Origin of the sequence: Rhizobium favelukesii, from assembly GCF_000577275.2 — a bacterium.
In the GTDB taxonomy this organism is placed as follows: domain Bacteria; phylum Pseudomonadota; class Alphaproteobacteria; order Rhizobiales; family Rhizobiaceae; genus Rhizobium; species Rhizobium favelukesii.
This window is the reverse complement of sequence record NZ_HG916855.1, coordinates 1,486,490-1,542,716: the sequence shown is the minus strand read 5'-3', so window position 1 is coordinate 1,542,716 and position 56,227 is coordinate 1,486,490. Positions and strand designations below refer to the sequence as shown.

The 56,227-nt window shown below is 59.8% G+C and carries 55 protein-coding genes and 4 pseudogenes (1 of these 59 only partly in view); 21 read left to right on the top strand and 38 right to left on the bottom strand.

All coding sequences use genetic code 11. The features are described from left to right. From LPU83_RS70790 to LPU83_RS70755, 8 genes and pseudogenes are all read right to left on the bottom strand, one after another. Positions 1–445: the 5' portion of a gluconokinase gene (locus tag LPU83_RS70790; RefSeq protein ID WP_024318551.1), read on the bottom strand. 119 nt of this gene lie to the left of the window's left edge; the window shows 445 of its 564 coding nt (coding positions 1–445); it begins with the start codon at positions 443–445; its stop codon lies beyond the left edge, outside the window. Further along, positions 414–1,181, bottom strand: a complete 768-nt coding sequence (locus LPU83_RS70785) for an SDR family oxidoreductase (RefSeq protein ID WP_024318552.1) — start codon at positions 1,179–1,181, stop codon at positions 414–416. The genes LPU83_RS70790 and LPU83_RS70785 overlap by 32 nt, the downstream gene beginning before the upstream one ends. A gap of 58 nt (positions 1,182–1,239) precedes the next feature. Further along, entirely contained in the window at positions 1,240–1,914 is a 675-nt protein-coding gene (locus LPU83_RS70780) for a 4-carboxy-4-hydroxy-2-oxoadipate aldolase/oxaloacetate decarboxylase (protein WP_024318553.1), read from the bottom strand. Positions 1,915–2,053: 139 nt separating this feature from the next. Then, a complete protein-coding gene (locus LPU83_RS70775) occupies positions 2,054–2,890 on the bottom strand; it encodes an ABC transporter substrate-binding protein (RefSeq protein ID WP_024318554.1) in 837 nt (278 codons plus the stop codon). Positions 2,891–2,922: 32 nt separating this feature from the next. Beyond that, a pseudogene (locus LPU83_RS70770) lies at positions 2,923–3,687 on the bottom strand (amino acid ABC transporter ATP-binding protein). Then, a complete protein-coding gene (locus LPU83_RS70765) occupies positions 3,684–4,442 on the bottom strand; it encodes an amino acid ABC transporter permease (protein ID WP_040680978.1) in 759 nt (252 codons plus the stop codon). Before LPU83_RS70765 ends, LPU83_RS70770 begins: the two are co-directional and overlap by 4 nt. Further along, positions 4,439–5,146: an amino acid ABC transporter permease gene (locus LPU83_RS70760; RefSeq protein ID WP_024318555.1), complete on the bottom strand. Its 708-nt coding sequence runs from the start codon at positions 5,144–5,146 to the stop codon at positions 4,439–4,441. The genes LPU83_RS70765 and LPU83_RS70760 overlap by 4 nt, the downstream gene beginning before the upstream one ends. Next, entirely contained in the window at positions 5,139–5,909 is a 771-nt protein-coding gene (locus LPU83_RS70755; RefSeq protein ID WP_024318556.1) for an SDR family oxidoreductase, read from the bottom strand. The genes LPU83_RS70760 and LPU83_RS70755 overlap by 8 nt, the downstream gene beginning before the upstream one ends. Before the next feature lie 315 nt (positions 5,910–6,224). On the opposite strand from LPU83_RS70755, the gene LPU83_RS70750 reads away from it, so the two are divergent. Beyond that, entirely contained in the window at positions 6,225–7,148 is a 924-nt protein-coding gene (locus LPU83_RS70750) for a LysR substrate-binding domain-containing protein (protein WP_024318557.1), read from the top strand. Positions 7,149–7,207: 59 nt separating this feature from the next. Here LPU83_RS70750 and LPU83_RS70745 read toward each other — a convergent pair whose 3' ends face one another. The 8 genes from LPU83_RS70745 to LPU83_RS70710 all read right to left on the bottom strand — a co-directional run bounded on the left by LPU83_RS70745 (position 7,208) and on the right by LPU83_RS70710 (position 14,996). Then, positions 7,208–8,410 carry a pyridoxal phosphate-dependent aminotransferase gene (locus LPU83_RS70745; protein ID WP_024318558.1) on the bottom strand — a complete coding sequence of 401 codons (1,203 nt, stop codon included), beginning with the start codon at positions 8,408–8,410 and terminating at the stop codon, positions 7,208–7,210. 286 nt (positions 8,411–8,696) lie between these two features. Continuing rightward, a complete protein-coding gene (locus LPU83_RS70740; protein WP_024318559.1) occupies positions 8,697–9,464 on the bottom strand; it encodes a LamB/YcsF family protein in 768 nt (255 codons plus the stop codon). A 26-nt stretch (positions 9,465–9,490) separates the two neighbouring features. Continuing rightward, the gene (locus tag LPU83_RS70735; RefSeq protein ID WP_024318560.1) at positions 9,491–10,489 is read right to left on the bottom strand and encodes a 5-oxoprolinase subunit C family protein; all 999 of its coding nucleotides are present in this window, start codon (positions 10,487–10,489) and stop codon (positions 9,491–9,493) included. Continuing rightward, positions 10,486–11,190 carry a 5-oxoprolinase subunit PxpB gene (gene pxpB / locus LPU83_RS70730; protein WP_040680977.1) on the bottom strand — a complete coding sequence of 235 codons (705 nt, stop codon included), beginning with the start codon at positions 11,188–11,190 and terminating at the stop codon, positions 10,486–10,488. Before pxpB ends, LPU83_RS70735 begins: the two co-directional genes overlap by 4 nt. A 1-nt stretch (position 11,191) precedes the next feature. Beyond that, complete coding sequence (locus LPU83_RS70725; protein WP_024318562.1) at positions 11,192–11,638, bottom strand: biotin/lipoyl attachment domain-containing protein; 447 nt, start codon at positions 11,636–11,638, stop codon at positions 11,192–11,194. Further along, positions 11,635–13,020: an acetyl-CoA carboxylase biotin carboxylase subunit gene (gene accC, locus LPU83_RS70720; RefSeq protein ID WP_024318563.1), complete on the bottom strand. Its 1,386-nt coding sequence runs from the start codon at positions 13,018–13,020 to the stop codon at positions 11,635–11,637. The genes LPU83_RS70725 and accC overlap by 4 nt, the downstream gene beginning before the upstream one ends. A gap of 1 nt (position 13,021) precedes the next feature. After that, positions 13,022–13,465, bottom strand: coding sequence for an acetyl-CoA carboxylase biotin carboxyl carrier protein (locus LPU83_RS70715; protein ID WP_024318564.1), 444 nt, complete (start codon positions 13,463–13,465; stop codon positions 13,022–13,024). 148 nt (positions 13,466–13,613) lie between these two features. Then, on the bottom strand, positions 13,614–14,996 hold the full coding sequence (locus LPU83_RS70710; RefSeq protein WP_037068948.1) for an IS701 family transposase: 1,383 nt from the start codon (positions 14,994–14,996) through the stop codon (positions 13,614–13,616). Positions 14,997–15,323: 327 nt separating this feature from the next. Between LPU83_RS70710 and LPU83_RS70705 the strand changes: the two genes are divergently transcribed. The 5 genes from LPU83_RS70705 (at position 15,324) to LPU83_RS70685 (ending at position 20,491) form a co-directional block, all read left to right on the top strand. Beyond that, entirely contained in the window at positions 15,324–16,850 is a 1,527-nt protein-coding gene (locus LPU83_RS70705; protein WP_024317177.1) for an ABC transporter substrate-binding protein, read from the top strand. Positions 16,851–16,929: 79 nt separating this feature from the next. Beyond that, positions 16,930–17,871, top strand: coding sequence for an ABC transporter permease (locus LPU83_RS70700; protein ID WP_024317178.1), 942 nt, complete (start codon positions 16,930–16,932; stop codon positions 17,869–17,871). Further along, positions 17,871–18,749: an ABC transporter permease gene (locus LPU83_RS70695; RefSeq protein ID WP_024317179.1), complete on the top strand. Its 879-nt coding sequence runs from the start codon at positions 17,871–17,873 to the stop codon at positions 18,747–18,749. Before LPU83_RS70700 ends, LPU83_RS70695 begins: the two co-directional genes overlap by 1 nt. Position 18,750: 1 nt before the next feature. After that, positions 18,751–19,959, top strand: coding sequence for an amidohydrolase/deacetylase family metallohydrolase (locus LPU83_RS70690; RefSeq protein WP_024317180.1), 1,209 nt, complete (start codon positions 18,751–18,753; stop codon positions 19,957–19,959). A gap of 19 nt (positions 19,960–19,978) precedes the next feature. Then, positions 19,979–20,491, top strand: coding sequence for a RidA family protein (locus LPU83_RS70685; RefSeq protein ID WP_029710285.1), 513 nt, complete (start codon positions 19,979–19,981; stop codon positions 20,489–20,491). An 11-nt stretch (positions 20,492–20,502) separates the two neighbouring features. Here LPU83_RS70685 and LPU83_RS70680 read toward each other — a convergent pair whose 3' ends face one another. Next, positions 20,503–21,336, bottom strand: coding sequence for an IclR family transcriptional regulator (locus tag LPU83_RS70680; protein WP_024317182.1), 834 nt, complete (start codon positions 21,334–21,336; stop codon positions 20,503–20,505). A 96-nt stretch (positions 21,337–21,432) separates the two neighbouring features. Here LPU83_RS70680 and LPU83_RS70675 point away from each other — a divergent pair, with 96 nt between their 5' ends. From LPU83_RS70675 to LPU83_RS70650, 6 genes are all read left to right on the top strand, one after another. Beyond that, positions 21,433–22,629 (top strand): aminotransferase class V-fold PLP-dependent enzyme, encoded by a 1,197-nt coding sequence (locus LPU83_RS70675; RefSeq protein WP_024317183.1) that lies wholly within the window; start codon positions 21,433–21,435, stop codon positions 22,627–22,629. A 40-nt stretch (positions 22,630–22,669) separates the two neighbouring features. Continuing rightward, positions 22,670–24,502 carry an ABC transporter ATP-binding protein gene (locus LPU83_RS70670; RefSeq protein ID WP_029710286.1) on the top strand — a complete coding sequence of 611 codons (1,833 nt, stop codon included), beginning with the start codon at positions 22,670–22,672 and terminating at the stop codon, positions 24,500–24,502. Positions 24,503–24,768: 266 nt separating this feature from the next. Beyond that, on the top strand, positions 24,769–25,275 hold the full coding sequence (locus LPU83_RS70665) for a hypothetical protein (RefSeq protein ID WP_024317184.1): 507 nt from the start codon (positions 24,769–24,771) through the stop codon (positions 25,273–25,275). Positions 25,276–25,374: 99 nt separating this feature from the next. Continuing rightward, positions 25,375–26,289: a DnaJ C-terminal domain-containing protein gene (locus LPU83_RS70660; RefSeq protein WP_024317185.1), complete on the top strand. Its 915-nt coding sequence runs from the start codon at positions 25,375–25,377 to the stop codon at positions 26,287–26,289. 2 nt (positions 26,290–26,291) lie between these two features. After that, positions 26,292–26,624, top strand: coding sequence for a chaperone modulator CbpM (locus LPU83_RS70655; RefSeq protein WP_024317186.1), 333 nt, complete (start codon positions 26,292–26,294; stop codon positions 26,622–26,624). 76 nt (positions 26,625–26,700) lie between these two features. After that, positions 26,701–27,174 carry a cupin domain-containing protein gene (locus LPU83_RS70650; RefSeq protein ID WP_024317187.1) on the top strand — a complete coding sequence of 158 codons (474 nt, stop codon included), beginning with the start codon at positions 26,701–26,703 and terminating at the stop codon, positions 27,172–27,174. A 9-nt stretch (positions 27,175–27,183) separates the two neighbouring features. On the opposite strand, the gene LPU83_RS70645 is transcribed toward LPU83_RS70650, so the two are convergent. Further along, positions 27,184–28,389, bottom strand: a complete 1,206-nt coding sequence (locus LPU83_RS70645; RefSeq protein ID WP_024317188.1) for an ROK family transcriptional regulator — start codon at positions 28,387–28,389, stop codon at positions 27,184–27,186. Between the two features lie 220 nt (positions 28,390–28,609). Between LPU83_RS70645 and LPU83_RS70640 the strand changes: the two genes are divergently transcribed. The 6 genes from LPU83_RS70640 (at position 28,610) to LPU83_RS70615 (ending at position 34,666) form a co-directional block, all read left to right on the top strand. Beyond that, the gene (locus tag LPU83_RS70640; protein WP_024317189.1) at positions 28,610–29,848 is read left to right on the top strand and encodes an extracellular solute-binding protein; all 1,239 of its coding nucleotides are present in this window, start codon (positions 28,610–28,612) and stop codon (positions 29,846–29,848) included. 73 nt (positions 29,849–29,921) lie between these two features. Continuing rightward, positions 29,922–30,806: a carbohydrate ABC transporter permease gene (locus tag LPU83_RS70635; protein ID WP_024317190.1), complete on the top strand. Its 885-nt coding sequence runs from the start codon at positions 29,922–29,924 to the stop codon at positions 30,804–30,806. Continuing rightward, complete coding sequence (locus tag LPU83_RS70630) at positions 30,806–31,651, top strand: carbohydrate ABC transporter permease (protein WP_024317191.1); 846 nt, start codon at positions 30,806–30,808, stop codon at positions 31,649–31,651. The genes LPU83_RS70635 and LPU83_RS70630 overlap by 1 nt, the downstream gene beginning before the upstream one ends. Before the next feature lie 8 nt (positions 31,652–31,659). Beyond that, positions 31,660–32,670, top strand: coding sequence for an SIS domain-containing protein (locus LPU83_RS70625; RefSeq protein ID WP_374046208.1), 1,011 nt, complete (start codon positions 31,660–31,662; stop codon positions 32,668–32,670). Continuing rightward, complete coding sequence (locus tag LPU83_RS70620; RefSeq protein WP_024317193.1) at positions 32,670–33,599, top strand: PfkB family carbohydrate kinase; 930 nt, start codon at positions 32,670–32,672, stop codon at positions 33,597–33,599. Before LPU83_RS70625 ends, LPU83_RS70620 begins: the two co-directional genes overlap by 1 nt. Next, a complete protein-coding gene (locus tag LPU83_RS70615) occupies positions 33,596–34,666 on the top strand; it encodes an ABC transporter ATP-binding protein (RefSeq protein WP_024317194.1) in 1,071 nt (356 codons plus the stop codon). Before LPU83_RS70620 ends, LPU83_RS70615 begins: the two co-directional genes overlap by 4 nt. A 7-nt stretch (positions 34,667–34,673) precedes the next feature. Here the strand turns inward: LPU83_RS70615 and solA are convergent, their stop codons facing one another. From solA to LPU83_RS70585, 6 genes are all read right to left on the bottom strand, one after another. Further along, the gene (solA, locus tag LPU83_RS70610; RefSeq protein WP_024317195.1) at positions 34,674–35,834 is read right to left on the bottom strand and encodes an N-methyl-L-tryptophan oxidase; all 1,161 of its coding nucleotides are present in this window, start codon (positions 35,832–35,834) and stop codon (positions 34,674–34,676) included. A 10-nt stretch (positions 35,835–35,844) separates the two neighbouring features. Continuing rightward, the gene (locus LPU83_RS70605) at positions 35,845–37,338 is read right to left on the bottom strand and encodes an HAL/PAL/TAL family ammonia-lyase (protein WP_024317196.1); all 1,494 of its coding nucleotides are present in this window, start codon (positions 37,336–37,338) and stop codon (positions 35,845–35,847) included. Then, positions 37,335–38,114, bottom strand: coding sequence for an ABC transporter ATP-binding protein (locus tag LPU83_RS70600; RefSeq protein ID WP_024317197.1), 780 nt, complete (start codon positions 38,112–38,114; stop codon positions 37,335–37,337). Before LPU83_RS70600 ends, LPU83_RS70605 begins: the two co-directional genes overlap by 4 nt. 28 nt (positions 38,115–38,142) lie before the next feature. Further along, the gene (locus LPU83_RS70595) at positions 38,143–38,847 is read right to left on the bottom strand and encodes an ABC transporter permease (protein ID WP_024317198.1); all 705 of its coding nucleotides are present in this window, start codon (positions 38,845–38,847) and stop codon (positions 38,143–38,145) included. Positions 38,848–38,856: 9 nt separating this feature from the next. After that, complete coding sequence (locus LPU83_RS70590) at positions 38,857–39,582, bottom strand: ABC transporter permease (RefSeq protein WP_024317199.1); 726 nt, start codon at positions 39,580–39,582, stop codon at positions 38,857–38,859. Between the two features lie 100 nt (positions 39,583–39,682). Beyond that, positions 39,683–40,525, bottom strand: coding sequence for a transporter substrate-binding domain-containing protein (locus tag LPU83_RS70585; protein ID WP_024317200.1), 843 nt, complete (start codon positions 40,523–40,525; stop codon positions 39,683–39,685). 191 nt (positions 40,526–40,716) lie between these two features. Here LPU83_RS70585 and hutC point away from each other — a divergent pair, with 191 nt between their 5' ends. Next, positions 40,717–41,463, top strand: coding sequence for a histidine utilization transcriptional repressor HutC (gene hutC / locus LPU83_RS70580; protein WP_024317201.1), 747 nt, complete (start codon positions 40,717–40,719; stop codon positions 41,461–41,463). Positions 41,464–42,280: 817 nt separating this feature from the next. Here hutC and nadC read toward each other — a convergent pair. From nadC to LPU83_RS73570, 8 genes and pseudogenes are all read right to left on the bottom strand, one after another. Next, complete coding sequence (nadC, locus tag LPU83_RS70575) at positions 42,281–43,132, bottom strand: carboxylating nicotinate-nucleotide diphosphorylase (RefSeq protein WP_197901960.1); 852 nt, start codon at positions 43,130–43,132, stop codon at positions 42,281–42,283. Position 43,133: 1 nt separating this feature from the next. Then, positions 43,134–44,672, bottom strand: coding sequence for an L-aspartate oxidase (locus LPU83_RS70570; RefSeq protein ID WP_024317203.1), 1,539 nt, complete (start codon positions 44,670–44,672; stop codon positions 43,134–43,136). Further along, positions 44,669–45,640 carry a quinolinate synthase NadA gene (nadA, locus tag LPU83_RS70565; protein WP_024317204.1) on the bottom strand — a complete coding sequence of 324 codons (972 nt, stop codon included), beginning with the start codon at positions 45,638–45,640 and terminating at the stop codon, positions 44,669–44,671. The genes LPU83_RS70570 and nadA overlap by 4 nt, the downstream gene beginning before the upstream one ends. A gap of 69 nt (positions 45,641–45,709) precedes the next feature. Beyond that, positions 45,710–46,612, bottom strand: a complete 903-nt coding sequence (locus tag LPU83_RS70560; RefSeq protein ID WP_024317205.1) for an NUDIX hydrolase — start codon at positions 46,610–46,612, stop codon at positions 45,710–45,712. A gap of 216 nt (positions 46,613–46,828) precedes the next feature. Further along, positions 46,829–47,106: pseudogene (locus tag LPU83_RS74970) on the bottom strand (ABC transporter ATP-binding protein/permease); the annotation flags it as partial. A gap of 278 nt (positions 47,107–47,384) precedes the next feature. After that, positions 47,385–48,539 carry a molybdopterin-dependent oxidoreductase gene (locus tag LPU83_RS70550; protein WP_024317207.1) on the bottom strand — a complete coding sequence of 385 codons (1,155 nt, stop codon included), beginning with the start codon at positions 48,537–48,539 and terminating at the stop codon, positions 47,385–47,387. 230 nt (positions 48,540–48,769) lie between these two features. Then, positions 48,770–49,239: pseudogene (locus tag LPU83_RS74965) on the bottom strand (ABC transporter ATP-binding protein/permease); the annotation flags it as partial. Positions 49,240–49,393: 154 nt separating this feature from the next. After that, positions 49,394–49,716, bottom strand: a pseudogene (locus LPU83_RS73570) (glycoside hydrolase family 43); the annotation flags it as partial. Between the two features lie 256 nt (positions 49,717–49,972). Here LPU83_RS73570 and LPU83_RS70535 point away from each other — a divergent pair. Continuing rightward, on the top strand, positions 49,973–50,362 hold the full coding sequence (locus tag LPU83_RS70535; protein WP_024317211.1) for a helix-turn-helix domain-containing protein: 390 nt from the start codon (positions 49,973–49,975) through the stop codon (positions 50,360–50,362). A gap of 30 nt (positions 50,363–50,392) precedes the next feature. Here LPU83_RS70535 and LPU83_RS70530 read toward each other — a convergent pair whose 3' ends face one another. From LPU83_RS70530 to LPU83_RS70515, 5 genes are all read right to left on the bottom strand, one after another. Beyond that, entirely contained in the window at positions 50,393–50,662 is a 270-nt protein-coding gene (locus tag LPU83_RS70530) for a hypothetical protein (protein WP_024317212.1), read from the bottom strand. 77 nt (positions 50,663–50,739) lie between these two features. After that, positions 50,740–51,474 carry a TfuA-like protein gene (locus LPU83_RS70525; RefSeq protein WP_029710289.1) on the bottom strand — a complete coding sequence of 245 codons (735 nt, stop codon included), beginning with the start codon at positions 51,472–51,474 and terminating at the stop codon, positions 50,740–50,742. After that, positions 51,471–52,730, bottom strand: a complete 1,260-nt coding sequence (locus LPU83_RS70520) for a YcaO-like family protein (RefSeq protein ID WP_024317213.1) — start codon at positions 52,728–52,730, stop codon at positions 51,471–51,473. The genes LPU83_RS70525 and LPU83_RS70520 overlap by 4 nt, the downstream gene beginning before the upstream one ends. A 12-nt stretch (positions 52,731–52,742) precedes the next feature. Beyond that, the gene (locus tag LPU83_RS75265) at positions 52,743–52,874 is read right to left on the bottom strand and encodes a hypothetical protein (protein ID WP_258579725.1); all 132 of its coding nucleotides are present in this window, start codon (positions 52,872–52,874) and stop codon (positions 52,743–52,745) included. 125 nt (positions 52,875–52,999) lie between these two features. Continuing rightward, positions 53,000–54,946, bottom strand: a complete 1,947-nt coding sequence (locus LPU83_RS70515; RefSeq protein WP_024317214.1) for an AfsR/SARP family transcriptional regulator — start codon at positions 54,944–54,946, stop codon at positions 53,000–53,002. A 46-nt stretch (positions 54,947–54,992) separates the two neighbouring features. Here LPU83_RS70515 and LPU83_RS70510 point away from each other — a divergent pair, with 46 nt between their 5' ends. Beyond that, on the top strand, positions 54,993–55,148 hold the full coding sequence (locus LPU83_RS70510) for a hypothetical protein (protein WP_157997407.1): 156 nt from the start codon (positions 54,993–54,995) through the stop codon (positions 55,146–55,148). Positions 55,149–55,186: 38 nt separating this feature from the next. Here the strand turns inward: LPU83_RS70510 and LPU83_RS70505 are convergent, their stop codons facing one another. Next, positions 55,187–56,227 carry a glutamine synthetase beta-grasp domain-containing protein gene (locus tag LPU83_RS70505; RefSeq protein ID WP_024317215.1) on the bottom strand — a complete coding sequence of 347 codons (1,041 nt, stop codon included), beginning with the start codon at positions 56,225–56,227 and terminating at the stop codon, positions 55,187–55,189.

Genomic DNA, 56,227 nt, shown 5'->3' with positions numbered 1-56,227 from the left:
GCAGCTCCAGGGTGGCAAGCTGACTGTCCAAGAGGGAGGGCGGCATGTAGTGACCCTTGCGGCTGTTCATCCGGGACGCCAATGTCGTTCTCGTCCCCTGCAGGAACACGAAGGTGATCGACTTGCCAGCCCTATCTCTGAAAAGGTCGCGGTAGGATTTCTTCAAGGCCGAGCACGAGATCACCGTGTCATCTGCGGCTGCAAGCTCGGCTGCCAGCATCTCCAGCCACGGCCAACGGTCGGCATCCGTCAAGGCGACGCCCGCGGTCATTTTTTCGAAATTGGCCGGCGGGTGCCGGCTATCGCCCTCGATGAACCTGTGGCCGAGATAGGAGGCGAGCAATTTGCCGACCGAGGTCTTGCCGCAACCCGATACGCCCATGACAACCACCGGCCCAATATGACGAGATGGACTAGAGGCAGGTGGTGATGCCGCCGTCGACATAGAGCGTGTGTCCGTTGACAAAGGATGATCCCTTTCCGGAGAGGAAAACCGCTGCACCGATCAACTCGTCGACGTCGCCCCAGCGGGCGGCCGGGGTGCGCTTCTCAAGCCAGGAGGAGAATTCCGCGTTATCGACGAGGGCCTGATTGAGCGGTGTCTTGAAGTAACCCGGTGCAATCGCGTTAATCTGGATGCCGTACTTCGCCCAATCGGCGCACATGCCGCGGGTCAGGTTCTTTACCGCGCCCTTGGTGGCCGTGTAGGGCGCGATACCCGGGCGGGCGAGCTCGCTCTGCACCGAGGCGATGTTGATGATTTTCCCCGCGCCGCGCTTGATCATGTGGCGGGCGACGGCCTGGCCGACATAAAAAACGCTGGAGACGTTGGTCTTCAGCAGCTGCTCCCAGTGCTCGGCTGGGAAGTCCTCCAGCGGTGTGCGGAACTGCATGCCGGCATTGTTGATAAGAATATCGATTGGACCAATGGCGGCCTCGATTTCGTCGACGCCGCGTTTGACCGCAGAAGCGTCGGTAACGTCAAATACGCCCACAGCAACATCGTAACCAGTATCTCGCAGCGCTCTTGCGGTCGCCTCCAGTTTCGCCCTATCGCGCCCATTCAGCACGACGGATGCGCCATGCTGGGCAAGCCCGCTTGCGAGCGCCAAACCAATACCTTGCGACGAGCCAGTCACCAATGCTCGCCTGCCGCTAAGATCGAAAAGCGGAAAACTCATTATGCTACTCTCCTCAGTCATATGCAGCCGTTGCCCGAACGAGCTGACGGCCGAACGCTCAATCCTCGACGACGAGGCCCTTTGCCCTGAGTACACCTTCCAGGTTACTGACTTCGACAACCGTCTTCCCGGATTTGTAGGCGGCAATGTAGCCCGCCTCCGCGTCTTCGCGCGCCTGCGCCAACTTGGCAACTTCGCGTGCTTCAGACTTTCTGACAACGACCAGCCCATCGGCGTCGCCAACAATGATATCACCGGGATAGATGATCTCGTCGCCAACCATGACAGGATCGTTCGTGGCGCCGAGAGTCTCCTTTACAGTGCCCTTGATACAGACGCTGAGAGAAAACACCGGAAAGCAAAGCTCACGAAGCTGCAGAGAGTCGCGCACGCCAGTGTCCGTGACGAGGCCACCAATTCCCTTGGCCAGGCATGCATTTGCCAATACGTCTCCGAACGAGCCTGCTTCTTCATACTCGCCCGCCGACACCACAATGATGTCGCCCGGCTGAGCGTAGTTGATCGCCACCTGCAGCATGATGTTGTCGCGCGGTGCGCACTTGACTGTGAAAGCCGGACCGCACAGCTTCATACGGTAGTCTATGGGCTTCAACCGCGATGACAGCGCCCCTCTGCGCCCCTGAGCTTCGTGCAAAGTTGCGGGTGAAAACCTTGAGATCGCAGCAATCTCTTCTTTCGTTGGTCGATCGATCTTTTGTTTGAGCTTGATCATTGGGTTCCTCCTTGGGCGTGTGCGCCTTGCAAGCTTGTCATATCAGGGGCTTCAGCCATCAAAGGCCATAAATGAGGGGCATGCTGATGCGGCCCGTTCATTAGCGAGCCGCATCGCGCATCTTCCTGGGACATGGAATCTAGGGGATTGGCTCGAACTTCAGTTCACCGATCGGCACGACCTTGTCCTTCCGAGTCATCTTGTACTCGGTGTTAGGGCCGAGCCACTTGTCCCAGATCTGATTGATCTCGCCGGAGGTGTCGAGCTTGACGAGGATCTCGTTGATCTTCGTTGTCAGGGCCGGCTCGCCCTTCTTCATACCAACCCCAATCGGTTGATAGAGCATCGGCTCATCGATCATGCGCATTTCTGCGCCTTTCGTCTTTGACTCATTGACGATCTTTGTGGTCGTCATCGTGTTCGCAACAAGTCCGCGCGCCTTGCCCTGCTGGACGGCAAGATAGGCCGACCCCGTGTCCTGGAACGTCAATGCATCGGACTTGTTCTTACGGATCGCAAGTTCTGACGTCGACCCCTTCGTCGATGCAAGACGCTTGCCCTCGAAGTCGGCCTTCTTCTGACCGGGATCGTTTGCCTTGACGATCAGCATTTCCTTGGCGAGGTAGTAGGGATCACTGAACTGGATCTGTTCTGCACGGCTGAGGGTATAGGCAAGGTTTGCGACGGCGATATCGACGTGACCGAGCTTGACTTCCGGGACTCGTGCTTCGACCGAGACTGGCTTGATCTCTGCATTCACGCCGAGTTCCCGCGCGATTGCACGGCACAGATCGACGTCAAATCCAACCATTTCTCGGGTCTTTGGGTCCGGCGACGCGAATGGGGGCACGTCGGCGAAAGTTCCGCAACGCAGGATCTTGGCCGTCGTGATGTCAGCGAGTTCGTCGGCGTTCGCGTGTCCGGCGAATGCCCCCGTGGTAACAGCCGCCATTACCGCAATTGACCTCATTTTCATTTTTGTATTCTCCTCTGGTGGTTGAGCTGGAATTAGTGCCGCAAGTCGCTCAGGAAGCGCTTTGCCCGACCGGTCTGCGGGTTTGAGAAAAAGTCTTCCGGTGGCGCGGTTTCGATGATTTGGCCGTCATCGATGAACCAGACGCGATCGGCGACGTCGCGGGCAAAACCCATTTCGTGCGTCACGCACATCATGGTCATGCCGTCAGAGGCAAGGCTCTTCATGACGGCGAGCACCTCCCCGACCATCTCCGGGTCGAGCGCGCTCGTCGGCTCATCGAAAAGCATGACCGGCGGCTCCATGGCCAGCGCCCTGGCGATAGCGACGCGCTGCTGTTGACCACCCGACAATTGGCCGGGGAACATCTGTGCCTTGTCGGCAAGCCCCACACGCTCAAGCAGTTAGGTTGCTTTGCGATAGGCTTCTTCCCGAGCGACCCCCTTCACCCGGATTGGCGACATCGCGATATTGTCGATCGCAGACAGATGCGGGAACAGGTTGAAGCTTTGGAACACGAAGCCAATGCGGCTGCGAAGCCGGTTGAGTTCCCTCGCCGCCATCTGGCGGTGGATATTGTTGCCCTCGCACGTGATCGAGCCGCTTTGAATCTCCTCGAGCCGGTTCACCGTGCGAATAAGCGTCGACTTGCCCGACCCCGACGGACCGCAGATGACGACCACCTCTCCTCGGCCGACCTCAGCATTGATCCCCTTGAGGACTTCGTACGTGCCATAGTTCTTCCGGACCTCCGAGAGTTGGATCATGGACGAGTTTCTGGATTGCGCAGGAGTGTTCATGACGGCTGATCCGTAAGTGCTTCGAGTTTGGGAACGTTGGCGCCGATCGGTATGTTGGCCCCGGCGCGTTTGCGCGTGATGTGACGCTCGGTCATTGTGGCGACCAGCGTGAGCGACCAGCAGATGGCGTAGTAAACGGCGGCGAGGATGAAGAAGACCTGGAACGGCTGCGTCAGAAGTTGATTGTTGATCTGGCTTGCCGCGAAGGTCAGATCGGGAACATTGATCACGTATCCGAGCGTCGTATCCTTGATCGTCGAAACAAAGACAGAGATGATGCTCGGGATAACGTTATAGAGAGCTTGCGGTAGAATGACGTAACGCATGGCGCTGAGGTTGCTATGGCCAAGTGCCCGAGCAGCTTCCATCTGGCCCTGCCCGAGCGCGACGATACCGCCTCTGACGACTTCGCTCAGAAATGCGCCCTGATACACGACCAGCGTGACGAGCATTGTCATGAAGGCGGGAACACTTGCCCCCGTCAAAAGGGGAACGAGGAAGTAGCCCCACAGGATGAGCATCAGGAGCGGCACGCCGCGCGTGAAATAGACCAACGCGGTAACGGGAAAGCTCAGGATCGGCAACTTCGACAGTCGAGCGAGAGCCAGAAGAATACTGACTGGAAAAGCGAGTGCGATCGCAGACACCGATAGCAGGATCGTCGCCGCCAGTCCGCCGAGCGGACCGTTCGGATACTGGCCGATGAGAAGCAGAAGCCAGTAGTCTTGGACAATCTTGATGATGTCGCCGATCATACGCGTGCCCTCCTTACCGGACTTGCCCTCGACGTCAGGTAGGCACCAAAGCCCATGATGATCAGCGAGAATGAGAGATACAGGACGGAAGCGAGAAGGTAGCTTTCAAACGTGCGGAAGGTCAGATTCTCGATTTCTTTAACCGCGTAGGTCAGCTCGGCAACGCCGATCGCTATCGCCAAACTGCTGTTCTTGAACAGAGACACGCTGTGGTTGATAAGCGAGGGAAGTGCGTTTCGGACGCCCTGAGGCACCATGACAAACCGCATCGCGGAAATGTATCCATGGCCCAAAGCACGGGCGGCTTCCATTTGCCCCGGATTGACGGCACGCAGGCCAGAGCGAAGATCCTCGCTAAAATAGGCTGCCTGACAAAGCCCAAGTCCGATAACCCCAAAGATCGCCTCCGCATTGTGGTCGGTCAGCCAATACATGACTGCTTCCGGCATCAGCGTGAAAATGCCGAAGTACCAGAGCATCAGCTGAACGAGGGTCGGAACGTTGCGGTGATAGGATACGTAGGCGGTGACGACGGCATTCCCGATCGGCCCGGGTGAGTAGCGCAAGGCAAGAAGGATAAGCGCCAGCGTCATTGCCAGAAGCCATGATCCGATGGCAACGATGAACGTCATTTGAACGCCGTGGATCAACATCCATCGGTATTCGGGATTACCCAAGATTGCGGAGAGATCGAAGTTAGCCACGGCCTTCAGTCCCCGAATACGGAGTTTTTGGTTTTGCCGTCTGCAGCCCGCCCATCACCTGGAGAGTAGGCGTTATCTCCATGTGTCCGATGTTGACGGCAACAGGCGCTGCGATGACGAAGGCGATCGCATCTGCAATGTCCTTGGCCTCAGGCAGTTCAAATCCGTCGAGGAACCGTTCGCGGATCTCAGGCGTATCACCGTGGACATGGGCAAAGATATCAGTGGCGACGCGGCCGGGGCAGATTTCAGTTACCCGAACGCGCTTGCCAAACGCGTCGATGCGAAGTTGGTTAGACAACATGCTCACGCCGGCCTTGGTGGCATGGTATGAGGAATTGCCGCCGAAATTGTAAGCGCCAGCGATCGAGGAAATATTGATGACATGCCCGCGGTCCCTGGCGACCATACCGGGCACAACCAGCCGGCAAAGATGCAAAACAGCGCGAAGGTTGACGTCGACGAGGAGGTCGATGTCGCCTTCGTCAGCCTCAAGGAACTTCTTCGGCTTGTCGACGCCAGCATTGTTCACGAGGACGTCAAATTGAACGCGTGTTGTGAGAGCCGAAAGCGCCACGCGGTCCGTAACATCGATTTTGTGAGCGATGCAGCCGGTGCGATCAGCGAGTTCTTTCAGCGCATCTTCCCTACGTGCAATCGCGTGAACTTCTAGTCCTTCGGCGCAGAGACGTTCGACAGTCGCAGCACCAATGCCAGAGGACGCGCCGGTAACAAGTGCAGTTTCGTAATCGGAAAATGACATCGAAAGCTCCTTTTGAATGGAAGGTATCGAACCTTTTCAGCGGGCGATAATGCTGAATATCTTTGGAGGGATAAGCCTGTCTTATGAAGGTCAAGGCCTTTTTGCCGTCTGCCAAGATTATTGTTTTGACTTCAATAGCTTATATGAAACTGCCAATTCGCGTTTCGAGGAGCGGCTGCGCCAATTCAAACATCGAGGCCGATCATTCGGGCCTGCGGCGAACGTTTTCAGGGCGCGTTTGCAGCGCTCAAAACTCTTTCAAATTCGGTGCCTTCCCCCTATGGTCGCGAGCAAGAATGGGAACAGCTGCTATAAATGGATACTCGCCGTCTCAAGTCGTTCATCACCATTGTTGATATGGGAAGCATCACGCGCGCGGCAGACATACTGCATATCGCGCAACCTGCACTTAGCCAGCAGTTAGCGGCTCTCGAAGATCACTTTCAGGAAAAGCTGCTGACACGAAGCCAACAGGGTGTAATCCTGACCGACGCCGGTCGCGCGCTCTATCGCCATGCCCAGATCATCCTGCGCCAGATGGACCAGGCATATGCAGATGTGCGTGCCGGTGGAGCGATCTTGTCCGGTCGCGTATCGGTCGGTCTGGCTCCGTTCAGCAGCGCAGCAACCCTTTCGCTCCAACTGCTGGAGGAAGCGAAGCTGCGATATCCGCAGGTTCTGCTGCATGTCACCGAGAGCGTGAGCCAGCCGTACAGCCAGATGATCATGAATGGTCGCTTGGAGATGGCTCTGATCCACGGCGCTGGCCCAATCAAAGGCGTGAAATTCCAGCCTCTGTTAACTGAGGAGTTCGTTTTCGTTGCCAACGAATCCCTTGGCATTTCGCGCGAGGAACCGCCAATTGCGGTCGCAAATCTGCAAACAATTCCTTTTGTCGTCCCGCCTGCATACAACTTTGTTCGACGCGCGATCGACGTGGCATTTGGCAGGAGCAGGACAAACCTGAACGTTGTTGCAGAAGTCGAGGCCGTCAGAACCCTGGGACGTGCAGTTGACGCTGGGCTTGGCGCAACGATCGTGCCAAAGGCGATCGCAAATCGCATTGTGGCCGAGGCGACGCAACCGATGGTAGTTCGGCGCCTTTCCAGCCCGAAGATTGAAGAAACGCTTTCGCTCTGCCTCTCCGACACAACGCCGCTGTCGGAACCGGCGCTGGCGATCACTCAGTTGCTCGTTGAGCTCACCGAAACCCTCAAGACAGTCGAGCTTCCCTCCTAAGGGAATTCGGGCAACATTGCTGCCGCCCAAATCCTTCTCTTTGACCTGCTTTGACGCATTTACGTCATCGACGAGCAGAATTCGGCGATGCGGGTGCAACCTTCACCAAGTGCCTCCAAGCTTGTTGCATAAGACAGCCTGAAGAACGGGCTCATGCCGTAGGCCGCCCCTTGCACGGTCGCAACGTGTTGCTCCTCAATAAGCGCCATCACAAAGTCGGTATCGTTGTTGATCAGCCGGCCGCCCTTGGTTGTTTTTCCAATAAGGCCAGCGATGTTCGGAAAAATATAGAACGCACCCTCGGGCTTGTGTGCCAGCACACCGGGTATTTCTGCCAAGCGGGCCAGCACAAAGTCGCGCCGCTTCTTATAGATGGATGCACGCTCCTTCAGGATATCCTGGGGGCCATCCAAGACGGCAACCCCTGCAGCCTGGGTGATCGTCGAGACGCCTGCCGTGTTTTGCGTGTTGACGTTGCTGATGGCCTTCATCAGATCACGTGGCCCACCGCAATATCCCAGACGCCAGCCGGTCATTGCGTACGCCTTTGATGCGCCGTTAACTGTCAAGACGCGGTCGTACAGGCGAGGCTCTACCTCGGCGATCGTGCAGAACTCAAAGTCATCATAGATGAGATGCTCGTACATATCGTCTGTCATGATCCAGACGTGCGGATAGCGCAGCATTACGTCTGCGATGGCCTTCATTTCTTCGCGAGAACACGCAGCTCCCGTTGGGTTGTTGGGGAAGTTGAGCAGCAGCCACTTGGTGCGGGGGGTAATTGCAGCTTCGAGGTCTTCGGGACTTATCTTGAAGCCGATGTTCTGTGGGCAGTTGACCGGTACGGGCACTGCGCCGGCAAATTTTGCGATGTCGGCGTAACTTATCCAGGATGGTGAAGGAATGACGATCTCGTCACCCGGATTGCAGGTGGCGAGGATTGCATTGAAGATCACCTGTTTTCCACCGTTGCCGACAAGGATCTGGTCCAAATCATAGTGCAGATTGTTCTCGCGTTTGAACTTTCGCTGGATGGCGGCCTTAAGTGCCGGCGTCCCATCGACCGGTGGATATTTCGTATCACCTGCCAACGCAGCTGCATGCGCCGCCCTGATAGCGTGCGCCGGCGTTGGAAAGTCGGGTTCGCCGGACGAAAGACCGATGACCTTGGTTCCCTTTGTAGCGAGATCACGAGCACGTTGTGTCATCGCGACCGACGCAGACACTGTCACGTTCTGGAGGCGATCGGCTATGGCTGGCATTTCTTCAATCCTTTGTCGTTACCAAAATTTCGAGACCACTGCGCAAAAAAACGGGGAGGCGGCGCGTAAATTGCCGTTTGCCGTGCGGCCCCCAACTGTGTGCAAGGTAGGGGTAAAGCTGGGGCAGTTTCCAATACTGGATTGGTTTGACACCATAACGGAAACCAATGGAGGCGGTGTGCGAAGCGGCAAGGGAGCGCCTATCCAGAAATGCCTGGCTGCGGACGCGTTTTTCAGGCTTCAAGTCCTCGGCGAAACCTGAGCGAGCCTGCCTGCGAACAAGAGATTAGCCGAGGACCTCGTTTGCAGGAGCAATCCTCCCGCCCGCACTTTCAACTTCACTTCTGACGATCTTGGCCAATTCCAACGATCCCGGTGTATCGCTATGCACCAAAATCGACCTTGCCCGAACAGGCAAGCGAACGCCCTCGATCGTCGTTACGGTGCCTGTTTCCATAAACTGGCGGACCCGAGCGCGCACGCTCGCTTCATCCTTGATGACCGAGTTTGCAACGGCACGACTGACAAGCTGACCGGCCAGGTCATAGGCGCGGTCGGCAAGGAAGAGTGTCAGGGTGCGCAGTCCGTTCGATTGTGCTGCCCGCTCGAGCTCGGTGTCGGGCATCGCGAAGACAATGAGGTCGGTGTCAACGCTCCTGATGGCTCGCATGATGCTCGTCGCCAGCTCAGGATCGCGATTGATCATGCTCCCCATGGCTGCGTGGAAACTGATGTGGCTCAGTTTTACCCCCTCGCCGCGCGCGACAGACGCCAAAGCGCCCAACTGGTAGAGCACCTGCTGCTTCATGTCGTCCGCGTCGGTCGGGATTTCGCGGCGACCAAAACCAACCCGGTCAGCCAATCCCGGATGCGCACCGACACCCACACCGCGTGCCTTTGCGAGGCGAACCATCCGTGCCATTGTTTTCGGATCGCCGGCATGGAATCCGCAGGCGACGTTTGCGGAAGAAACCACATCCATTAGCGCTTCGTCATCGCAAAGCCGATATGGTCCGAACCCCTCACCCATGTCAGAGTTCAAATCGATCTTCATCTTGAAGTCCTCGCTGCAATTGATGTCTATCGCCGTGTGATGTTGATCAGCGCCGCGGCAACCACGGGAGCGATTTTCGTGACTTGGTTGAGGTAGGCCTCAAGCGCGTGCTCGGCCGCCAGCGCCTCTTCAACAGTCGATCGCACGAACCGTATGCGGCTTCCAATTCTCGCTTGTGCGAGCCGCCAGAGGTCGACTTCGATGACGCCGGCTATCTTGGGGTAGCCGCCAGCAGTGTTTGCGTCACTCATCTGCACGATGGGTTCACCTCGCGGAGGTACCTGGACCACGCCTGGAACGACCCCATGAGATCTCATCTCGATTGGTCGGTCGGGCTTTAACGGCTCGCCAGACAGGCGATACCCGGTGCGATCGCTTTGAGACGTGATCTTCCAGGCCTGGATCCAGAATCGTTCGCAGTCTTGACCGAACAGATCGTGTTCACCGGCCGGGATGGCACGCAACAACAGTTGTCCATCCTCGTCGACGGGGAAAAATTCCGCCAAGGCTTTCGCAGGGGGCACCACCCCAAAGCCTCCAAGCGGGATTTGAGGAACCTCGGTGGGAACGACGGCGATATTATCTCCGTTCTGCAGGAAACGACCTGCAAATCCTCCGAAGGCGCCCCGTAACGAGGTGCTCCGGGAGCCCATTACGACGGGGACGTCTATGCCGCCAGCGAAAGACACGTAGGCACGTGCGTTGCGCAACGGCATCGAAAGTTCCAATGTCTGGCCGCCGTTGGCTTGCTGCACCCACCATGGTGGCAAGTCGATGCCGTCCAAGGTTGCACGGCAGTCGGCACCAGTGATCGCAAAAACCGTCGGCCGATCGAAAGAGATCTTGAATGGAAACGTCTGGATTTCAATGGACGCAGCATCCTCGGCATTGCCGACGAGCAGGTTCCCAATCCTGGTTGCCACCGAGTCCATGGCACCACTTGCCGTTACGCCAATGTTGCGAAAACCAAAACGGCCAAGATCCTGAACGGTGTTCAACGGGCCTGTTGTGAGAACGTTGATCACAGCTCGATCCTTTCCGGAACAAAGCGAACACGATCGCCGGGCGCCATGATTGCCGGAGATTCCGCCATCGGGTCGAAGACGGTAATGTCGGCAAAACCGATCGAATTCCAGCCGTTCGGGCCGGTGAGAACAGCAACCCCGGTCTGCATCCCGCCAATCGTGACCATCCCTTTGAGCATCTTCAGCGAAGGCACGGATTTGCGGGGCATGCAGATGCGCGGATCAAGGCCATGCAGGTATCCGAACCCCGGGGCACTTCCCACGGAAAAGACGGTGTAGATCGGCTGCGCGTGGAGCGTGACGATCTCCTTGGCGGAAAGCCCGCAATAGCCGCAAAGCGCAGGAAGATCGATTGCGTGTTCGCCGCCGTAGATGGTCGGAATCTCAATGGTCTTGCCCACCAGGTCGAGTTCACCGGCGCAGTCCCATTGATCCGTGAGGCGTTGAACAACGAGCGCTGGATCGGACGGAGTGTTCTTGAGCACGACCAGGAGATTGGTCATGCCGGGTATGAGCTCGGCATAATCCTCGCTGTTAGCCAGGGCTTTGCTGAGAGCCCATATCCTGCGTTGCGCGGCGAGATCGAAATCGCCTGGCGCTTCGATCAAATAGCTGCGTGTGCCAATACATGAGATCTTGGGCGGGCGCTGGCTGGGCGACCGGGTCGCAGGCGCCGACAACTGTACGGTTTTGACACTCAAACTATGCCCCCCTGTGGCAAATCAAAACGTCGCCGTAACCAACGAGGCTGCCGCCATTTTGGTCAAGCTTCGCGACCTCTGCACGTCCCTCGGCCCGGACGGCAACGAGAACGGGACCAACCCGAACGAAGCCGACAAGCTGACCCGCCTCGACACTATCGCCGCTGCTGATCTCGTTGGCCGTGTGGTCTGGGTGGGCGGGAAGAAAGACACCAGCGATCGGCGCGCGCGCGATCACTGTCTGCGAAAGAAGCGCTGGCGTGGCCGGCCCGGCTGCTTGCTCTTGGTGTTTTCGGATGCCGCCTGACGACGTAATCCGCACCGAGCCATCGAGTGTGGTGATTTCGATCGTCTCGACACCGTTTATCGCCAGGCATTCCGAGATGCTTTCCAGCGTCTCCAGTTCGCTGAAGATAGGAATTCTGCACTGTTTAACGCGCGACTTCACGAGGCTGCCCTCCGTTCGGCAAGCCATTTTTCCAAATGGTGAATGTCAGTTCCGCCCCTGCAAAATGAAGGGTCCTCAAAGATCGCACGGTGCAAGGCGATGTTCGTGGCAATGCCCTCAACCCGCATCTCCGACAACGCAACGCGCATGCGGGTGATCGCCTGGTCTCTTGTCGGCGCATGCACAATGAGTTTCGCGATCATGGAATCGTATTGTGGTGGCACCTTGTATCCGGGCCCGACATGCGTATCGACGCGAACACCTGGTCCGCCCGGTAAGGAAATCGCCGAAATGAGCCCCGGCGAGGCCGCGAATGTGAATGGATCTTCGGCATTGATGCGGCATTCGAGTGAGTGGCCAAAACAGCCAACATCGGCCTGGGACAGCTCCAATTGGTATCCCTGTGCCACGCGCAATTGCTCACGCACGATATCTATGCCTGATGTCATCTCGGTGACGGGATGCTCGACCTGAAGGCGCGTATTCATTTCGATGAAATAGAATTCATTGTCTTCATAGAGGAACTCGAAGGTTCCAACGCCGCGATAGCCAATCTGCTTGCAGGCGGCAACGCACCGATCTCCAATTCTTGCAACCACATCAGCCGGTATTGACGGGGCCGGAGCCTCTTCGATCACTTTCTGATGGCGACGCTGCATCGAGCAGTCGCGAGCGCCAAGCCAAATTCCCTGGCCATAATTGTCGCAGAGGACCTGGATTTCCACGTGTCTGGGATGCTGCAGGAACTTTTCGATATAAAGCTCTGGCTTGCCGAAGGCGCGCCGTGCTTCCTCGCGTGTCACGATGACCGCGCCGGCAAGCTCATGGGCCGAGGAAACGACGCGCATCCCACGCCCGCCACCGCCGCCGGCCGCTTTGACAATAACCGGATAACCAATTGTTTCAGCAACGTTCGCGACCTCGGCTAGGTCTTCGCTAAGGGCGGTGTCTGGACCGGGTACACAGGGGACGCCCGCGGCCATCATGGCCTGCTTGGCGGCGATCTTGTCGCCCATCATTCGAATTTCGCTCGCTCGCGGCCCGATAAAGGTTAGTCCCAACGCTTCCACGGCGTCTGCAAACGCCGCGTTTTCCGACAGGAAGCCATAGCCCGGATGAATTGCGCCGGCGCCCGTCGTGACTGCCGCTGCCAGCACTGCATCCCGATTGAGGTAGCTCTGAGCAGCGGGGCTCGGGCCAATGCAGACGAATTCGTCGGCGGTTTCACGGTACGGTGCGTCACGATCGGCTTCTGAACAGACCATGATTGATCGAAGACCAAGCTGGCGACATGCGCGTTGGATGCGCAGCGCGATCTCCCCACGGTTGGCGATCAACACGGAGTCAAAAAACGGAGCTTTGAGACTAGCAACTGCGCTCATATTACCTGATCTCGAATAGGGCCTGGCCGACATCGACATCGTCCCCATCGGCGACGACGATCTTGGTGATCTCACCGGCATGTGTTGCCGGGATGGTATTGAAAACCTTCATTGCCTCGATGATGCAGAGGCCCTGTCCCTTTTCGACGAGCATGCCGACCTCGACAAGAGGCGAGGACAACGGGTCGGGGCCACGGTGAAAGACACCAGCCGACGGAGCTCGAACGACATGACCGGTGCCGTCTGCGGGCTGATCTTGCCCCGCAGGGACTGACCCGATGGTTTGTTCGGGAGCCTTTGCTGCAGGCGCGGCATCAGCGAACTCGACACGGCGCGCGACGCTCTTAGTGATCCGAACTGTTGCGCCGCCTTCCGTGACGTTGAGTTCGGAAACGGACGATCGCCCGACAAATTCAATCAGTTTTTTGATCTTTTCCAGATTCATATCCTGACACCGACATCGCTCGCTAGCCCGTGCAGGAAGTCATCCTCCGACGACGGGTCTTCATTCTCGATCGAGAACTACCATGCGATTTGCGGTGATGGGGGCAGACAAAGTTTATATGGACGCCATCTCAGCTCGACTTTGTACATTATGCAGCGAAGCAAAGTGCTTGTGTCATCCGCTTGAGGCGGCTTGGTTGAGTTTCAGGAATGTCCGGGTCTGGCGGGTGCTGTCGATAAATATCCTGATCCCACAGGATCATGCGAACCGCACCGATGGCATCGGAGAAGGTGAACTCTGTTTTCTTGTACCAGGCGGCGGCATAGGGAAGGACGCCATGACCGAGCAGATCGCATGCCCAGAGTGTGACGAGGCTGTAGAGCGCCAGCAGCGACGGGGTCGTGCGCATGATGGCTTTGTCGTTCCACTGCCGTTGGGTTTCCACGCCAAGATGCGCTCGCGTTTCGGCGAAGGTGACCTCGATCTGCCAGCGCCGAACGAAATAGGCAATGATCTGAGCGGGCTCAAGGTTGACGTTGGTGCTCATGAACGCCTGGGGTTCACGACGGCCTGATGGATCGCGAACGAGAACCCAGCGAATTGGTCTTGGGGGCGTTCCACGCCGATACCAGAGGCCGGTTCCTGATGTGACATCAAGGGTTTTGTCGGTTTGCTTGCCGTACCAGGACGATGCGACGATGCGCTGCCACTCGGTCTTTGCGTCTTTGAGGAGCGTTTTCAGTTTCGGCAATGGCCTGCCTTTTTGCGCCGGTCGCCCGAGCGTATGTTCGTGCCGTTGATCTGGTGGAGCAAAGAGACTGGCATCCAGACGCAACCGCGTGATGAGAGTGGCCGTGTCGGGAAGAGCCGCAGCCAGTGTATGAACGGCAAAGCTGCTATCGCCGACAAAGATGATTTCGCGGCCCGGCAGCCAGCGGCAAAGCTGCAAGACGCCTTGCCTTGCCCAATCAGTCAGCAGCTTGTGCTTTCGGCCCTTCTTCTGATCATGGCGCTCAGAGGGACACAGGATCGTCAGCACCGGCAGGGCTTTAATACATTTTGCCCATGGGACAGGTGAAAGAACCATGAAGCTCAACCATCTCAAGCCGCTGGCTTTGACAAAGTGGCCATGGCTGGAGCGCACCGGGTCACGATAAATTCCACGCGCGGCGATGCGTTGGCCCCAACGCCGTTCGATTGTATCATCCATGCCAATCACGACAGGGCCCTCGGGCACGAGCCGGGCAACAATGATGGACAGCAGACGGGCCGCCAACGTGCGAGGGTTCCAGCGGGCTCGGTTGAGGAGTTGATGATAGGCGGCAAAATTACTTACCTCCGCGCGTCCGGTGATGCGCAGGCAGGCCGTCACCGTTCGCTTGCCAGGCGAAAGGAGCGCACCCATCACCAGGACCAGCAGATGCTCCCAGCTTGGCGCGGTAAACCAGAAACGAAACGGCGACAGCCATTTGCGAAGGATGTGGGGGACCGCGTCTCCCGGCTCACGGCTACAATCATGTTGTTCGCTCATCCATTCGTTCGAATCCGATCAAACGAATGGCGCAAGGCCGGGACCCTGCGGCGAATTGATTCACCCAGGGCTGCTCAGATGCCCCCGAAATCACCACCGATTTTGTACAAAGTCGAGCTAAGGCGGCCGCTGCTTCAGCCATCGCGGCGACCAACGCAACGTCAGCCAATTCATCAGCGACGTCATGAGGCTTGGATACCTAGGAGCCGATTTGGGGCAGCGGCATTTTTTCGTGCGGTGCCCTGCCATTGACACCGGCGGCGCTCCATGTATTCTTTTATAAAAGCGCATATAACATAATTGTGGAACAAAAACCGGGAGAAAAGCATGAGAATGAAACTCGCATTCCTTGTCGCCACCGCGTTGGTCGCAACACCATCCTATCTGCTGGCACAAGAAAAGGGCGGCGTGATCAATGTCGCAACCATCGGCGAGCCACCGACGCTCGATCCGATGACGTCGACGGCCGACCTCGTCGGCATCGTCACGCAGCATATCTTCGAAACGCTCTACACGTTCGACAAGAAGTGGGCGGTGACGCCGCTTTTGGCTGAAAGCCTTCCCGACGTTAGCGCCGACGGCAAGACCTATACGATCAAGCTTCGCACCGGTATCAAGTTCCACGACGGCAGCGACATGACCTCGGAGGATGTCGTTGCGTCCCTCAACAGGTGGGTCAAGCTTGCCTCGCGCGGCAAGCAAGCGGGCGCCTTCATCTTGTCGATCGCGGCTGGCGATCCGGCGACGGTCGTCATCAAGCTGAAGCAGCCCTACGCGCCGCTGGCCTCGCTGCTTGCCTTTAACAACTCCGCCGCGATCATCATTCCGGCCGAAAAGCAGGCCGATACGATGACCGACTTCATCGGCACCGGCCCCTATATGCTGAAGGAACGCAAGGCAGACCAATATATCCAGCTCGTCCGCTTCAATGACTACAAGCCGCGCTCCGGCGACAGCGATGGCTACGGCGGCGCCCGCCATCAATATCTCGACGAGATCCGCTTCGTGCCCGTGCCAGACGCAAACACCCGCGTCGAGGCGGCGGTTTCCGGCCAATACGACTACGTCGACTCGCTGCCGGTTGAATCCTATGACAAGCTCAAGTCGTCAACGGCGACGCAGCCGCTCGTCCTGAAACCGTTCGGCTATCCGGTCTTCGTCTTCAATACGGCCGCGGGTCTCACCAAGAACGTCGCGATGCGCAAGGCGATCCGTCAGGCGCTCAGCATGGAAGACATGATGGCCGCCGCCTTCGGTGGCACGGATTTCTACGCACCTGACGGCAACATCTACCCGCGCAACTTCGCCTGGAGCACGAATGCAGGCGTGGCTGGCAACTACAATATTGCGGATCCGGAAGGGGCGGCCACAACTGCCAAAAAGGCCGGCTACAACGGTGAGCCAATCCGCATCCTGACGAGCCGCCAGTACGAATTCCATTATAAGATGGCCCAGGTCGCGGCCGAATACCTCAAGCTTGCCGGCTTCACGGTCGACCTGCAGGTGGTCGACTGGGCAACGCTGACGCAGCGCCGCACCGACAAGGCGCTCTGGGACATCTACATCAGCCACAGTCCGTTCCTGCCAGAACCAGCACTGATCGGCTCCTTGTCTCCCAGTTCGCCGGGATGGTGGGACACGCCCGAGCGCAAGAGCGTCGTCGATGCCTTCACCACCGAGGTTGATCCAAAGAAGCGCATCGAGCTCTGGGCCAACGTCCAGCAGGCCATGTATGACGAAGTGCCGTTCATGAAGATCGGCGATTTCAACGCCGTTTCGGCCATCTCGACGAAACTTAAGGGCGTTGATCCCGCCCCCTGGCCATATTTCTGGAACGCGTCGATCAAGAAGTGAGTGCGAGCACTGCGGTTGCCGGTTTGAGGCCGGCATCCGTCCATGATTTCGCCCTGTGTGGATACAGGAGCCGCTTTCCATGATACGCTACATCCTCCAGCGCCTTCTCGGCATGATCGTGGTGATGTTCCTCGTCGTTACGATTGTCTTCGTGATCGTTCGCGTGACGCCGGGCGATCCTGCCGCCGTCATGCTCGGTCCCGATGCGACGGCACAGGACGTTGCTGAACTGCGCGCCCGCCTCGGCCTCGACCAGTCGATCGTCGTCCAGTACTTCTTTTATATTGGACAACTGCTGAGAGGCGATCTCGGCCAGTCGATCTTCCTTAATATGCCGGTGACGTCAGCGCTTCTCGAGCGCGCGGAGCCTACCGTCTTCCTGACAATCTTCTCGCTGCTGATTGCCAGCGTCATCGCACTGCCGATCGGCATTTATGCTGCCTATAGGCGCGGGTCGTTCATCGATCAGATGTCGACGACAATCGCCATGCTGGCGGCCAGCATCCCAAGCTTTTGGCTCGGCCTCATTCTCATGCAATTCTTCGCCGTACGGCTGAACATATTTCCCGTCTCGGGCTATGGCGGGCCTGGCGCTTCCTTCTTTGAGCGCATGCAACACCTGACATTGCCTGCCGTTGCGCTCGGCCTCGTTTCCTCGGCACTGATCCTACGCTTTACCCGTGCCTCGATGCTTGACGTGCTCGGCGACGACTACATTCGCACGGCACGCGCCAAAGGGCTTGTCGAGCGCCGGGTCGTCCTCAAGCATGCCCTGAAAAACGCGCTGATCCCTATCCTGACGGTCATCGGCCTGACCGCTGCCGTGCTGATCTCCGGCGCCGTCGTAACGGAAACCGTGTTTGGCCTCCCAGGCGTCGGCAATCTCGTCGTCTCTGCCGTACTGCGACGCGACTATCCCGTCATCCAAGGCGCATTGCTCGTCATTGCCGGCCTCTATGTCCTCATCAATTTCGCGATCGACATGCTCTATCTGCTGGTCGATCCAAGGGTGCGCTACTGATGGCCGATATCGTAACCACCACCGATAAACCCGCCGCCAGCGAGCGCAGCAAATTTCTTCGCCGCCTGCTGAAACGCAAGACAGTCGCCGCCGGCGTGATCGTGTTGGTCATCTTTGTGCTGTTGGCAGCCCTCGCGCCCTGGATCGCGCCGTATTCGCCATCGAAGCTATCGATCGTCAACCGGCTCAAGCCGCCGAGTGAACTGTTCTGGTTCGGCACCGACGAATTCGGCCGTGATGTGTTCTCACGCACCATCTATGCCGGGCGGCTCTCACTGCTGGTGGGCGCTGCCGTCGTCGTGCTCTCCGCATTGATTGGCGTGACGCTCGGCTTGCTTGCCGGCTTCTTTCAGAAGCTCGACACGCCGATTGCCCGGCTGATCGACGCGATGATGGCCTTTCCTGACATTCTCCTGGCGATCGCGCTGGTCGCAGCGCTTGGACCGTCGCTCACAACGGTCATCGTTGCGCTCTCAATTGTCTACTCGCCTCGGCTGGCGCGCATCGTTCGCGCCTCGACGCTGGTGATCCGCGAATTGCCCTACGTCGAGGCGGCGCAGGCACTCGGCATTTCCACCTTCCACATCATGACGCGGCACGTGCTGCGCAATCTGTTGTCGCCGATCCTTGTGCAGGGCACCTTCCTGTTTGCCAGCGCCATGCTTGCCGAAGCCGGACTTTCCTTCCTCGGCCTCGGCGTCAGCCCCGAAATCCCGACCTGGGGAACCATGATCGCAGCCGGACGCCAATATATCGGCCAGGCCGACTGGATGACCTATTTCCCGGGCTTTGCCATCATCTTCTCCGTGCTGTCGCTGCAAATGGTCGGCGACGGTCTCAGGGACATGCTCGATCCAAGACTTCGAAAGGACCTCTAGAATGACCGGTGAAAAAGCGGGCAAACCGCTCCTCCTCACCAATGTGAAGCCGACGGCGTTTGGCGCTGCAGAGCCTTTTGGCGCGATCGACATCCTCGTCGGCGCCGACGGCAAGATTGCCGCAATCGGTCCTTCCCTGGCCAGCCCTGGCGACGCCGAGCGCATCGACGCAAGGGGCGCCTGGATCTCGCCGGGCTGGGTCGACCTTCACGTGCATATCTGGCACGGCGGCACGGATATCTCCATCCGTCCGTCGGAATGCGGCGCCGAGCGGGGCGTCACGACGCTGGTTGATGCGGGCTCCGCCGGGGAAGCCAACTTCCATGGCTTCCGCGAATACATCATCGAGCCGTCGAGAGAGCGCATCAAAGCCTTCCTGAACCTCGGCTCGATCGGCCTCGTCGCCTGCAACCGCGTCGCCGAACTGCGCGACATTCGCGACATCGATCTCGATCGTATCCTCGAATGCTATGCACAAAACAGCCAACACATTGTTGGCCTTAAGGTGCGTGCGAGCCATGTCATCACCGGCTCCTGGGGCGTCACTCCGGTAAAGCTCGGCAAGAAGATCGCCAAGATCCTGAAAGTGCCGATGATGGTGCATGTCGGCGAACCGCCGGCACTCTATGATGAGGTGCTCGAGATCCTCGGCCCGGGCGATGTCGTCACCCATTGTTTCAACGGCAAGGCCGGTTCGAGCATCATCGAAGACCAGGACCTCTTCAATCTTGCCGAGCGTTGCGCCTCCGAGGGCATCCGTCTTGATATCGGCCACGGCGGCGCGTCCTTCTCCTTCAAGGTAGCCGAGGCAGCCATTGCGCGCGGTCTTCTGCCGTTCTCCATTTCGACCGATCTTCACGGCCATTCGATGAACTTCCCGGTCTGGGACCTGGCGACGACGATGTCGAAGCTGCTATCGGTCGGCATGCCGTTCGACAAGGTCGTGGAGGCCGTCACGCATGCGCCGGCCTCCGTCATCAAGCTGTCGATGGAGAAGCGCCTGACGGTTGGCGAACGGGCAGATTTCACCATCTTCGACCTCGTCGATGCCGATCTCGAGGCCACCGATTCCAACGGCGACGTCTCTCGCCTGCACAAGCTCTTCGAACCGCGCTATGCGGTTATCGGATCGGAGGCGATCACGGCCAGCCGTTACATACCGCGCGCCCGCAAGCTCGTCCGTCACAGCCACGGGTATTCGTGGCGGTGACCGGCATGACTAAAACAGCATGATAGGAGCAGACGTGAATACGTCCCCAGCAAAGGCCGCGGCAGCGGTGCAAACACCCTATGAGCGTCTGTCCGCGCTCGGCATTACATTGCCACCGGCGCCGGCGCCCATCGCCAATTTTCTTACCCATGTGCGCGAGGGCAACGTTCTTTATCTATCCGGCCAAGGCCCGCGCGAAGCTGACGGCCATCTCCATTCCGGCAAGGTCGGCAGCGATGTCAGCATCGAAGAGGCCTATCAGCATGCGCGGCTCACTGGCATCAACCTGCTTGCGGTCATGCATGACGCCGTTGGCGACCTCGCCCGCGTGAAGCGCGTGGTCAAGCTGCTCGGCATGGTCAATGCCGTCCCGCACTTCGAAAATCATCCGAGCGTCATCAACGGATGCTCCGACCTCTTTATCGAGGTTTTCGGCGAGGCCGGGCAACATGCCCGCTCCGCCGTCGGCCTCGGTTCCCTGCCCGGCAACATCACCGTCGAGATCGAGGCGATCGTCTCGCTCAACGATTGAGGAGGGCCAGGTCAGTGGTTGCGCCATCCCATCAGCGTCTCGATCCGCTGCGCCGACATCCGCACATGTTCGGTGTAGTGGTGCTCGTCGGAAAGCACCTTTTGTTCCGGCAGCACGATCGAAATGGTGGCAACGCACTGGCCGTCGCGGTCGCAAACCGGCGACGCGATGCAGGCAACCGCGTAGTCCGACTCGGCGACCTGGATCGACAACCTCTGCGCGAACGCTTTCCCAGCCGCGTCGGAAAGGGTGCGCGCGTCGATCAAAGCGCGTCCGGTCGGCGACGTTCGGGCGCAACGCTTGAACAGCTCAATGCGCTCGCTCTCGGTCAGATGGCCGACGAGGAGCCTGCCGGATGCGGTCCAGTTCAACGGCACGCGGGTGCCAACGCGCGAAGCGACCTGGAAATGGCTTGGCCCGTCCGCCATGGCAAGCACCAGCATGTAGTCGCCGTCGCGCCCGCAAACCTGCACCGTTTCCCCGACCTGCCGGCAGAGATCGTGCATCTCATGGGTGGCGACGCTCATGAAATCCAGCGACCGGGCATAAGCGAGACCGTAGTGGTAAAGACGAGATCCCAGCCAGATGGACCCATCCGAATTGCGGGCAAGCATGTTCTTTTCGACCAGATCGTCGATGATGACATAGATGGTGGAAAGCGGTGCCCGGACGGCCTTAGCGATTGCGTACGCACCCGCAGGCAAGCCGGTTTCGTAAAGATAATCAATTACCTGCAAGGCACGATCAATGCCGCTGACGCGAGAGCGGCGCGCGCCCTTGGCCTCGGCGCCGCTAACCGACACGGCCTCTTTGAGGGGTGTTGCGGATGAAGTCTTTGTGTCCAATTCAACGCTCCTCGTCTGAGTTCGAGAAGCTATTACATTACTATGGCATAGCTGTCGATGGCAATTCGCAGCCGGCCGTCACTTTGGAGAGATAGAATGTCCGATGATATCCGCACCAAGATCGGCCTGCGCCCGGTCATCAACGTGTCCGGCACGATGACGAGCCTCGGCGCCTCCATCGTTGTTCCCGAAGCGATCCAGGCGATGGAAGCGATCCTGCCGCAATTCGTCGAGATCAACGACCTGCAGCGCAAGGCAAGCAACGTGATAGCGCGGCTGACCGGTGGTGAAGCCGGCTTTGTCACGGCATCCTGCTCCGCCGGCATCAGCCTTGCTGTCGCCGGTGCCATCACCGGCAACAACCTGCTTGCCATCGAGAAGCTGCCGGATACGACCCCAGAGAAGAACGAAGTCATTGTGCAAATGGGGCATGTGGTCAGCTATGGCGCGCCGGTGGATCAGGCGGTCCGGCTTGCCGGCGGCAAAGTCATGCTGATCGGACAGGCAACGTCGACGCATCGTTTCCACATGGAAAACGCCATTGGCGACAAGACGGCAGCCGCCGTCTATGTCGTGTCCCATCACGTGGTCGACTATGGCCTGCTGCATCTTACCGAATTCGTCGAAATCGCCCATGCCAAGGGCGTTCCGGTCATCGTCGACGCGGCCTCCGAATACGATCTCAGGCTGTTCTTGGCGCAAGGAGCCGATGTCGCGCTTTATTCGGGCCACAAGTTCCTTGGCGGTCCGACCTCGGGCATCGTTGCGGGCAAGAAAGAGCTGGTGCGAAGCGCCTTCCTGCAGAACATGGGGATCGGGCGCGGCATGAAGGTCGGCAAGGAAAGCGTCTATGGCACCATGGCGGCGCTGGAAGCCTGGGAAAAGCGAGACCATGCGGGGATGCGCGAGCGCGAGACCGGCTATCTTCATCTGTGGAAGGAAACGCTGGGCGAGCGCCCGGGCATTACGGCGCTGATCGAGCCGGACCCGACCAACAACCCGCTCGAGCGCATGCGGGTGATTGTCTCGCCGCAAGAAGCGCATATCACCGCCTGGGATCTCGCCGCAGCGCTCAGCCGCGGCAATCCGCCGGTTATCGTGCGTGACCACGAGGTGGAGCATCACTATTTCTACCTCGATCCGTGCAACCTCCATCCGGGTCAGGAAAAGATCGTCGCGGCCCGCCTGACAGAAGAGCTCGACAAGGCGCGCGCCTCCAACGAAATCATCGCCACACCGATCGAAAACCGCAGCAGGCACCGCTTTGACAGCATGCTGCGCTGGCCGGACTAAGCGTCACCAGGCGGGAAACGACAAAAGGAAGGAGACGACCATGAGCGCCGCAAAGACAAACACAGCCCGGTCCGCCGATCCGGTTTTGTCCGTCCAGAACCTCACCACCTCGTTTCTGGTGGATGGCAAGTGGAAGCCCGTCGTACGCGACGTTTCCTTCTCTGTGGGGCCGGGAGAGACTGTCGCGATCGTCGGCGAGAGCGGCTCGGGAAAAAGTGTCACCTCGCTCTCCATCATGCGTCTCTTGCAGCCCGATACGAGCCGTATCGAAGGCAAGATCATGCTGGGTGGTCGCGACCTGTTGTCGCTAGCCGAAGCTGAGATGCGCAAGGTGCGCGGAAACGATGTCTCGATGATCTTTCAGGAACCGATGACGAGCCTCAATCCGCTCTTCACCATCGGCGACCAGATCTCAGAGGCCTTGCTTTGCCACACGGCAATGTCGAAGGCCGAGGCCAAGGCCGAGACGATCCGGCTGATGGAAAAGGTCCGTATCCCTTCGGCTGCGTCTCGCTTCGACGAGTATCCGCATCGCTTTTCCGGCGGCATGCGCCAGCGTGCGATGATTGCAATGGCGCTTGCCTCCAAGCCGAAGCTGCTGATCGCCGACGAACCGACGACGGCACTCGACGTGACGATCCAGGGTCAGATCCTCGACCTCATCAAGATGCTGCAGGACGAAGAAGGGACGTCGGTGCTTTTCATTACCCATGACATGGGCGTCGTTGCCGAAATCGCTGACCGCACGGTCGTCATGTATCGCGGTGAACAGGTGGAGACCGGCGCTACAGCCGACATCTTCCACCGCGGAAAGCACCCCTATACCCGCGCTTTGCTCTCTGCCGTACCGGTGCTTGGGTCGATGCAGGGATGCCAGCGGCCATTGCGCTTTCCTGTTGTCAACATCGCGACGGGTGAAGCAGACACGCAGGTCGAGGTGCCCGACACCGTTGCCAAGGATAAGCCTATCCTTGAGGTGAAGGGACTGACCAAGCGGTTTGACATCCATTCGGGGCTGTTTGGACGGTTAAGCGGCCGTGTGCATGCCGTCGAGAACGTCTCCTTCGACCTCTTTGCTGGCGAGACGCTGTCATTGGTTGGCGAGTCCGGCTGCGGCAAATCAACGACCGGCCGCGCCATCATGCGGCTGATCGAACCGAGTTCGGGAGCCGTCATCGTTGAAGGCCGCGACATGCTCGCGCTCGACAAGCGGGAGATGCGCAACATGCGCAAGTCCATGCAGATGATTTTCCAAGACCCGTTTGCATCGCTCAATCCGCGCATGACGGTCGGCCGGGCGATTGCAGAGCCATATCTCGAGCACAGGATGGGCACAGCCAAAGATGCAAACGACGTGGTAGCCGACATGCTGGTGAAGGTGGGCTTGACGCCCGACATGGCGAGCCGCTATCCGCATGAATTTTCCGGCGGCCAGCGACAGCGCATCTGTATCGCCCGGGCGCTGGCGCTTCAACCCAAGGTCATCGTCGCCGATGAGAGTGTCTCGGCGCTCGACGTCTCGATCAAGGCGCAGGTCATCAACCTGATGCTCGACCTGCAGCAAAGCCTCGATCTGGCCTTCCTGTTCATCTCCCATGATATGGCTGTCGTCGAGCGCGTCAGCCACCGGGTGGCGGTGATGTATCTTGGCGAGATCGTCGAGATCGGACCTCGTGTGGCCGTCTTCGGCAATCCCCAGCACGAATATACCAGAAAGCTGATGGCCGCCGTTCCGGTGCCAGATCCAGATCGACGTCGCCAGAAGCGCATGGCCGCGACAGAGGAGTTGAAAAGTCCGATCCGGCCAGTAGACTACGAGGCCGGACGGCGCGAGTATCGAACTGTTTCACCTGGACATCTTGTGATAGCCTAGCAGTAGGGCGTTGATCAGTATTTTTTTCTCCTGACATGAGGTACCCGCCGGGCGGGCGACCTGACGGCAAGCACCCAAGACTATCCGGCAAACTCAGCCAAAGCCCTTTAGACATTTCGGTTTGGCTGTTGCGTGAAAATCTTCCTGGCAGAATTGGCTGAAATCGCCTGGCCTTGCGCATCTTGCTCGCATGTTGGTTAGCGTCTGCATTGAGGGGAACTTTTGAGCATTCTGAGGCATTCCTGATCATCTTCAAGGAGGACGTCATGAAGTCCTGGCGATACACTGCTGTCACGGCGCTGTTTTGGATGGTGGCGGGAGGCGCATATGCCGATGAGGCGCCTTTCCTTCAATCGTTGGCCGGCGATTGGACGGGCGGCGGCATGATGAAGCGCTCCACATCCTCGTCCCCCATCAACCTCAGCTGCAACTTCAAGACCGAGGCGAGTGGCGAGGCTCTTTCGATGAAGGGGATTTGCCGCGGAATGATCGTCGTCACGCGAGCAGTTTCCGCCTACATCAAGGTCAATGGCGCGCAATATGCCGGCAGTTACATCGGCCCCTCAGGGGGCGTTTCCGGCCTGCGCGGAAAGCGCCGCGGCGATGCCATTGATCTCGCCGTGCGCTGGTCGAAGGTGATCAACGGAGATCGCAGCGCGCGCATGACAATCCAGCGCCTGGATGCCGATGCGATCCGTATCCGAACGGTCGATATGGATCCGGCGTCCGGCCAGCAAGTCGTGACAAGCGATCTCAACCTGCGTCGCAACTGACCTTGTTTGCAGACAGACAACCTCTCGTCGCAGCAAGTCGGGCAACCTATATAGAGCCCCAAAAGCCGGCGATTTCCGCCGACTGAACCGGAGACATGTATGAGCCGCGACCCGTACGAGCTTCTCGGCGTGAAAAAGGACGCCACGCAGAAAGACATTCAAAGCGCGTTTCGTAAGCTCGCCAAGAAACTTCACCCCGACCTTAACCCCGGCGACAAGAAGGCAGAGGACCGTTTCAAGGAGATTTCGGCTGCTTATGAGCTGCTGAGCGACGAAGAAAAGCGCGGGCGCTTCGATCGCGGCGAGATCGACATGACGGGCGCCGAGCAGGCGCAACGCCACTATTATCGGGACTATGCCTCGACGGCGGGCGCCGACAATCCTTACCACAACAGCGCCGGTTTTGCCGATTTCGGCGACAGCGACGACATCTTCTCAAGTTTCTTTTCGCGACGGGCCCGCAAAGGCGAATTCCGGGCACAAGGTCAGGACCGGCATTACGCGATGGAGGTCGATTTCCTCGATGCCGTCAACGGCACGAAGACACAGATCCGCTTGCCCGATGGACCGGCGCTCGATTTGCAGATACCGCCGGGAACGCGTGACGGCCAGACGCTCAGACTTCGAGGCAAGGGCGAGCCCGGTGTCGGTGGCGGCCCGTCGGGAGATGCGCTCGTCGAAATTCGCGTGCGCCCGCACCGCTTCTACATCCGTGATGGTGACGATATTCGCTTCGATCTGCCCATTACGCTGGGTGAGGCGGTGCTCGGCGGCAAGGTACGCGCGCCGACGCCATCGGGTCCTGTCAATCTCACGCTGCCGCCGCACTCGAATACAGGAAAGCTCCTGCGGTTGAAAGGCAAGGGTATTCCGAAGAAAGGCGGAGGCGCTGGAGACATTTATATCTCGTTAAAGATCGTGCTGCCCGACGCGCCGGACCAACACCTCACCGAGTTCATGACCGGCTGGACGGCAGGCAACACGCAGGATCCGAGAAAGGGCATGGGAGAATAGCCATGGATGATCTTGAATTCCGCCGTTTTCTGAAGATCGACGTGAGGGTGCTTGAGGTCTGGGTCGAGCAGGGATGGCTGCTGCCGCAGACACGTGACGGCACCCGCGATTTTCGCGACACGGATGTCGCGCGGGCGCAGCTCATCCTCGACCTGACCCGAGACATGGGCGTCAACGACGCCGGCGTCGACCTCATCATGGACCTCGTCGATCAGATTCACGGATTGCGCGCAACGCTTCGCGAATTGCTTGCCGCCATCGAGGAGCAGGACGAGGAGGTCAAGCGCAGGCTGCGTGGCAAGCTGGACGATCGCGTCGGCGTTCGAGCCCTTTGACCAATCGCCTGTTGACTTGTGCTCGCCGCGCCTGGCGATATCATCTCAAAAGACGGACGACCCTCGGGAGGCGCAAATGACCAAGGATCACCATCACGATCCGATCGACTGGCGCGAGCATGGCGTAAAGGTCATTCCGGGCAATTCACTTGACCCGAATACGGCGCAGACGCCCGGAATGGACCGGGCAACGGCGATCAACCATGCACGCGCGGGGGCCGAGAAGATATGGGCCGGCACCGTCATCATCCACGCCAACGCCAAGACCGGCGCCCATCATCACGGCGATCTCGAAAGTATCATCTACGTCGTGAAGGGAAAAGCGCGCATGCGCTGGGGCGATCATCTCGAATTTACCGCGGAGGCGGGTCCCGGTGATTTCATCTACGTGCCGCCTTACGTCCCCCATCAGGAGATCAATGCCATCCGTGACGAAACTCTCGAATGCGTCGTCGTCCGGTCCGGCCAGGAGCCAGTCGTCGTCAATCTCGATATCGAGCCGGTCGAAAAGCCGGAGGGCGTGCTGTGGATCGATCCGATCCACCGGTAGCAGAAGACCTCACAGCGAATCCTTGAGAATGGCTGCGAAGCTCGGATCGAAGGCGCGGCTGATCGGATCGGCGGCCGCACCAAGTGCGACGGCCCACGGATCGGTCATGCCAAGCTGGAAGCGAGGAATGACCCGGTTGCGGCGATCGGCGATGGATGGGGGGAGAGGATGCATGGCCTCGACCAGACGTCGCGCCAGGGCCTCAGGCGCACCACCGCAGAGTATGACGGTCTGCGGATCGAAGATCGATTCGATCAGATGCACGCTCCAGCGCAGATCCATCACCGCTTCCTCGATCCAGCTGTTGATTCTCGCATCGTTCTTCAGCGTGAGTTCGTTCACCATCGCATAGACGCCGGGATCTGCCGGATCGATTGCCAGATGCTGGTAGAGTGAGGCGAGTGAGGCGCGATGTTCAAGCGGTGTCGGACTGCCGCTGGCCGAAAGGAGCGCCATGCCGATTTCGCCGGCATTGCCATGCGCACCGCTATAGAGTTCCCCGCCGAGGATCAGGCCTGCACCGATGCCGTAGCCGAGATAGAGGCAGACGGCGTGATCGAGCCCGTGGGCAGCGCCGACCATGCGCTCAGCCGTCGCGCACGCGGCCGCATCGTTTTGCAGCCGAACGCCAAGGCCTGTGCCTGTCGCAAGCGTTTCCAGCAGCGGAAATTTTTGCCAGGCCGCCATCATCCAGGGATCGTCACCGGTCGCCTCGACGCCGAAGGGGCCGGGCATTGCCGCGCCCAGACCAACGAGCCGGACCTCCGATTGGGCAACCAGGCCCGCAAGCTCACGGCGAACCTTCTCAATGAGCTCGAGAATGACGGCTGCCCCACGCGACGGCCCACCCGGCGGCAGGTTCGCCTCGGCCCGGGTCAGCACATTGCCGACAAGATCGACGGCGATGGCACGGCTCACGTGACGATCGATCTGCAGCCCGATCGCAAACGCCCCCTCCGGCACCAGGCGAAAAGGTGTCGATGGCTGGCCCCTGCCCTTGCGGATAGCCTGCTGCGCTGTGACCAGCCCGTCCTGCTCAAGCTCGTCGATGATGTTCGATACGGTCTGCTTCGTGAGCTTCGTGGCGCGCGCCAGATCCGCTCGTGAAAGCGGCCCATTCATCCTCAAGGCGTCCATCATCACCCGCCTGTTGTGGGCGCTGGTGCCTTCGTGATTGGTGCCGCTCTTTGCCCGTATTGGGCGGGTGTCGTTCATCCGGAATTCCCTCTTGACAGCAATAGAATATTGAAGAACAAATAAGTCAAGACAATTGACTTAATAAGGAACCCAAGAGTTCCAGGGAACGCAGAGAGCCCAAAACGGCTCCGACGACGCTCCGAATCTGACAGCCGGCAAGCCGGTGTCATTTCGACAGCTGACGGCGGCGACAGCCGCCCTCAGGAATTGGGTGAATGTCAAGAAACTGGAGGCTGGAATGTTGAAATCCTTAAACAAGACGCTGCTTGGCGCAGCACTGATCGGCGCATTGTTTGCACCGCACGCCTTTGCTGAAACGACGATCAACGCGCTGTTCATGGCGCAGGCGGCCTATAGCGAGGCCGACGTCCGTGCCATGACGGATGCTTTTTCAAAGGCGAACCCCGACGTCAAGGTCAATCTGGAATTCGTGCCCTACGAGGGCCTACATGATAAGACCGTGCTCGCCCAGGGGTCCGGCGGCGGCTATGACGTCGTCCTCTTCGACGTCATCTGGCCGGCCGAATACGCAACCAACAATGTGCTGGTCGACGTCTCCTCGCGCATCACCGATGACATGAAGAAGGGCATTCTGCCCGGCGCATGGACGACGGTTCAGTACGACAGCAAATACTATGGCATGCCGTGGATCCTCGATACCAAGTACCTGTTCTACAACAAGGAAATCCTGGAGAAGGCCGGCATCAAGACCCCGCCGAAGACCTGGGACGAGCTGACCGAACAGGCAAAGATCATCAAGGACAAGGGCCTGCTGGCGACGCCGATTGCCTGGAGCTGGTCGCAGGCCGAAGCCGCCATCTGCGATTACACGACACTCGTCAGCGCCTATAAGGGCGACTTCCTGAAGGATGGCAAGCCGGACTTCCAGAATGGCGGCGGTCTCGACGCGCTGAACTATATGGTGTCCAGCTACAAATCCGGCCTGACGAACCCGAATTCCAAGGAGTTTTTGGAAGAGGATGTTCGTAAGGTCTTTCAAAACGGCGATGCCGCCTTCGCGCTGAACTGGACCTACATGTACAACATGGCGAACGACCCGAAGGACAGCAAGGTCGCTGGCAAGGTCGGCGTTGTTCCGGCGCCTGGCGTTGCGGGCAAGAGCGAAGCGTCGGCCGTCAACGGCTCGATGGGCCTTGGCATAACCACTGCCAGCAAGCATCCGGATGAGGCTTGGAAGTACATCGACTTCATGACCTCCCAGGCGACCCAGAACCAATACGCCAAGCTCAGCCTGCCGATCTGGGCCTCCTCTTATGAGGATCCGGCGGTGACGAAGGGCCAGGAAGAAATGATCGCAGCGGCCAAGATCGGACTCGCCGCCATGTATCCACGCCCGACCACGCCGAAGTATCAGGAACTCTCGACCGCCCTGCAGCAGGCGATCCAGGAATCCCTGCTTGGCCAGTCCTCGCCGGAAGACGCCCTGAAGTCGGCAGCCGACAACAGCGGTCTCTAAGCGATATAACCGCCCAGGCGGCCCGCGCCGCCTGGCTCCACTGTAACAATCCGATGAATTGAGAGGGCGCCCCATGTCCGGCACCTGGATGACGACCCGCGCGTGGCTTTTGATGTTGCCGCTGCTTGTCGTGATGATCGCCGTCATCGGATGGCCGCTGGTCGACACCATCGGCCTGTCGTTCACCGACGCCAAGCTTGTCGGCACCGCCGGCAACTTCGTCGGCATCGATAATTACGTGAAGATGATCTCCGGATCGAATTTTCAGCGAAGCTTGATCACGACCACTTGGTTCGCGGTCATTTCGGTCGCCGCCGAAATGGTGATCGGCGTGCTTGCAGCGCTTCTCCTCAACCAGGAATTCCGGGGCCGCGCGCTGTTGCGTGCCCTGATGATCCTTCCCTGGGCACTGCCAACGGTCGTCAACGCCACGCTCTGGCGGCTGATTTACAATCCGGAGTACGGCGCGCTCAACGCAGCACTAACGCAAATCGGCCTGATCGACGCCTATCGCTCGTGGCTCGGCGAACCGGGCACGGCACTTGCCGCCCTGATCGTCGCAGACTGCTGGAAGAATTTTCCGTTGGTGGCCTTGATTGCTCTTGCTGCCTTGCAGGCAGTCCCGCGTGACATCACCGCCGCCTCATTGGTCGACGGCGCCGGCCCCTTCGCCCGCTTTCGCTTCGTGATCCTGCCCTATCTCGCCGGTCCGTTGATGGTGGCGCTGGTGCTGCGCACCATCGAAGCCTTCAAGGTGTTCGACATCATCTGGGTGATGACCCGTGGCGGCCCGGCCAACAGCACAAGAACATTGTCGATCCTCGTCTATCAGGAGGCTTTCTCATTCCAGCGTGCGGGTTCCGGCGCCTCGCTGGCGCTGATCGTCACGTTGCTGGTGACGCTGCTTGCCGTGGCCTATGGCGCGCTGGTGCGCAAGACCGCGGGGAGTGCCGCCTGATGGAACGCAAGAGCCCGATCTTTTCAGCCTTCATCTATGTCTGCGCCCTGTTGCTTGCCGCCATCATCCTGGCGCCGATACTGTGGCTGTTCATCATGAGCATCTCGCCGGCCGCCGATCTTGCCGCAAAGCCGCTGCCGTGGTGGCCGCAGTCGGCTGATTTTTCGCGTTACGGCGTTCTGCTGTCGACCATCGAAAACAGCGCGGGTGCCGCCTTCACCTCGTCGCTCAGAAACAGCATCGAGGTTGCCGGAATGGCGACGATCGCCGCAATCGCGCTTGCCATTCCAGCGGGTTGGGCTGTGTCGCGCACCCCTTCGGTCGGCTGGTCGCTGTCGATGGTGGTTTCGACCTACATGCTGCCGCCGGTCGCGCTTTCCGTGCCGCTCTACATGGGCCTGTCCTATCTCGGCGTGCTGAACAACGTCTTCGGTCTTGCACCGGTTTATCTGACGATCCTCGCGCCCTTCACCACATGGCTCATGAAATCAGGCTTCGATTCCATACCGAAAGAGATTGAAGCGGCCGCGATGATCGATGGCGCAGGCCTGTTCCAGACCTGGAAGATCATCACTTTGCCGCTCGCCATGCCGGTCGTTGCGACCTCGGCGCTGTTTGCCTTCCTGCTGGGGTGGGACGAATTCTTCTACGCGCTGCTCTTCACCTCCGATCAGCGCGCCAAGACACTCACGGTTGCCATTGCCGATCTGGCCGGGGGCCGTGTCTCCGACTACGGATTGATCGCAACCGCCGGTGTGCTCGCCGCCCTGCCGCCGGTGCTCATCGGTCTCGTCATGCAACGCGCCCTAATTTCCGGGCTGACCAGCGGCGGCGTGAAGGGATGACAAGCACCATGGAAACGACACAACCAACCGGCTTGATTGCAATCGATCGCGAGATGGCGCGTCAGCATGACGATGCGCTGGCGTCCTATGACGGCGCAAAGCTAACTGCTCAGACCATCGCCGCCTCGCTGAAAAAGAACGGCAACCTCCTTCTCCTCGGCATGGGCGGATCTCACGCCGTCGGTCGCGCCGTTGAGCCGCTCTATCGCGCGCTGGGCATCGACGCCATCGCTCTCCCCCTTTCCGAACAGCTGGGGCAACCGCTATTGCTCGACGGCAGAACGGTCATCGTTACCTCTCAATCCGGCGAAAGCGCCGAAGTCGTGCGCTTTTTCACCGAGACCGGAGGCGGCGCTGACACGTTCGGCCTAACGCTGGAGGCAGGATCATTTCTCGCGCGCACGGCAACTTCCCTCGTTGGCGCCGGAGGCTCAGAGTTGGCGTTTGCTGCGACCCGCAGCCTGACCGTCTCCTTTGCCCTGCATCTGGCGGTGTTGGTGGCCCTTGGCGAAAATCCGGCCGCCGCGCTTGCCGCGCTGACCTCCCCCGAGGGGCCTAACATCGATGCCGCCCTTGCAGCCTTGGATGGCGTGGCGAGCGTCGTCACGTCGGGACGGCGCCTGCAGGGCCTTGCCGAAGCGCTGGCACTTGGCCTGACGGAACTCTCCCGTCTCCCCTGCTTTTCGCTCGAGGGCGGACAGTTGCGGCATGGACCCATGGAAATGCTCGGCCCGGCGATCGGCGTCATCCTTTTCCGAGGCAACGACCGCACTGCGAGCTTGGTCACCGCCATGGCGGTATCGGCGGTCGAAACCAGTGCTCCGGTCATCATCTTCGATGCATCTGGCAAAGAGCCTGTTGCTGGCGCCGTGACCATCGGCTTCAGGCCGGCTTCGGGTCTTGGCGCGATCTTCGCGATGCTGCCGGTGGCACAGCGGTTGATGATTGCCTTTGCCGATGCGCGTGTTGAGAACGCCGGAACGCCGGTACGCTCGACAAAGATCACCCGGAGCGAATGATGCGTCCTCTTGCTGTCATTGGAAACGTCAATATCGACCTTATTCTCGGTCCCGCAGCCCCCTGGCCGAAGGCCGGCACCGAAATCATCGTCGATCATGACGAGTTGCGCGTAGGCGGAGCGGCCGGCAACAGCGCGCTCGCCTGGAATGGTCTCGGCGTCGAGTTTGAGATCGCGGCCAATGTCGGCAACGATCAATTCGGCCGCTGGCTGAGCGAGGCCTTCGCAAAGCGCTCCGAAAAATGGCCGGTGCGCGCCGAGCAAACGACGCTCTCTGTCGGCATCACGCATCCTGATGGCGAGCGCACCTTCTTTACCACGCGTGGCCATCTACCTCGATTAAGCCTGGCCGATGTCCTTGCCGTTCTCGACGGCGCCAAGCTTTCAGGCGGCTATGCGTTGCTCTGCGGTTCGTTCCTGACGGACGATCTCACACGCCAATACGATGCTTTCTTCGACTGGGCCGATCAGCACAAGATCGCGATCGCGCTCGATACGGGCTGGCCGCTCGACGGCTGGACGAGGGACAATTGCGATGCCACGCGGCGCTGGCTGTCGCGCTGCGCAATTGCGCTTCTGAATGAAGTGGAGTCCACCACCCTTGCTGGCCTCGACGATCCGGTCGAAGCGGCGGCCGAGATCCGATCACATATGCCAGACGGCGCGATCGTCGTCGTCAAGCGCGGACCGGATGGGGCGCTGGCGATCGGCAGCGACGGGCAAAGCATCTCGGCTGCCGCCCCCGCGGTCAAGGTCGTCGACACGATCGGCGCCGGTGACGTCTTCAACGCGGGCTTTCTTGCGGCGTTGGCGCAAGAAAAATCTCTCGCTGACTGCCTGGCGGCGGGAACCGAGGTCGCCTCACGGGCCATTTCCACCCTTCCCCGCAACTACGGCGGAAAATCAATGTCTGAGGAAACCGCTCCATGAGTGCGCTTGAAATCGTCAATATCCGCAAGACATACGGCGACGTCGAAACCTTGAAGGGCATCGACATTGCGCTCGAAAGCGGCGAATTTCTCGTGCTGCTCGGCTCCTCGGGCTGTGGCAAGTCGACCCTGCTCAATATCATCGCAGGTTTGGCCGAAGCCACCAGCGGCGACGTGCGCATCGGCGCGCGCTCGGTGCTTGGCGTGCATCCGAAGGATCGCGATATCGCCATGGTCTTCCAGTCCTATGCTCTCTATCCGAACCTGACTGTCCACCGCAATATCGGCTTCGGCCTGGAAATGCGCAAGGTTCCAGCCGTCGAGCGTGACCAGGCCGTGCGCGATGCAGCCAAGCTGCTGCAGATCGAAAGCCTGCTCGAACGCAAGCCAAGCCAGCTGTCCGGCGGCCAACGCCAGCGCGTTGCGATCGGCCGGGCGCTGGTGCGCAAGCCGGAGGTGTTCCTGTTCGATGAACCACTGTCCAATCTCGATGCAAAATTGCGCATGGAGATGCGCACTGAACTCAAGCGCCTGCATCAGATGCTCAAGACCACGGTCGTCTACGTAACGCACGACCAGATCGAGGCTATGACGCTTGCTACCCGCATCGCGGTCATGCGCGACGGGCGGATCGAACAGCTTGGCACCCCATCAGAGATTTACGACCGGCCCGCAACCCTCTACGTCGCCACTTTCGTCGGTGCACCGCCAATGAACCTTCTGATGGTTACAGCTCGCGGCAGCGAACTTCAGATCGACGGCAGCGAGACCATGCTGCCCCTGCCGGAGGGATTTGAAACCCGGCCCAAGGATGGCCAGAAGCTGATTGCGGGCATTCGACCGGAGGCACTTCGACTTGGCTCGTCCGGTTTCACGATTCCGGTGACGTGCGAGGTTGCCGAATTGACTGGCCCCGAGCTTGTCGTCACCGCTTTCGTCGGCACGCAGCGCATGACGGCCTGCCTGCCGTCGCGCACGGCATTGGTAGATGGCCAGCAGCTGACGCTTTGCTTTGACACGGAGGCAATCCGCCTCTTCGACGCAGAAACCGGATCGCGCTGCAACTAGCGGATCGTCACCCCGGTTTGCGGGCCGCGACAAATCGGTTCATGGCCTCGAAGGAGAACGCGGCAATCGGCAAGCTGGTTTGCCCCTCAAGCGCCAGGTCGGCAAGAATTTCGCCGACGACGCTCGCGAACTTGAAGCCATGCCCGGAACAGGGCGATGCGACGACCACGTTCGGATGGCCGGGAGCAAGGTCGAGCAGGAAATCCTCGCTCGGCAGCATTGTATAGCGGCACGTCACGGCATTGACCCGCAGCCCTGCGGCGGCCGGCACGCGCTTGGAAATAAAGCCATCGAGCAAGGCCGTGTCGGCATCGTTGACCGCAGGGTTGGGTTGGGTGGGATCGATCGGCTCACGGAAATGCGCATGCCGGCCCACTTTGACACCATCGGCACCGATCGCCGGAAAGCCGAAATACGAGCCCTCTGCGCCCTCATCGCGGAGGAAGCAGGGCATGCGTTGCGGTTCGGTGGCAAACCCGTCGCGCGGCTGATACCAGGCAACGACCTGGCGGATTGGCACGGCATGCTGTCTCAATTGCGGAACGAGCTCAGCGATTAAGGAACCGGTGGCAACCACGACCTTCCTGGCGCGGTAGTGGCCGTCAGCCGAGCGGATCGTCACACCACCATCGCCCGGCTCGATCGCAATCACCCGTTCGCCGAAATGAAGGACTGCTCCGTCCTGAGCCGCAAGTTTGAGATAGCCCATGACAGCCGCTTCGGGCCTCAGATAGCCGCCCTGAGGATCGAGGACGGCGATGTCTTCGTCATCCAGTTGGAAGGCAGGGAACCGACGCGCCATGTCCGCCCTGTCGAGGACCTCGTGCGCCAACCCGTGCATCTTGCAGGACGCGCGCGTTCCCGCAACAATCTTGCTGCTTTCGGCGCCAATCTGGAGGACGCCGGTAATGGTCAAAATGTCTGTACGAAGCCGGGCCTCCAGACCGCGCCAGTTGCGATAGGCGCGTCGTAGCAGCGGCACATAGGATGGATCTTCGAAATAGCCGAGCCGGATCAGGCGGCTGTCCCCATGCGAGGAGCTGAGCGCGTGGGCGGGGAAATAAGCGTCGATGCCAATCGTTCTGGCGCCGCGCACTGCGAGAAAGGAAAGTGCCGCACTTCCCATGGCCCCGAGGCCGATAACGGCAACGTCGAATTCAGCTGTCATTTCTCTTTCCTCAGCGCACGGCCGGCGGTGCTTCGTTCCGGATCAGGGTGCGGACCGCTTCGATGTCGCCGGCGAGCGGACGATCGTCGCCATAATGCGGTACGACCTGGCGTACGCCGTGGTGGATCGCATCCGTCCCCTTGGCGCGCTCCGCCGTTGACGCAAGGAAGTCATGCGCCTGGGCAGCCGCCATTAACTCGATTGCGACAATATATTCCGCGTTGTCGATCACCGACAGAAGCTTGTTTGCCGCAGCCGTCGGGTGCGCAAGAAAATCCTCCTGGAGACCGGAGGTCAGGCCGCCGTCGGTGGAAGCGGGTGCAGCCAGCCTGCGGTTCTCGTTACTGAGCGCAGCCGCGGTATATTGCGCGATCATGAAGCCCGAATTGCTTCCGGCATCGCTCGCCAGGAACGGCGGCAGGCCGCTGACCAGCGGATTGACGAGCCGGTCCATGCGACGCTCGCTCATGGCAGATATCTGCGCGATGGCGATCGCCAGGCTGTCCGATGCCTGCGCAAGCGCGGGCGCCACGGCATGGGCCTCTGATGAGACAATCGGATTTTCGGGCGTTCCTGAGACGGCCGGATTATCCGTAACGGAGGCAAGTTCGCGATCGACAACGTCAGACGCATTGTCAAAGACGTCGCGAGCCGCACCATGGGCATGCGGGATCGAGCGCAGGCTGAGTGCATCCTGCGTGCGTTTTCCGAGCGCTGCTGCGACCAGAGCGCTGCCATCAAGGCGTCGTCTCAACGACGCCCCAACATGCGCGATGCCGCGCGACGGCCGAAGCGCCAGGACGGCTTCGTCGAAGGCCGCCACCTGGCACCCTGATGCCTCCAGCGTCAAAGCCGCGACAGCATCCGCCCAGTCGAGCAGACGGCTCGCGCGCGCCAATGCGACGCTGGCTAGACCGGTTGCACAGGCCGTACCGTTGACGAGGCTCAATCCCTCCTTCGCACCGAGCACGAGCGGTGCAAGACCGATGGCGCTCAGCGCCTCTCGGCCGTTCATGCGCTTGCCCGCCACCTGGGCGCTTCCCTCGCCGATGAGGACGAGCGCGGAATGGGCATTGTGCGTGAGATAGCCGGCTGAGCCTTTTGACGGGATATCCGGCACGCAGTCGTGCTCCAGAAATGTCGTCAAATGGCGCACGATATCGGCCCGCACACCGGAATGGCCGTGGGCAAAATTGGCGATTTGCGCCGCGATGATCGCGCGGACCTCGCGCGCCGCCAACAGCTCCCCAACGCCGCAGGCGTGGCTGAGGATGATGTTGCGTGACAGTCGGCTTAGCGAGTGGCGATCAACCACCGTATCGGACAGCGCCCCAACGCCGGTATTGATGCCATAGGCGCGCACGCCCATCTCGACGATGCGTTCGACGATATGGCTGGCATTGTCGACCCGGGCCCAGGCAGCAGGAGAAAGCGCAAGCGTCTCGCCTGCTGCGACGCGTGCCACGTCGCGCCAGCCGATCCGTGTGTCGATGGTGACCGTCATTGCCCGCTTCCGAAATGTCCGATGAATTGGCGGAAAGCGGGCGACGCGCCGCCGCCGCCGAACATCTCGTCCGGCGTACCGCTGCTTTCGACCAGGCCTTCCTTCATGAAGACAACGCGGTTGGAGACATTGCGAGCAAAGCTCATCTCATGCGTAACGACCAGCATGGTCATCCCCTCCTCGGCAAGGGCGCGCATGACACGCAGCACTTCACCGACGAGTTCCGGGTCGAGCGCCGAGGTCGGTTCGTCGAAGAGCATGACTTTCGGTCTCATCGCCAACGCCCGGGCGATCGCGGCGCGCTGCTGCTGACCACCCGACAGATGCGCAGGATAGGCATGGCGCTTGTCGGCGATGCCGACCTTTTCGAGCAGCGCCTCGGCTTCGGCGATGCATTCAGCGCGGGGGCGCTTCAAGACGTGGACCGGCCCCTCGATGATGTTCTGGAGGATCGTCATGTGCGACCAGAGATTGAACGATTGGAAGACCATGCCCAATTCCGAGCGAATGTGGTCGACCTGTTTCTGGCTGGCAGGCCGGCTTGTGCCGCCCTTGTGTATCATGCGGATCTGCTCGCCATCCACCCAGATCTCGCCGTCGGTTGCCGTCTCCAGCAGATTGATACAGCGCAGGAAAGTGGACTTGCCGGAGCCGGAGGCCCCAAGCAGCGAGATGACGTCGCCATCCTGGGCATCGAGAGAGATGCCACGCAGGACCTCGTGCGTGCCGAAGCTCTTGCGGATGTTGCGGACGGAAAGTCGGGTAACGCCTGGCATGAAAGCTCCAATCGTGTCCGTTCAGCCCTCAGGCTTTCAGCGCCGGCGGAATCGCGCGGCGGTGTCGCGAGAGGGAATATTCCAGCAGGGACATCGCCTGCAGAATGATGAAGTTGAGAACGAGGTAGATGATGGCCGCACAGAGGAATATCTCCATCGTGCGGTAGGTCTGCGAGATCAGCCGCTGCGCCACGCCCGTCACTTCCCATACGGTCACCAGGCTCGCGAGCGCCGTCGATTTCATCATCAGGACGATCTCGGTGGAATATGCCGGCAGCGCGTGGCGGAAGGCGATCGGCGCCAGGATGCGACGCACGAGAAGCGCACCGGACATGCCGATCGAACGCGCCGCCTCGATCTCACGTGGAGAGACGGCGCGAATGCCGCCGCGAAAAATCTCGGCCGAATAGCCCGCCGTGCAGAGCGCCAGGGAAAGAACGGCGCAAACGAACGGTTCGCGCAAGAACGTCCAGAGGAACGAGTAGCGGATGAAGCCGAACTGACCGAGCCCGTAAAAAACAAGGAACATCTGGATCAGAAGCGGCGAGCCGCGAAAGATGAAGATATATCCCTTGGCGATGGCTGCGAGTAGCGGATTGCCGCCGACGCGCATCCAGACAATCAGGAGTGCCAGAATACCGCCGGAGACGATCGAGAGGGAAAACAGCGCCAAGGTCATCGGGACGGCCTTGAGCAGCGTGGTCATCGTCTGGGTGAGAAAAGCAAAATCCATCGGACTACCTCACGCCTTGCCCATGGCCGCTGTCGGCATGCTACGATTGGCCCGCCTCTCGGCGCCGTTGAAGATGCGGTCGGAAAGGCTCGTCAGGATCAGATAAAGAGCGCCGCCAACGATAAAGAACAGGAAATACTGTCGCGTGGAACCGGCCGCGACCTGGCTGGTGCGCATCAGCTCCGCCAGGCCCGTCACCGAGATCAGCGCCGAATCCTTGAGGCTGAGCTGCCAGACGTTGCCGAGACCGGGGATTGCGAAACGCAGCACCTGCGGGATGATAATTCGGCGAAACCGCAGCCCACGATGCATGCCGATGGCCGATGCCGCCTCCAGTTCGCCCTTGGAAATGGCAAGGTATGCGCCGCGGAAAACCTCCGCCTGATAGGCGCCGGAAATGATGCCGACGGCCAGTGCACCGGCGAGGAAGGAGGGCAGCCCGAGGAAGCCCTCGTAGCCCAACGCCTTGCCGATCGAGGTGACCGCGGAGGACCCCCCGAAATAGATGAGATAGATGATGAGCAATTCCGGCACGCCGCGAAAGACGGTCGTGTAGACGTTGCCAAGTGCAACGAGGGACGTCTTGCCAGAGAGCTTTGCAGCAGAGATTATCGCACCAAGCACAGCGCCGATCGCCAGTGCGCTTGCCGTCACGCAGAGCGTCATCAGTGCGGCCAGCAGAAGCAGTGCGCCCCATCCGGTCGAGCCGAATCCAATCAGTTCCAGTGTTGCCATATCACATTCCCCGCGCCCGCCGCTGTTTCGGCGGTGTCAGAATAGCATGCGGCCCCCGGCATTGAAGCCGGAGACCGGGATTTCCGGCCTTTGCCGGAAATCAGTTCTGCGGGCTGACGTCGACCTTGAACCACTTCATCGACAGGTTCTTTACGGTGCCGTCGGCGAGGGCCGACTTGATCGCCTCGTTGAACTTGTCGCGAAGATCCGTGTCTGCCTGGCGGACGCCGAGGCCTTCACCCTCGCCCCAGATCGGGCCGACAATTTCAGGGCCGGTAAAGGCCAGGCTGTCGTTTGCGGACTGGAAGGCATTGGCAAAATAGACGGCATCGTCAAAGCCGAGGTCGATGCGACCGTTCTGCAGATCGAGATCGCGGTCGGCGCCGGTCTTGTATTCACGAATCTCGGCAATGTCACCGAAATTGTCGTAGACGAACTTCGCATAAACGGTCGCTGCCTGAATGCCGATCGTCTTACCCTTGAAGGCTTCCTTCAGCGCATCGACTTCCTTAACGCCGGTCTGACCAGGCGTCATCTTGATCGTCGCGCCGGTGCCGGCTGCGTTGGCAAGCGGGCTGTCCTTGGCGGTTGCAAAAGCTGCAGGCGTGGCAGCGTAGGGAATGGTAAAGCCGATGACCTTCTTGCGGTCCTCGGTGATCGACAGTGCATCCATGATGACGTCGAACTTGCCGGCATTGAGCGCCGGGATCATGCCGTCCCAGTCAGAAGCGACGAGCTTGCATTCGATCTTGGCGCGTTCGCACAGAACCTTGGCAAGCTCGGGCTCGAAGCCGCCGAGCGTGCCGTCGGCATTGGTCATGTTCCATGGCGCATAAGCACCCTCAAGCGTAATCGTGGCAGTCTTCCAGTCCTTGGCGGCAACGGGCGCAGCAAAGGCCGAAAGCGCAAAAGCGCTGGAAAGAAGAAGCGCGCTGAATTTCATCGGTTGGATCTCCTCTGAAGTGACAATTGATTTGCAGTCCGATACCGGTCTTCGCCGGCTTGCTCGATGCCGACCTTTTACTCGGCCGATCTTTCGAGAGGTTGTATAGGGTACCATATGTGATATTTTGTGTTATGCAAGAGGAAAGTCGATTTATCGAGCGGATTCCGCCGTTGCAAAAGGAATGAGCAATGAAGCGCCCAAGCGAGATGAAGCGGGACAACGATACCGCACCGCTCTATGCCGGTGTCAAGCAGATGATTCTCGACCGCATCCATAGCGGCGAGTGGCCCCCCAAGCATCGCGTGCCTTCCGAAAACGAACTGGTGAGCGAACTCGGCGTCAGCAAGATGACCGCCAATCGAGCGCTGCGTGAACTTGCAACCGAGGGAGAACTGGTCCGCATCCAGGGTGTCGGTTCCTTTGTCGCGGAACGCAAGGGTTATTCGGCCCTGTTCGAGGTGCGCAACATCGCCGAAGAGATTGCCGAACGCGGCCACGGCCATGAGGCCCGCGTCGTGGTTCTCGCCCAGGAAACGGCGTCTCCCGAAACGGCTGACGCGCTCGAACTGGATATCGGTGCGCCTGTGTTTCACTCCTTGATCGTGCACAGCGAAAATGGCGTGCCGGTGCAGATCGAGGACCGTTTCGTCAATCCGGCGGCAGCCCCCGACTATCTCGCGCAGGATTTCGCCTCGCTGACACCGAACGCCTATCTGACGGCTGCCGCCCCGCTCAGTGGCTCGGAACATATCGTCGAGGCAGCAATGCCGCAGTCCTGGGAGTGCAAACTGCTGACAATCCTCAAAAGCGAGCCCTGCCTGGCGATACGCCGCCGCACCTGGTCGGGCCGGCGCGTGGTCTCCACGGCCCGCCTCATCTACCCCGGCCACCGCTATCGACTCGAGGCGCGCACCGGCAAGTTGTTCGAGCAATAGTCATTCAGTTGTATATGGAACATCCGGCTAGCACTCTTGCACATGTCATTGCAATCCGCGGATAGCCAATCGCAATGGCCTTGCGCAGCTCCAGCAGAGGTTCATAGTCCGCGTCCGAGACGGTGGAAATGGCCGTTTTGCTGCAGAGCAGCCCCTCGCTAAGCGTTGTTCGCGATTTTAGGTCGAATGAGGGAACCTCGAAAATGCGTTGGCATGTTGGCGGAGTTCCTTACGGCAAGTGACCTCCGACCCTTAAATTTTCGGCTGTTTTCGTCAGCGAAATTTCTTATACGGCTTAAAGAAGTAACTGTTTTCGTCACCCCAGCAAACTCAGGGACACGAACAGCGTGCCTTGCTACTGACGGCGAGGCCCACACTTTTTGCGCGACGATCGGGGTTGATATCTTGAAGTCGCGAACGCGCGCACCTTGCGGATCGCCTTTGGGCCGCGAGGCCCCGGTCGGCTGTGGCATCTGCTGCACAACTTCAAAACCAGGGCGTCTGAACCCAGATTTTCTCACCTTTTTGCCAAGGAAATTGCTGGTGCAGTTTCAGCGAAGTACCTTTTTTTTCGCGACCCAGCAAATTTCAGGGCATCCCGGAGAAGGCCAGCAAACAACCTCAAAAAATCACCATCCCCTGGAACGTCCGGGGAACCGACCCGCTGTCGACGGCAGGCTGATATAGCGCCATAGAACAGCGGTCACCTCCATCCAACGATGGCGGATCGACGTACATCTACGGCTGGCAAGCCGCATCTATCGGCTCTTGGCTGACGCATCGCAAACATAGTCCTGCGAGGTGCCAACAGTATCAGTCAGCCCTGTATATCGAGCCCGATATCTAATGTCGGGGCACTGTGCGTGCACCACCCAACTGACACGAGATCGACACCCGAGACGGCGATTGCAGCCACCGTCGCCGGCGTTACCCGGCCCGAGGCCTCGGTGATTGCGCGGCCATTGACGATCGCGACCGCCTCGCGCAGCTGCGCCGGTGTCATATTATCGAGCAAGACTGCGTCGACATTCTCCTGCAGCGCTTCGACTAGCTGCTCGAGCGTATCCACTTCGACCTCGATCTTGACCATGTGTCCGACGCCGGCGCGGGCGCGACGGATCGCCTCGGCCACGCCGCCGGCGATCGCGACATGATTGTCCTTGATCAGGACGGCATCATGGAGCGCAAACCGATGGTTCATGCCGCCGCCGGCGCGAACCGCATATTTTTCCAAAGCGCGCAGTCCGGGAGCCGTCTTGCGCGTGCAGGCAATCGATGCCTTCGTACCCCTGACGGCCTCGACCAGACTTGCCGTCACGGTCGCGATGCCGGAGAGGTGGCCAAGAAAATTGAGCGCGGTGCGCTCGCCGGTCAGCAAGCCGCGCGATGGCCCGTTGATCGTGGCAATGGTGTCGCCGGGCTTGACTTGGGAACCATCCTCCAAATGGCGGGTCATCGTGATCGTCGGCTCGACGAGATGGAAGGCGAGCTCGGCGGCATCGAGGCCGGCAATGACACCTGGCTGCCGCGCCACCATGACCAGCGACGAACGATGATCTGCCGGGACAACCGCGGCAGTGGTGATGTCGCCGGCAAGGCCGAGATCTTCGACGAGGGCGGCGCGAACCAGCGGTTCGATGACAAGCCGCGGCAAAGGGGCAAGGGACATATCAGGCACTCCGGGCAAAAGAATGAGCGTTGGCACGCGCGACATTAAGCACATCGACGAGTGTCATGAAGCGGCGTTCGGCGACAGGCAGCTTCAATGGCAAATCGGTGCGTGCATGCGCGCCGCGGCTTTCCTTGCGCAGCATTGCAAAGACGGCAATCGTCAACGCAACAATCGCCGGATCGGCAGCGGGGCCACTGTTTTCGGCGACTGGCAACAGGGCGGCGATCGCTCCCTGGAGAGCACCGGCATTGCGCAGCACGCCGAGGTGGCGCGATACGAGCACACGCACGGCCGAAGCATCCGGCGCCGGCACAGGTGACACCCCTCGGACCGACCGAACGGGACCCGCCGAGGTAGCGCTGATGCCACCGGCAGCCCGCAGGCCGAGGGCAGCTGCCTCAAGCAACGAGTTGCTGGCCAGCCGATTGGCGCCATGCAACCCGGTTGAGGCCGCCTCGCCGACCACCCACAGGCCTGGAACCGAGCTGCGTCCCGTCAAATCGGTCGCAACTCCACCCATGTGATAGTGAACTGCAGGGCGCACCGGTATGACATCGCTTGTCGGGTCGATGCCAGCCTCACGGCATAGCGCGTGGATCGTTGGAAAGCGGGAGGCGAAGCGACCGCGGAGCGCACACCGAGCGTCCAAGAAGACTCGCCTTCCTTGCGAAAGCTCTGCGCTGATGGCGCGCGCAACGACATCGCGCGGCGCGAGTTCCTCTCCATCGATGCCGGACATAAAGCGCTCGCCTCTGTCATTGACGAGGATGGCGCCCTCGCCCCGCACCGCCTCACTGACAAGCGCCAGCGGCCGGCGGGCAGAATCGAGGCCGGTCGGATGAAACTGCACGAACTCCATGTCGGCAAGGCTCGCGCCTGCCCTTGCCGCCAGCGCAAGTCCCTGGCCGAAATTGCACATCGGATTGGTCGTCGCGTCATAGAGCCCGCCGATGCCGCCCGTCGCCAACACCACCCTGTTGGTCACGAGGGTGGCGATTTGTGCTCCACGAGAGACGGTCAGACCGCTGATAGAACCGTCATGGGTCAGGAGCGAGCGCACCTCGGTTGCATCGAGCACGGTGATCGAGGGCGTCTTGTCGACCGCGGTAAGGAGAGCGGCGATGATCGCGGCGCCGGAGCCGTCTCCTGATGCATGCACGATGCGTCGGCGCGAATGGGCAGCCTCCAGACCAAGCACGAGGCGCCCGGCGCCATCTCTGTCGAACGAAACGCCGGCACTCTCCAGGGCGGCGATGACGGCGGGGGCATCGGCGATGATCTCAGATGCGGCTTGCGCATCGCACAGGCCGTCGCCGGCAGCAAGCGTATCGGAAAGGTGCAGATGAGCGCTGTCATCGTCGCCAAGACATGCGGCAATCCCGCCTTGCGCCCAAGCACTCGAGGTCTGCGCACCAATGGCGCCGCGGGTGATCAGCGCGACCGGCTGCGGCGCCAGCGTCAGCGCCGTCATCAGACCGGCCAGACCGCTTCCAACGACGACAACCTGCCCGCCCAACGCGTCAAGACGCTCGGTCATATCGCAAGCATCCGTTCGACGGCACGCCGGGCAGCAACGGCAACGTCGGGGTCGACCGTGACCTCGTGGCGATTTTCCTCCAGGGCCGCGCGGATGTTGGCGAGCGTGATCCGCTTCATATGCGGGCAAAGGTTGCAGGGACGAATGAACTCGACATCGGGGTAATGCACCGCGACATTGTCGCTCATCGAGCACTCGGTGAGGAGCACGACCCGGGCTGGGCGCTTCTGCCCGACGAAATCCGACATCACCGCAGTCGATCCGGCAAAGTCTGCCTCGGCCACGACATCCGGCGGACATTCGGGGTGTGCCAGCACCGTCACGCCTGGATAGTTCTCGCGCAGCTGCCTGACGTCATCGGCTGTGAACAGTTCATGGACCTCGCAATGACCATGCCAGGCAAGCACTTCGACCTTCGTTTCGCGCGCGACGTTGCGGGCGAGATATTCGTCCGGAATCATCAGAACACGCGGCACGCCGAGCGACTCGACGACCTGTTTGGCGTTTCCTGATGTGCAGCAAATGTCCGATGCCGCCTTCACGGCCGCCGAGGTATTCACATAGGTGATAACAGGCACGCCGGGGTGGGCTTGGCGTAGCAGCGCCACGTCCTGCGGCGTGATCGAATCCGCCAGTGAGCAACCCGCCCCTAGGTCCGGTATGAGCACTGTCTTTTCCGGATTGAGGAGTTTGGCCGTCTCGGCCATGAAATGCACGCCAGCGAGAACAATGACGTCGGCATCCACATCGATCGCTTTGCGGGCGAGTGCCAGGCTGTCGCCAACGATATCGGCCACCCCGTGGAAGATTTCCGGCGTCTGGTAGTTGTGTGCCAGGATGACGGCATTGCGCCGGCGCTTCAGCTCGAGGATCGCCTCAACGTCATCGGCGAACGACATCCACTCGGCTTCGGGAATGACGCGACGAACGCGCTCATAGAGCGAGGACACGGAAACGGGGTGATTCATGGTCGACTCCTCGTTATGCTCTATCTGAGCATATCATCGACCCATCAATATTCTCACAATGAGCATATGTCAATTACGAGAGAGCGGCAATTTCGATCCGGCAAGCGCGCGTTCTTCGAGGACGACATGCCGGTAACGAAACAGCTTTGCGGGCCGCCCGCCGGTTTCGCTCGTCGTCTCGCCCGTCTCCTCGACCAATTCCTGCTGTTCGATCAACCGGCGGAAATTCTGCTTGTGCAGCGTCAGTCCGGCCAGCGCTTCGACGCTGCGCTGCAATTGCAGCAGGGTGAAGCTCTCCGGCATCAGCTCAAAGACAACTGGACGGTATTTGATCTTCGCACGCAATCTTGCAATGCCCGTCGCAAGGATGCGCCGATGGTCGGCGAACATCGCCCGGCCCGGATTGGATTCGACCGGGCAACCGGCCTCTGTCACGATGCCCGCTTCGTAGAGCAGTTCATAGCGTTGTAACACCAGATCCTCATTCCACGCGGCCTCACGGAGCCCGAAAGCGAAATTCGCCCGGCGCAACCGCTCATTCTGGCGGACGGGATCGCGCTCGGCCCACGCGACAAGACGCGTGACGATCCCATCGAGGATCGCCGGGCGCCCAGCGCGCCAGTCTTCCCAGGGGAAATAGCGGTACCAACCATGCCAGCCGGGTCGGCCGCCGCCCGGCGTCGCCTGCTCACGCACCAGACCGAGATAGCTGATCGAAATCGTCCGGCCGCCCAGGATCTCGTTGTTTCGGTCGCGGTCGGCAAAGGTGTAGAGTTGCTCCAGATAGCCGACGGGATGGCCTGTCTGCTCCTGAACCCATTCGCGTAGACCGCTCTGCAAGGTGCGATGGCCCATTTCGAACGGACCGGACGGAAGCGCGTCACCCGATCGGATCGTCATGACACGCGGTTCGCCGCCCGTCACCGCCACGAGTACGGCTATCAATTCGGCATGGGCAAACCCGATCGTCACGGCGGCTACGAATCCATCTCTATCGACTGCTCAATCTCTGGCACAGCAAGCCGCCGCGTGAAAGCACTCCGGAGTTGACCACGGCAGATTGCTGACACTAGCGCAGGAACTGCCGGAAGCGTTTCAGCGCAAAATAGAAGAAGATAGCGCCGAGCGCGAAGAGCGATGCAAGCAGCGGCCATACGACACTCAGGCCTCCCCCGCGGAACAGCGCCGCCTGACGGCCGGGATCAGCGTGATCAGCGCCGTCCCGAAGATGGCAGCAATCTGGCTGTGCATGAGGGCCGAGATGAGAAGCCCCATGCTGTTGGTGCCGGTGACATCGATCAGCGCGGCGAGCGTGAATGTCAGGAAGCTCCCGGTGAAGGCACTCGGAAAATGAAAACAGCAAAAGCTGCCAGCATGAAGAAATTGAGCATCGCAAGCGCGATGTAGGGTAGCGGCTTGCCGAATAGGAATTCGATACGCGTGACGGGCGTCGCGTAGAAATTGATGAATGGCTTATCCCGTTCGCGCAGGTATCAACACATGTAGCGTTGCGCAGGCCGTATCTCGCCTGCTCCGACGTAGGGCGGGATGAGCGAGAGGGCATCATCGAGATCGACGAGTCCAAAGTGCCCTTCCGGCGCAAGGCCGAACCGCAGTTCCGGCGGACTTATGAGATTCCGCGTTCGGGCACTCGAGCTAAGGTACATGGCTCTATCGCGCCAGCGCAAAAGACTGTGACGCGCCTCCCCATGAACCCAACCCGACGTATCTCGCAGCAACGTGCTCACGAGATGCGGATGTGGCGTGTCACCTGGCCATTGCTTTCCCAGTATGTGTGCTTTTTGGCGATCAAGGGATCGTCCATTGCCGGTTGTATCTGCCCAGTAGTACTGATCGCGCGTGAGGTCACAGTATGTTCTCCAGGAGAGGGATTTGCCCAATCCAAGGACCAAATTTTCCAAGCGTGTTCGGCTTCCTCACTGTGATCGATGATCGCTGGTTTCCATGGCGTTTGATCGATTTGTACTTCGACCCGGTCAATCGGTGCCCCCCAGGCCGCGCCGATAATGCGGTAACCTGAGCCTGTCTGGGTGACCTTTGCGGGCGCGGACTTTATCCGCGCTCGGCCGACTGAGGTCTCGATCCACCTGGTCTCGCCGTTGTGCTCTTCCTCCCGGATGGTGACGTAGTCTCTCGCCATCAACAGGCTCATGAAGCGGGTATCGCGAACTTCGATTTCCTTCAGCCACTTAACGTTGGCGATTCCGTACCAGCCCAGAGCAATCAGCCGCAACGGGAAGCCGTTGGGCGTCGGCAGGCTCGCGCCGTTCATTTCATAACAGAGAAGATTGCCGGGGTTCATCGCGTCGGCGAACGACATGCTGCGAGCGAAGTTCTGTTGCATCTTGATGTCGCGTATTTCGACGTCGCCTTTGTCGGTACCGAAGAAGACAACCTCGATGCCACTATCAAGGACCCCGGCTTCCTGCAGAATCGGCGCAAGCGGCGTGCCTGCCCAGCGGGCATTGCCGATGCCGCCGGTGAAGAATGGGAAACCGTGGTTGCCCGAGCATTCCACTGTGAAAACGACCTCCTGTCGCGGTCGCGCCTTGATGTCAGCGAGCGTCAGTTTTAACGGCTTCTTGACCAGGCCGCCGATATCGAGGGACCACGATTTCTCGTCAATCGTCGGTCGATTGAAATGCGCGATGCTGAAGAACTTGTCATTTGGAGTTATGAAGGTATCCAAATCTTCCCAGACGAGCTGCGTCTGGATAACGGCCGGATTTGGATTTTCCGTCGGCTGATCGAGCCACGGAATAACCTTCTCGCCCGTCTGCGTCGGAAAAGCGTTGACCCCCGAAGCGTACAGACCCGCGATTGCGGCGAGAACCGCACTTCCTTGAACGATAAATTCTCTGCGTTGAAGATCAGGCATGTTCTTCCCTCCCGGATGCCATCCGGAACGGGCTGCAATGCGCCTTAGGCCGGAGCCTAAAGAACGGATATGCGCACGATGTTTACCCCACCCGGAAATGTCCCCGAACGAAGTCAAGCGTCAGCTTCGCATATCAAACATGCAGCGCCGGACGACTTCTACTTTGCCTCGCATCCCTAATATGCGCGATTGCGAAAATAGTCCATAGTTGTGGACAGAGTGTTATGACGGCGGTACCGGATCTCGAGCTGGAAATTGCCGGTATCGGTTGTCCCATAGAGCTGACGTGCCTTGCGTCCCAGCCAGTCGGCATGCATTGCCTGGACATACCCCCCAATGGTCTCGGTGCGTCTCGGCATCGCTCCGTCGATCCATGCACCGACCTCGACGCCCTGCCCGGAATTTCGATCACAAGGCTGAGTTCGCCCGATCGTATGCGTCGGTCCAAGTCGTCGTAGTCGACAATCGGCGGCTTCTCGTCAAAGTACCGGGATCCGGAAAGCTGGACTTAGTCTTGGCAGATCGTGGTGTCATCGCGGTCAAGCACGGCGAACGAGAGGTTCTCAACCTCCATATTGATGTGGTAGCCGATGACGAACATCAAGATGACGCTGCCGACAATGGCAAGCGTGGCGCAGATGGGATCGCGCTGTAGCTCGAGCGCCTCTTGCCTCGTATAGGCAAACATCCGGCGCGTGTCGAAAAGCCGGCGAAAGCCGTATCCCGGGCCGCCGCCCGCCGACGAACCGAGGCTGCAGGCACGGCAAAGCTTGCGGGTGCCTCGTCCTTCGTACCTATCGGATCTTCGAGAAAGGCTACGAACGCTTCCTCCAGCGCAACGGCAGCGGGGCATGCTCAGCTTCGCGCTCTTTGACGAGGCTGTTTGCGGTATCGACGCCAATGACAGCCCGGTGCAACTGCGCGGCCGCATGGCGGAGGCGCGCTTCAAGCTGCTCGGTATCCATTCGGGCGAGCACCTGCCCCGCATCAACGAAATCGCCCTCGTTGACGAGAATGTCCTGAATGCGGCCGGCAGTCTTTGTCGAGATATCGATCTGGTGGCCTCAATGCGCCCATTGCCGCCGGCAATGCCATCAGGGAGACGGTTATCGGAGAATTTCAGCCAAGCGTAATACCCTCGACCGCGACAATGGAGAGTAACGCAAGCAAAAGCCAGCTCTTCGTCGACATCAGAACCGCTCAACTTGAAGCGAATGGCCGACCACGATCTATGGTTGCTTTCAACCATAACAGCGATTTGACGATGCAAACAATCGCCATTCAGACGGATGGTCGAATCTTCAATACGTTGAGCCCAGGCGCTCTGTAGGCGATAAAAAACGAATCAACACAATTGATCCGATCAATTATCTCCGTTAGGTTGATTGCTGGCATAATAGTCGCGCAACAACCGGCGTTGGAAGGAGAGAGCCATGAAAGATGGACCCCATGCAGTTGATATTCACGTCGGGAAGACGATCCGCATAAAGCGTCTGATGCGTAAAGTATCGCAGACCGAACTTGGCGATAGGGTTGGCGTCACCTTCCAGCAGATTCAAAAATACGAAAAAGGTGCCAACCGCGTCTCGGCGAGCATGCTGGTCGAAATCGCCGGTGCTCTCGATGTGGACGTCCGAACTTTCTTCGAGGACGTCAGCACTGCGAATGACAATCCGACGCCCAGCGACGAATTCGTTGTTTCGCGCGATGGCGTTCTGCTCAACGCCGCCTTCCTGTCGATCAAGAACGAGGCGGTTCGCAAGAAGATCGTAAAGCTCGTGCAGGCAATTGCCGGCATGGAGCAACTGGACGACGCCGAGTAACAGCACGGTCCGAACGCCCCGGCCTGATCGTCAGTGGCAATCGAGAAGCACCAGGTTCTCGCTGGCATCTTTCATCGCGACCTGCGTCTTGGTGCCGATCAGCTTTTCGAGATTGACATCGAGTTCCCGCTCGGGGTCGATGCCGTCCCAATCAATGACGACCTGAAGAAGAGCCATATTGGTCAAGTGCGTCAGATTATGCAGCTTGAGCTTTTGGGCTTCATCCTTTGCGGCCGAGAGCAACCGGAAGATTCTGGCGTACTCGCTACCCGTTCCCTCGTCCCTCGTTAGAATGTTCATTGCCACCGCCTTCTTTGCTGATGAGCCTTCTGGGCTTCAACGAGATCCCATCATTCAGGTCCAGCGTTACTCGGGCGTTACAGGCGTGACAGCCTCGTGACTTCCGCCCGCAAATGCTCAAAGTGAGACGTCGCGGCGAAGCCCCAGTCACGCTCCTGAGCGGCAAACTCCACGTCCTGCAGATATTGCAACACGAGTTCGGCATCCTGACGCTTGCGCTCGATCTTTCGCGATCGAACGATCCGCAGGATCTCCTTGGCCCGGCCGTCCTCGGAAAAAGCGCAGCCTTCGATGACCTTGGGATAGGTGCGCTCTGAAAAGTGGAGGAAGCGGCCGGCAAGCAACAGCATCTTGTGTTCGGCAAGCGAGACCGCACCCGTCCGGTACAGGTCATCGATCGTCGGCTGAAAATCCACCCAGGGGATCGAGAGCGGCAGCCAGCCGAGCTCTTCGGGTGCATGCACGAGCGCCACGGCTTCATCGTCGATCAGGCGACCTTGCGCATAGTCCTCGTAGATCGAGCCAAGGCCGACCATGCCGAACGCCGCGCATTCGGCCGCGCGAAGCGCACCCATGCTGGCGCCGCCGACGACAACGACATTGTGCTGCAATGCGTAGAGGATTTCCTTATGCCATACCGAAGGCACTTCCCCGAAGTAGCCATCAACAATCCCGATCGCGTGCGCACCGTCCTCTACGGCTTGCAATATGTCACCGCGTGCAGCCGGCCCGCGAAAATGGATCGACGGGTTTTTCGCGCCAAGCGTGCGAATGTCGGCGCCGAAGCTCGGCCCTGCGAAGATAACCTTCATTGCATTGCTCCCTGCATGGCGTTGACGGCGCGCAACCCGAGTTGGATGTATTCGCCGCTGACATCCACCTCGAGACCGGGCACGATCATGCGGACGACCGAGACCGGCAGGCGCGGATGGGGAAGCGGTACGGCCACCACCTGATCGATACCTCTCGACGTTAGGCGATCGAGAATTTGCGAGATGTTTTCCTGAATGGTGCGCGGCGAAGGTTCGAACGAGAATGTGGGAGCGGCTGGCGTTTCATCGCAGAGATTGATGAGCTCCTGCATCGGACCGCCGTCGTCGAGCCTCTGGTAAAGACGCGGCGAAAAGTCGTCACGACTGCCGGCAATTGCTGTCAAGCGGCTCTGCGCTGCCTCGGTGATTGCGCGCAGCGCTGCGCGAACAGGATCAGGATGGCATCCACATCCGCCACAAACATGGGTCCAACGCGCATCCACACGGTCCCCGAGATTGCCCGGAATGATAACGGCCAGAAAGCTCGGAACGCCAATATCGGTCGTCATGTCGAGGAGCAGCAGACGCATTCCGGCACGCTCGATGCGATCGACAATGATATCGAGCACGGGGTCGCCGAATGCAGTCGGATCAATGCGCGCGCCGCGCAGTTGCTCGTATGGGCGCAACTGCGTCAGCGCAAAGGCGTCGCGTTCGACCAATTCGCAAAGGCCGTGAAGCACGGCTTCTGCCGGCCGGTTTCCCGATGCGAGGCCATCGCTCGACTGCTCGAAACCGGATGGCCGAACGCCCCGATGGTCGAGGCCGACGAGCGGCCAGGGTACGAAGACTGGACGGTTGGAGATGATGTCCAGGCCCTCGCCCCAGGCAATAGGCTCGGAACCGATCTCGGAAGGAACGCAACGCGCCACCGAATCGAGGTCGATCATCGGCGCATCCTCAGCCCTCATTCCGGCCAGAGTGGCAATCACAAGGTCGCTCGGCTGGTTTTCCGCAACGCGTGTCTCAACGGCCTCCATCGCCGCCGAGGTCATTGCCGCCTCTTCGTCGATGCCCTTACCCTGGAAGACGGAAAGCGTGTAGCTGTTGGGTCGCGTGGCAAAGGCTACGGGGATCTCAAGAAGGTCAAGTGCGGTGAGCAGCCCCACCCGGGTAATGCCAAGTTCCTTGAAATGCGGCTTGATGGCCGCGAATGTCTGTCCAGGCGCCAGCGAGCGGTCGTGGTAGCTGTTGATACCGGCCGATGAGAGACTGAGATCTTGCGCCAGGCGCTCGAGTGCGGTCTGAACAGACATTCGCATGAACCCTCAACGGAACTTCAGGGCGTGAACGATGTTTGCCGTGGCGTTCGTGTCGAGTTGCACGGCCTCCTGCTTCAGGACGGCCTGAGCGGCGGCCGAAAGGCGGACTGCAACTGGCTTGATGTGAACCGTCGTCATTGTGTCATCTCCTTGCTGGAAGCAGCATTGAGCTGCGGACAGCTGAAGATGCCTCGGCGGGCGTTATTTCGGCGTGACCGAGATTCGCGCTAAGAAGGAGGTGAAAACGCTGAAGTTGTAACGCTTCAGGACAATCCGGCCATGCGAAGGCCGTCAATCAGCTGACGGGTGTCGTCCGGATTGCGATCGGGCACGAATTGCCAGACATCGTCGGTGCGGAAATCCGGGAAATTCTCGAGGACGATGGCGGCATAGCGCGACGCGGTTCTAAGATCGCCGTTCTTTGCATGAGCCGCGGCCAACAAACGCGAGGTTGCGGGACGATCCTTGACGCGATCCAGGACCTCGATCGCCTTGGCGTAATTTTCCTGGACGAAATGAATGCCACCGAGATTCCAATAGTAGTAATCCGGCGGCAGCGGATTGAGCTTGAGTGCCGCCAAACTCAACTCCAGTGCCCGTTCACTCTGTCCGTCATGCAGCAGCGCATCCGCATGATCGGCGAGGATGTCGGCGTCATTCGGGTTGAGCATCTGTGCTTCGGCAAAGAAATCGAGGCTGTCGCTGAAGCGGCGACGGTAAAGGGCCACGAAGCCCAACTCGCGCATCGCCCGACCGCTGTTCGGGTCGCTGTCGCGCGCAAGCCAGGCCGAGTGATCGGCGTCCTCCAGCAATTGCGTGTCCTTCATTCCGCGCACCAGCCATTCCATGCCCAGCACACGTGCCATTCCCGCGTGCGCGGAGGAGAATTTGTCGTGGCGTGCAAGCGCTGATTTGAACCATTTGCGCGCCTGGCGCAGATGCTGAAGATCAGTCTTCGAAACGAGACGCTTTCCTTCAAGGTATAGCCGATAGGCCGACGGGTTGACGTCGTGCGTCATATCCAGCAGCTCGCGGCGCTCGATCGTATCGGCGAGTGTCATCACGATACGCCGCGCAAGCTGACCGAAGGACTGATTGACCTTCTGCATGGCGAGAGGAAGGTCGATCGCCCACAGCACCTCGGCGGTCGAGGTCTTGGTCAATCGGCAGGTCGAATAAATGTCTTCCTCGCGACCATGGATCGTGACGTATACAGTATAGTCAAACCGCAGTTCAGGTGGCGTTGGTGCCGCAATGGCGCCTGCAAGAGTGCGATTGACGATTTCCAGACTCGTATGGGCAGCAATGACCTTGAAGCCGCGCTGCTGGCTCAGGCCGATCGTCACCTCTTCCAGCAAGGCTCGTCCCACGCGCTGCAGCACCGGATCCGACAAGATCGTATCCGGCGGCAGAATGAGGACGCGGGGCTGCCCGACCGGGTCGTTGGACGCGTTGCCTGATACGGCAATGGGGGAATTAGCCAGCATGGCGGGTGCAATGATGCCGAGTTCGTGAGCGAGTGCCTGCGTCACCGCATCGGGTTCCGCACCGTAGTCGTTCTTCAGCTCACTGCGGCAGCGCAAATACGCCTGGCGCGCTGCCCCAAGATCTCCGGCCTCGACGTGCCTTTTCATCAGCGCCCTGCAAGCGACCTCGTTTGCAGGATCGGCCTCAATGAGCAACCCTGCGAGGAAGAGGATATCGCCAGACGTGCGCTTCTCCGGCGTTTCGAGCAGCGCAACGATATGTGCTTCGCGGCGCTCAGCGACGCGCTGTCGTTCCACGCCGACGCGCTCTTCGGCTTCAATCGTCGGCGCTTTGAACCCCTCGACAAGATCCCCGCGAAGCAAATCCCATGCAGGACGTGGCAACGGCGCAGCGGTATTGCTCAAGGCGAGGACGTCAGCCTCCCACCCCTCGTCGTTGAACGCGACATGGGTCTTGGTCGCCTTGATGAGGCGCGGCATGCCCTCCGGAACGCTGCGATCGATACGAGCCAGCAGCTGGCGCAAGCTCCCGGCCCGCTGTTTGGATTGGTCCGATTGCCAAAGGATGGCGCGCAGGATTTCGCGGTCCATGGAATATTGGGGCGCGGTCACCAGGAAGGCGAGCAGCGCATAGGCTTTCTCCGGCAACGCAATCTCACGCTCCCCTGCGAAAAGCGCGGGCGTTCCGAGTAGGCGCAGGATATGGCTCTGTTTCCCTGTCACGGGCAACTCGCGATTGGAGGATCCGCAACGAGTATAGGACCAAACAATGACAACGCAAAAGGATTATGCTTGTCCGGTTGAAGTTTTCAACCACTGGCTGATTTTGGTGGATGACTCGGCGAACGCATGCCAACGCGAAGGCTGTTTCGGCCGAAATATCAGCGTCAATCAGACCGACAATATCAAAAAATGGCGCCGATAGTCGCTCGGCGCCATCACATGCAACGCAGAATTGGTAACCTAGGCAGCGGCCGAAGCAAAACCGGCGGTCGGAACTTCCGAGATCGTCTTTAGCACCTGCGAAGCGATCTGATAGGGGCAACCTTGGGAATTCGGGCGACGATCTTCCAGGTAACCGCGATAGTCGTTCTTGATAAAGGAGTGCGGAACGCGGATCGAGGCACCACGATCGGCAACACCGTAGGAGAACTTGTTCCACGGAGCCGTTTCATGCTTGCCGGTCAGGCGCTTGTCGTTGTCCGGGCCGTAAACGCTGATGTGGTCCATCAGGTTCTTGTCGAACTGCGCCATCAGAGCTTCGAAATAAGCCTTGCCGCCGACTTCGCGCATGAACTTGGTCGAGAAGTTGCAATGCATGCCCGAACCGTTCCAGTCGGTATCGCCGAGCGGCTTGCAGTGATACTCGATGTCGATGCCGTACTTTTCCGTGAGGCGCTGCAGCAGGTAGCGAGCCATCCAGATCTGGTCGGCAGCGCGCTTGGAGCCCTTGCCGAAAATCTGGAACTCCCATTGGCCCTTGGCCACTTCGGCGTTGATGCCTTCATGATTGATGCCGGCTGCGAGGCACAGGTCGAGGTGCTCTTCAACGATCTCGCGGGCGATCGAGCCGACGTTCGAGTAGCCGACGCCGGTGTAGTACGGGCCCTGCGGAGCCGGGTAGCCGCTTTCGGGGAAGCCGAGCGGACGACCGTTCTCGTAAAAGAAGTATTCCTGCTCGAAGCCGAACCAGGCGTCCTCGTCGTCGAGGATGGTGGCGCGGCTGTTGGACGAATGCGGGGTGATGCCATCCGGCATCATGACTTCGCACATCACGAGAACACCGTTCGTGCGCGCCGGATCCGGATAAATCGCGACGGGCTTCAGCACGCAGTCGGAGCTGCGGCCTTCTGCCTGCATCGTCGATGAACCATCGAAGCCCCAGAGCGGGAGCTGCTCGAGCGTTGGAAAAGCATCGAATTCCTTGATCTGCGTCTTGCCGCGGAGATTTGGTACCGGGGTGTACCCATCGAGCCAGATGTACTCGAGCTTATACTTTGTCAT

Bases quoted from the DNA above. Each gene is read 5' to 3' on its own strand.
- LPU83_RS70785 (WP_024318552.1), bottom strand. From the start codon at position 1,181: ATGAGTTTTCCGCTTTTCGATCTTAGCGGCAGGCGAGCATTGGTGACT.
- LPU83_RS70780 (WP_024318553.1), bottom strand. From the start codon at position 1,914: ATGATCAAGCTCAAACAAAAGATCGATCGACCAACGAAAGAAGAGATT.
- LPU83_RS70775 (WP_024318554.1), bottom strand. From the start codon at position 2,890: ATGAAAATGAGGTCAATTGCGGTAATGGCGGCTGTTACCACGGGGGCA.
- LPU83_RS70765 (WP_040680978.1), bottom strand. From the start codon at position 4,442: ATGATCGGCGACATCATCAAGATTGTCCAAGACTACTGGCTTCTGCTT.
- LPU83_RS70755 (WP_024318556.1), bottom strand. From the start codon at position 5,909: ATGTCATTTTCCGATTACGAAACTGCACTTGTTACCGGCGCGTCCTCT.
- LPU83_RS70750 (WP_024318557.1), top strand. From the start codon at position 6,225: ATGGATACTCGCCGTCTCAAGTCGTTCATCACCATTGTTGATATGGGA.
- LPU83_RS70745 (WP_024318558.1), bottom strand. From the start codon at position 8,410: ATGCCAGCCATAGCCGATCGCCTCCAGAACGTGACAGTGTCTGCGTCG.
- LPU83_RS70740 (WP_024318559.1), bottom strand. From the start codon at position 9,464: ATGAAGATCGATTTGAACTCTGACATGGGTGAGGGGTTCGGACCATAT.
- accC (WP_024318563.1), bottom strand. From the start codon at position 13,020: ATGAGCGCAGTTGCTAGTCTCAAAGCTCCGTTTTTTGACTCCGTGTTG.
- LPU83_RS70715 (WP_024318564.1), bottom strand. From the start codon at position 13,465: ATGAATCTGGAAAAGATCAAAAAACTGATTGAATTTGTCGGGCGATCG.
- LPU83_RS70710 (WP_037068948.1), bottom strand. From the start codon at position 14,996: ATGAGCGAACAACATGATTGTAGCCGTGAGCCGGGAGACGCGGTCCCC.
- LPU83_RS70705 (WP_024317177.1), top strand. From the start codon at position 15,324: ATGAGAATGAAACTCGCATTCCTTGTCGCCACCGCGTTGGTCGCAACA.
- LPU83_RS70700 (WP_024317178.1), top strand. From the start codon at position 16,930: ATGATACGCTACATCCTCCAGCGCCTTCTCGGCATGATCGTGGTGATG.
- LPU83_RS70695 (WP_024317179.1), top strand. From the start codon at position 17,871: ATGGCCGATATCGTAACCACCACCGATAAACCCGCCGCCAGCGAGCGC.
- LPU83_RS70690 (WP_024317180.1), top strand. From the start codon at position 18,751: ATGACCGGTGAAAAAGCGGGCAAACCGCTCCTCCTCACCAATGTGAAG.
- LPU83_RS70685 (WP_029710285.1), top strand. From the start codon at position 19,979: ATGATAGGAGCAGACGTGAATACGTCCCCAGCAAAGGCCGCGGCAGCG.
- LPU83_RS70675 (WP_024317183.1), top strand. From the start codon at position 21,433: ATGTCCGATGATATCCGCACCAAGATCGGCCTGCGCCCGGTCATCAAC.
- LPU83_RS70670 (WP_029710286.1), top strand. From the start codon at position 22,670: ATGAGCGCCGCAAAGACAAACACAGCCCGGTCCGCCGATCCGGTTTTG.
- LPU83_RS70665 (WP_024317184.1), top strand. From the start codon at position 24,769: ATGAAGTCCTGGCGATACACTGCTGTCACGGCGCTGTTTTGGATGGTG.
- LPU83_RS70660 (WP_024317185.1), top strand. From the start codon at position 25,375: ATGAGCCGCGACCCGTACGAGCTTCTCGGCGTGAAAAAGGACGCCACG.
- LPU83_RS70655 (WP_024317186.1), top strand. From the start codon at position 26,292: ATGGATGATCTTGAATTCCGCCGTTTTCTGAAGATCGACGTGAGGGTG.
- LPU83_RS70650 (WP_024317187.1), top strand. From the start codon at position 26,701: ATGACCAAGGATCACCATCACGATCCGATCGACTGGCGCGAGCATGGC.
- LPU83_RS70645 (WP_024317188.1), bottom strand. From the start codon at position 28,389: ATGAACGACACCCGCCCAATACGGGCAAAGAGCGGCACCAATCACGAA.
- LPU83_RS70640 (WP_024317189.1), top strand. From the start codon at position 28,610: ATGTTGAAATCCTTAAACAAGACGCTGCTTGGCGCAGCACTGATCGGC.
- LPU83_RS70635 (WP_024317190.1), top strand. From the start codon at position 29,922: ATGTCCGGCACCTGGATGACGACCCGCGCGTGGCTTTTGATGTTGCCG.
- LPU83_RS70630 (WP_024317191.1), top strand. From the start codon at position 30,806: ATGGAACGCAAGAGCCCGATCTTTTCAGCCTTCATCTATGTCTGCGCC.
- LPU83_RS70625 (WP_374046208.1), top strand. From the start codon at position 31,660: ATGGAAACGACACAACCAACCGGCTTGATTGCAATCGATCGCGAGATG.
- LPU83_RS70620 (WP_024317193.1), top strand. From the start codon at position 32,670: ATGCGTCCTCTTGCTGTCATTGGAAACGTCAATATCGACCTTATTCTC.
- LPU83_RS70615 (WP_024317194.1), top strand. From the start codon at position 33,596: ATGAGTGCGCTTGAAATCGTCAATATCCGCAAGACATACGGCGACGTC.
- solA (WP_024317195.1), bottom strand. From the start codon at position 35,834: ATGACAGCTGAATTCGACGTTGCCGTTATCGGCCTCGGGGCCATGGGA.
- LPU83_RS70605 (WP_024317196.1), bottom strand. From the start codon at position 37,338: ATGACGGTCACCATCGACACACGGATCGGCTGGCGCGACGTGGCACGC.
- LPU83_RS70600 (WP_024317197.1), bottom strand. From the start codon at position 38,114: ATGCCAGGCGTTACCCGACTTTCCGTCCGCAACATCCGCAAGAGCTTC.
- LPU83_RS70595 (WP_024317198.1), bottom strand. From the start codon at position 38,847: ATGGATTTTGCTTTTCTCACCCAGACGATGACCACGCTGCTCAAGGCC.
- LPU83_RS70590 (WP_024317199.1), bottom strand. From the start codon at position 39,582: ATGGCAACACTGGAACTGATTGGATTCGGCTCGACCGGATGGGGCGCA.
- LPU83_RS70585 (WP_024317200.1), bottom strand. From the start codon at position 40,525: ATGAAATTCAGCGCGCTTCTTCTTTCCAGCGCTTTTGCGCTTTCGGCC.
- hutC (WP_024317201.1), top strand. From the start codon at position 40,717: ATGAAGCGCCCAAGCGAGATGAAGCGGGACAACGATACCGCACCGCTC.
- nadC (WP_197901960.1), bottom strand. From the start codon at position 43,132: ATGTCCCTTGCCCCTTTGCCGCGGCTTGTCATCGAACCGCTGGTTCGC.
- LPU83_RS70570 (WP_024317203.1), bottom strand. From the start codon at position 44,672: ATGACCGAGCGTCTTGACGCGTTGGGCGGGCAGGTTGTCGTCGTTGGA.
- nadA (WP_024317204.1), bottom strand. From the start codon at position 45,640: ATGAATCACCCCGTTTCCGTGTCCTCGCTCTATGAGCGCGTTCGTCGC.
- LPU83_RS70550 (WP_024317207.1), bottom strand. From the start codon at position 48,539: ATGCCTGATCTTCAACGCAGAGAATTTATCGTTCAAGGAAGTGCGGTT.
- LPU83_RS70535 (WP_024317211.1), top strand. From the start codon at position 49,973: ATGAAAGATGGACCCCATGCAGTTGATATTCACGTCGGGAAGACGATC.
- LPU83_RS70530 (WP_024317212.1), bottom strand. From the start codon at position 50,662: ATGAACATTCTAACGAGGGACGAGGGAACGGGTAGCGAGTACGCCAGA.
- LPU83_RS70525 (WP_029710289.1), bottom strand. From the start codon at position 51,474: ATGAAGGTTATCTTCGCAGGGCCGAGCTTCGGCGCCGACATTCGCACG.
- LPU83_RS70520 (WP_024317213.1), bottom strand. From the start codon at position 52,730: ATGTCTGTTCAGACCGCACTCGAGCGCCTGGCGCAAGATCTCAGTCTC.
- LPU83_RS75265 (WP_258579725.1), bottom strand. From the start codon at position 52,874: ATGACGACGGTTCACATCAAGCCAGTTGCAGTCCGCCTTTCGGCCGCC.
- LPU83_RS70510 (WP_157997407.1), top strand. From the start codon at position 54,993: ATGACAACGCAAAAGGATTATGCTTGTCCGGTTGAAGTTTTCAACCAC.
- LPU83_RS70505 (WP_024317215.1), bottom strand. From the start codon at position 56,227: ATGACAAAGTATAAGCTCGAGTACATCTGGCTCGATGGGTACACCCCG.